Source organism: Streptomyces sp. CNX435, assembly GCF_059570575.1.
Genome location: NZ_JCANTA010000010.1, coordinates 171,218 through 227,063 on the forward strand (window position 1 = coordinate 171,218; position 55,846 = coordinate 227,063).

Genomic DNA, 55,846 nt, shown 5'->3' on the forward strand with positions numbered 1-55,846 from the left:
GGTATCCCTGATCGGACCTCGCGCATCGGGCAAAACCACCACGGCACGGCAGTACGCGGCCTCCGTGATCCACCTCGACCAGCCAGGGGTCGCCGAGGTCTTCCGCACCGATCCCGACGCCGCGCTCCGCGGGCTCGCTGAACCGGTGCTGTTCCGCTGCACCCATCTCAGTGCTCTGGGGATAGCACAGACATCCCAGACATGCGCCAGCGCAGCGGGCCCGCGGCTGGCCGTGCCCCGCAGACGCCCACCACCCGCCCAGCCGCGACAGTGGGTGGTCGGCAGGCGCAATCGTGCCCAGCCTTCTTGTCAGACACCGCTGTTACGTTGACGCGAGGATCTTGCTTCGACCTCTGGAGAGGGCGCATGTACGACGAACGGCTCGCCGAGTTCTCCCGCGAGCGGTTGGACGGCCGTCCCATACCCGACGATCTGCGCATGCTGCTGGTGGCGCAGTGGGAGGGCCGCACCGACTTCACCCACCTTCTCGACCTCGACTTCTTCGAGCCGGGAGAGGTCCACCCGCTCCTGGACACCAGCTATCAGAGCGAAAAGGAACTCGCGGACTCGGACATGCAGGCCATCAACGCCGGAGCCGCGGAGATGGCCAAGTACGTCAAGCTCGTGGCGAAGGGCGGAAAGGGGTGGATGGGCTACTGGCTGCATCCCGACGAACCCGCGGACCGCCCCTGGCATCTCATCGAGCTGGACACCGAGTTCAGCTTCTGGGGCCTGGTGGGCGTCACCCTGACCGAGGGGGCCGCGTCCGAGGCGGCTCGCTACCAGGACGAGCCCGACGAGCGAGTCGCGTTCACCCAACTGGCCGCCGAACTCGCCGAGCTTGGCCTGCCGTTGAGCACCCGGGACTACGACGCTCTCGATGACACCGAGTACACGGTGGACCCGGAGGAACTCATGGAGGAGCTGATCGAAGCCGAACGCGAGAAGCGCGGTCTCAGCTGAGCGGGGAGGCGCCAGCGCCCGGGTGCCGCAACGGGTGCGGTCACCGACTTGATCTTGCTCAGCAGCGAGACGGACACGGAAGCGCGCCGCGCGAGCGTCGCCTGCGACAGCCCGTGCGCTGTCCGTGATCACAGCGGCTGCAGGCCGGTGACGTCCCGGGTTCAGGACGGCCGCCCGGATCACGTCCCGGCCTCCGGCCCGGGCGGCGGGGCGGGGCCCGGGTCCGCCGGCCGCGGCGAGGGCCGGGCGGGATAACCCGGTGCGGCGGCGTACGTCGGCCACTACGGTCAGCCGTACGGGCCTGCACGAGGTGGGTGTGTGCCGCCGACGGGAGCCGCCGTCGCGCGCGGTGGCCGGGCGGCGGCCCGTGTCGCTGTGGGAAGGCGACGCCGAGCGGTTCGGGGAGTTCGTCGGGCAGTACCGGATCGAGAGCGGACTGCGCCGGGCCTGAGCCTGCGGCCGGACCATTCTCTCGGAGGAAGGGGCGCTCGCTATGTACGCCGTGGTCGTCTGGTGGGACCTGGCCGACTCCGGCCAGACCATCGAATCCTTGCGCCGCTACCTGCGCGACGAGTCCGTCTCCGCCTTCGCGGACGTACCGGGTCTGCGCTTCAAGATGTGGCTCTCCGACCCCGACACCGACAGGTGGGGGGCGGTTCTCCTGTGGGAGTCGAAGGAGGCGTCGGAGCAGCCGCTGCCGAGTCGCGCGGTCGAGCTGATCGGCTATCCGCCGGCGGTTGCGCACACGTTTGACGTGGAGGCCACGGTCGAGGGCCGCTTCGAGATGGAGCAACTCGCCCTTCGCGGCCTGGCCTTCCCCGGGAGCACCGAGGACACACGGCCTTGAAGGGTGCCTGCGTGCGCTACCCGAGGGCCTTGGCGTACCAGTGATCCGCCTTGCCGTGCCCCTCGTACGGCGTCGTCTCCTCGTATCCGTACCGCGTGTACAAGGCGCGCGCCTCGGTGAGCTGGGCGTTGGTCTCACACACGATCCGGGCGGCGCCCAACCTCCTGGCCGCCTCCTCGACGGCGAACAGCAGGCCCCGGCCCAGCCCCGCTCCCCGCCCGGCGGGATGCACGTACATCCGCTTCAGCTCCGCGGTCTCCGGACTTCCGCCCAGCAGCCTGACGCCCGCGCAGCCCAGAAAGTCGCCTCCGTCGCCGCGTGCGACGAGGAACTCACCATGGGGTGGACCGAGGTCTCCGTGCGGGTCCTTCTCCAGGACTGTTCGCAGCTCGGCCTCGGTCGCCGGGCGTCCCAGCACCCGTCGCCCGATCTCCGTGAAGTACTGCCGCATCACAGTGTCGACGGCCGGGCCCGTGACCGGCTCGGCTCGGATCGTCCACGTAGGCATGCGGGCCATGGTTCCGGACTCACCGCAAGACGTCGACCGCTCTGTCGCCCGGTGGGCTGGGCAGATGCCTAGAGCGACATGCCGGAGAGCTTCGAGAGCCGGAGCAACTGGGCGTTGCCGCGCCGGTGCAGCGACGACAGCACGCGGAACACCTCGCGGCCCATCGGGTGGATCCGCGCCATCTGCGGTGCCACGTCCCACGCCGTCGACAGGCTCTCCAGCGCGGCATCCCGGTCGCCGGTGTCGAGCTGTGCGCGGGCCGCGTTGATGTACGTGGGCGCGATCCTCGTGGGCGGCAGGCCGTCCAGCGCCGCGGCGAGGTTGTCGGCAAGCGCGAGCGCCGCCCGCGGCCTGCCGAGGTCCACCCGGGTCGCAAGCTCGTGGGTGAAGACGTTCTGCGGGCCGACCGTCAGCCCGTGTACGTCCATGTCCCGGCCGATGCCGGACGCCGCGAGCCTTGCCGCACGTACATGACGCTCGGCCTCGCGCCGCCCCTCGCGCTTGTCGTCGAGCCGACCGGCCAGCGTCATTCCGCGCAGCGACAGGACGCACATAGCGATGTCCCGGTCCGCCCCGCCGAGGTCCGACTGCGCGTCGGCGATCGCCCGGTCCACCACGGTCAGCCCGCGCTCGATGTCGCCGAAGTTGAGGTACGTCCCGGCCCGGTCCCGCGCCGCGATGGCCGCACCCAGCGGGTTGGGCTGCTGCTCGACGGCCCACCGCTCACGTGCGACCGCCAGCTCCGCCAGGTCCATCCACCGGTGCCGGGCGGCCAGCCAGTACACGCTGCTGTACGCCTCGGCCAGCGCCATCCACGCGGCGGCGGTGTTCTCCGCATGCGCGTACGTGGTCGTCTGCCGCACCAGCCCAGGCAGCAGCGTCAGCAGCGCCCGCACGTCAACCGCATCGCGGTACGCCCCGGCCGCCGCAAGCCCCGCGTCGATCCGGTCCCCGGCCACGGCCCGGGCGTCCGGCAGGTCGTAGTCCCGTACGGCGGCCCGCAACGCGGCAAGCTGCGCCCCCGCCTCCTGCCCGCCGACCCCCGCCCGGCCCAGCACGGCGTCCATGGTCACGCCCAGTGCCTTGCCCACCGCGGCGGCAACGGCGGGCGTGAGCGTGCGGTCCCCGACCTCGATCTTGCTGAGCAGCGAAACGGATACGGAGGCCCGCCGCGCGAGCGTCGCCTGCGACAGCCCGTGCGCGGTCCGCAACGCCTTGAGGTTCGCGCCCGGAGGCAAGTCCGTGGTGCTCATGAATCCAGTCTTCCGTGTTCGGCGGCACTCGGCTCGCGTGTGCAAGCGCTGTGCAAGTTCGCGACCGACGTGCGCATTTAACTGATTGTGACGATAGCGCTACGCACAGGAGGTCTCATCATGCACCCATCGGCGCCACTCGCCCAGGGGGCAGGCAGCGCTGCAGCACGCCTACCCCGCAGAACCCGCGGCGCAAGCCTGGATCATCGCGGCCGAATCGCCTATCCGGGTCAGGCCTCCGCGGAACCGCCCGGCGTAGGCAGTATCGACGGGCTCGCGGGCAAGCGGCAGTTCGCCCGCAGGGCGCGGGCGGTGGCCCGTGCGCGGGACTTCGTCGCGGGCCTGCTCGGCCCCGAGGCCGGGGCCGGGGTCGCCGACGACATCCGCGTCTGCGTCTCCGAACTCGCCACCAACGCCGTCCGGTACGGGCCTCGCGGGCGTGACTTCCTCGTACGGGTCACCACCCGCGACGGTGCCGTACGAGTCGAGGTGCACGACGCCGGCGACGGCGCTCCGCGCGTGTGTGCACCCACCCACGACGATGCCCACGGCCACGGCCTGCTTCGTGGTCGCGGCCCTCGCCGACGACTGGGGCGTCAGCGACCGTACCGGCCCGGGCAAGGCGGTCTGGGCGGAGTTCAGGACCGCCGGAGACTCGGCGGCTCCCCCCAGGACGGGGACGCGGTGAGGCTGCCCCGCCGGGTGCGGCCGTACTGCGCGAGGGTGTGGAAGGCGGCTTTGGGTTCCCACGGCAGGCCCGGGTACGTGGTGCCGGTGCGGCCGTCGGCGAGGACCTTGACCACGCCGTAGGACGCCTTGTCGAAGTCGCGGTCGTCGTCGTCGGCCGCATGCGGGAGGTCGTAGCGGGCGAAGGTGTTGACGAAGGCCGCGTCGGTGGCGGACGAGTCGAAGACGTCGATGAGGTGCCGCAGGTGGTCGGCTTGTTCCTGTTCGTCGCGTACGACGGGCTCGGTGAACCGCACCGGACGGGCGCGGTCGTCCCACGCGACGACGGCGTCTCCCCGGCCGCCGGCGTCGGCGGCCCCGCGGTAGGTGGTGCAGCCGAACTCCGTGACGGCGGCCGGTTTGCCGTGGGCGGTCAAGGCGCGCAGGCCCGCGGCGAGGCGGTCGGCGCGCTGGGCGTCGGGGTAGCAGGCGTCGGTGGCGACGATGCCGAACGGCGTCCAGTCGACGCCCTCGAACGGCAGTGAGGCGTACCCGATCCGGCCGCCGAACCGGGTGCGTACCGCGGCGACCGCCTCGTCGAGGAAGGCGTTGACCCGGGCGGGGAGCCCGGGCAGGGCGGCCCGTAGCCGCTGCGGGTCGGCGAGGAGGGCGGCGCGTTCCTCGTACGAGTCGCCGGGGAGCAGGCCGGTGGTGAAGAGGGAGATCTCCGAGCCGGTGAGGAAGACGACCTCGGCGCCTGCGCGGCGCAGCCGTTCGGCGCGTTCCGCGCCGTCGGTGAGGAAGTCGAGGAGTTCGCCGGTGGTGAGGCCGTTGGTGAACGGCGAGTACCACACCTCCAGTCGGGCGTCGGCCGCGTGTCGCGCGGCGGTTTCGAGCCGGTCCCGGTCGCCGCCGGTGACGCGTACGGCGTCGCAGCCCAGCTCGTCGCGGATGATCTGCATCTCGCGGCGGACGACCGCGGGATCGAAGGGTTCGCGCGTGGTGGTTCCGGCGGTGGTGAAGCCGGTGTCGTAGGTGATGCCGAAGGTGCGCACGGCAGGGTGCTCTCCTCACATTTTACGGTACGGCCCGGACCGTATTGGGTACGTACCGTACCTTACACGCCGCGTGGGCGGCCGGAAAGTACGATGCGTACCGTCGGAGACGAAGGGGACGGAGCCGGTGGCACCAGACGGGAAGAAGCCGCGGCAGACCGCGGCGACGCGGCGGCGCGGGGCCGTGCTGGAGGAGGCCATCCTGCGTGCGGCCACCGACGTGCTGACGGAGTCCGGCGTCCCGGCCCTGACGATGGACGAGGTGGCCCGGCGGGCCGGGACGAACAAGAACGCCCTGTACCGGCGCTGGCCGAACCGCGTCGCGCTCGGCGTGGCGGCGTACCGCCGGCTCGCCGCGGCGGAGACCGTACCGCCGGACACCGGCTCGCTGCGCGGCGACGCCCTGGAGATGCTGCGGCGCGCGAACAGCACCTGGTCCTCACCGTACGGGGAGATCCTGCGCGGCCTGATCGCGGCGGCCGGCGGCGCTCCGGAGCTGCTGGCCGAGTTGCGCGACCCGGCGGCGGAGGGCGCGCAGGAGGCGGCCTGGCTGACCCTGCTCGGCCGGGCGGTGGCCCGCGGCGAAGCCGCGCCCGAGGCGCTGCACCCCCGGGTCGCGTCGGCGCCCGTGGCGCTGCTGCGCAACGAGTACGCGCTGCTCGGGGTCCCGGCCGTGCCCGACACCGTGCTCACCGAGATCGTCGACGAGGTCTTCCTGCCGCTGGTCCACGGACGGGGCGTGCAGGGAGGGGGCCCGCACGGACGGGGCCCGCGTCAGCGCCGGTCGTGATCACCGCGTGAGGCGGGCGGTGATCTCCTCGGCGGTCAGCACGAGCGCGAAGCCCTTGCGCAGGACGGCGAGTTCGGGCTCCTGCCGGGACTCGTCGTCGGTGGCGGTGACGTCGGATCCGACGACGACCTTGTAGCCGCGTTCGTATGCCTGCCGGGCCGTGGTGCCGCAGCAGTAGTTGGTGAGCGTGCCCGTGACGATGACCGTGTCGCGGCCGAGGTTGCGCAGCATGGTGTCGAGCGGGGTGTCGTAGAACGCGCCGTAGGAGGGCTTACGTATCACGGCCTCGTCGGCGCGGCGGCCCATCGGGGCCCACACGTCGGCGGGGCCCGGCCGGCGCCACCCGGTGTCGGCGTGCGGGAGAAACGGCAGGGCGTGCGGCCGGTCCAGGCCGAGGTGGGTGTCGTCGAAGATGGTCCACAGCACAGGGACGGCGGCGGTGCGGCAGTCTTCGACCAGTTGCCGCAGCCGGGGCGCCATCCGGGTGGCCGCGGGCACCCAGTACGGGCTCCAGCCGGGCCGGACGAATTCGTCCTGCATGTCGATGACCAGCAGCGCCGCGCGCTCGGGCCGTACGTCGAACGAGGCCCGGCCGCGGTCGTAAGCCGCCCGTGCCCGCTCGGTCACCCATTCCTCCGTGTACGCCATCCCTGCGCCCTCCATCGATTCGAGATACCTCGTTTCGATGTGCGAGACTAGCACCATGCTCGAACTCGCGATCCTGGGATTCCTGGCCGAGGGCCCGCTGCACGGCTACGAACTGCGCCACCGGATAGCGCACCTCTCCGGCCACGCCCGGCCGGTCAGCGACGGCAGCCTCTACCCCGCGATCAACCGACTGGTCCGGGCCGGGCTGCTCGGCCGGCAGACCGAACCGGGCGCCTCGGCGGCCCAGCGGCACACCCTGAGCCTGACCGACGCCGGCCGCGCCGAGCTGCTACGCCGGCTGCGGGAGGCCGACGGGCTGGACGTCAGCGACAGCACCCGGTTCTTCACGGTGCTCGCCTTTCTCTCCCAGCTGCCCGACACCGCCGACCGGCACGCGGTGCTGCGCCGCCGGCTGGCGTTCCTGGACCAACCCGCGAGCTTCTTCCACGACCGTGACCGACCCCTGGGCGCGGAGGACGTCGACGACCCGTACCGGCGCGGCATGCTCACCATCGCCCGCGCCACCAGCCGCGCGGAGAAGTCCTGGCTGCGGGCGATGCTGAACTGACGCGGCACCCGTCGTCGTTCAGTCCGGCCGGCCGCCGAACTGCCAGTTGTGCACCTCGATGTCCGCGTACCCGTCCGCCGTCAGGACGGCCCGCGCCGCCTCCGGGTCCGCGGCCCGTACCAGCGCCGCCGTGCCCAGCCAACGAGCCCCGTCGTCCGACAGCAGGGGGCCGTACGCGATCAGCTCGTCCCGCTCCGGCGGCGGGGCCAGATCGACGGCCGGGCCGGCGCCGAGGCCCAGGACGAGGTAGCGGCTGCCGCCGGTGCGGCCGCCGGGGAAGTCCCACATCGTGCGGCCCAGCACGTTGCGCCAGCGGCGCAGCAGCACGTCGCGGTACGCGCCCGCCTGGTAGCCGGGCTCGTCGAAGGCGAACGCGCGGGCGGTGGCGGCGTCCGGGAGGTCGAGGATGTGCACGCTGCCGGTGGGCGCGACGCCGTCGTCGGCCATGGTCGGGCCGCGGGCGATCATCTCCGCCGCGTACCGGTCCATGTAGGACCAGTGCTCCTCCAGCAGCTCGTTGCGCAGCGCCAGAGATCCCGGCCGGTCACGGTGGTGACAGAAAAACTCCATGGCCGCCAGTCTTCAGCACCGGATGGACAGGAAGGGGGCGGGAACACCGGCCGGAACCGCGCCCGTGCCGTCGCGAGTGTCAGAGTCGCGAACTAAAGTCGGAAACCGGAGTGGGAGGGAGGGCCGGGGCGTGCGGGGTCGAGAGCGTGGGTTGGCCGCGGTCGTGGCCGGGCTGGTGCTGGGGCTCGGACTCGGACTCGGACTCGGGCCGGGGCTCGGTGTCGAGCAGGCCGCCGCGGAGGACGGGAGGACACAGGCCGGTTATCTCGCCGAGCGGCTGCGCGAGGACCCCGTCTACATCTCCGATCAGGTGCCCCTTGAGGTGCCGCGCTCGGCGGCGGGGGAGTTCGCGAAGGCGGCCGACCGTACCGGCGTGCCGACGTACGTGCTCGTGCTGCCGAACGCGCCCACGTTCACCGATCAGTTGCTCGCCGCCGTGCACGACAGGCTCGGCGAGGACGGGCTGTACGTGCTGGTGGACGCCGGTATGTCCTGGATCGACGCCACGTCGTACGGGGTAGACGTTCCTATACGAGACGCCAAGTCGGTGACGACGTACGAGTTGCCCTTCGACGCCTGGCCGATCGAGTCGTTCGAGCTCTTCGTCGAAGCGCTGACCTCTGACGACGTCGCCGAGCGGGCGCGGGCCGCACGGGAGAAGTACGGCAGTGGGCCCGACGGGCAGTCGCCGACCGCCACGCCCGAGCCGCTCCATCACACCCCCCGGGAGGAGCCGGAGCCGGAGAGCGACGACGAGGTGTCGATCACGGACCGGAAGAACCAGAGCTTCGTCACCGGGATCTCGCTGGCCGGGCTGCCGCTGCTCATCCTCCTCGTCGGCGGCTACGTCCGGCGGCTGCGGCGGCTCCCGTACGCGACCGGACGGGGGCGGCACTGATGTGGGCGTGGCTGCGCAGACGGCCGGAGATTCCCGCCGCCGTGCTGGTCGCCGCGGTGATCGCAGTCGTCGCCGGCCAGCTGTTCGGGGGTGGCTCTTCACCATCGGCCGACGCGAGGCCCGCGCCCGAGCCGTCCGCGGCGCACAAGGCGACCAAGGCGGATCTGCGGCTCCGGGTGGAGCGGGTCGGGGCGGCGCTCGCCGCCGAGCCGCTCTACGCCGATCCGGAGAGCGAGCAGGTGCTGGACGCCGCGGAGCGTCGCGAACTGCTCGACCGGATCGGTGACTTCGACCACAAGGTCTACATCGCGATCGTGCCGATACAGCGGGAGGACGAGTCCGGCGGCGATGCGCTGGAGCTGATGCGGCTGCTGCACGAGCAGGTCGACCAGGACGGCGTCTACGTCGTCGCCGATCCGTACGTCGGCGACATCGACATCGCCAACTACGCCACGCTGCTGGACAGCGACTACCTCGAATACGAGCTGCCCCGCCGGGTGATGAGCGCCGACACGAACTCCGACGTCGACGACGTGCGGCTCCCCGAGCGGCTCGGCACGTTGATGAACCTGCTGGAGGAGGCGCCACGGAACAGCACGCCCGGAGAGCCCCCGTACCAGCTGCCGGCGGAGGACGAGGCGGAGGAGGAGTACGAGCCGGAGCCGCTGCCGTCGGTGTTCGGCGCGGACTTCGGGCCCGGCCTGGGCGTGGGCGCCTTCCTGGCGCTGGTGCTGTTCGGCCTTGTGGTCGCGGCGTTCACGCCGATGCGGACGCGGCGGCGGCGCCGCGCCGCGATGTGGGTGCCGGTGCCCGCTCAGCTGCCGGCATGGCCGCCGGGCGCCATAGCGGTGGCCGCGCCGGGCGCGGCCGAATTCCGTGCGCCGGAACGGGCGGAGCTGCACCGGGCCGCGGACGACGCCCTGCGGTCGCTCGCCCAGCGGTACGCGGCCGCGGCGGACGGCCCCGGCCCCGGGAAGGCGCCGGAGGTCTCCGGCGGGCTCGGCGCGCCCCACGGCGATCCCGGCGTCATCCGGGCCGCCGACTGCCTCGACGCCGCGCTCCTCGCGGTGGACGGGCAGCAGGACGGGCGCGTCGACCGGGACGCCGCCCCGGAGGCCCTGGTCTGCGCCCTGGTGCTGGCCCGCGCCGGGCACGCGGCGCTCGGCGGCGCCACCGACGACTACCGGTGCTGCGCGACCAACCCGCTGCACGGGCCCGAGGACACCGAGCCGGCCGCCGGGCCGGGCTACGCGCCAGGCTCCGTACCGGGCCATGCGCCGGGCCCCGTGCCGGGTCCGGGCCCCGAACCGGGTCCGGGCCCCGAACCAGGTCACGCACCAGGCCCCGTACCGCTCTGCGCCGCCTGCCGGCACGCCGCCGCTCCGCCGCACGGCATGCGCCTGCAGTTGCCCACCCCGCACGGGCCCGTCCCCTACGACTCCGTCCCCGGACCGCTGGCCGCCGCCGCGACCGGGGTCACCGAACTCATCCACCAGGTCCGGGAGTACGCCGGTGTGCCGCACTGACTCCGCCAGACGCCTGCTCGCCACCATGCTGACCACCCTGCTCGCCGGGACCCTCGCCGTGCTGCTCGGCACCGGGTCCGCCGGGGCGCAGCCCAGCGCCGCCGAGGAGATCGCCGACGCACTGCGGCGGTCGCCGGTGTACGTGGACGACGCGTACGAGACCGCGCTCCCGCCCGACCGGCAGCAGGAGCTGGTCGCGCAGATCGAGGACACCGGGCTGCCGCTGTACGTGGTTGCGGTGCCGCTCACGACGGGCGACGCGTTCGGCGGCGACCCCCGGCAGCTCGCCGGCGCGGTGCACGACCGGCTGGGCCGGGATGCCGTCATCCTCACCACGAGTGACTTCGCCGACGCGCTGGAGGGCTGGGAATGGCCGCACGGCAAGCACCAGGCGGGACCCGCCGCGGCTGCCGTCCTCCACCTCGACGAGATGCGCGACGCCGGCCTCGGCGCCCGGCTGGCCAAGGCCGTCGAGATCGTCGCCGCGGGCAACGGGGACGAGGTCTACGAACAGGCCACCGAGGACGTGCGCACCCCGACGCCGACCCCCACCCCGGCCACCGAGACGCCGGCCGGTGCCGAGGACACCGAGGGCGCCGGCGGCGGAACCGGCGGCAGCGTCGGCACCGTCGCCCTCATCGCCGCCGCCGCGGTCGTGCTGACCGTGCTCGCCGGGCTGCTCCTGGTGCGCCGCCGCCGGGTGACCGGCGGCCCGGCTCCGTTCGCCTTCCCCCGGGCGGTGTTCGCCGCGGCCACGGCCGCCGACGAGGCGGACCTGCGCCGCCGCGCGGAGGCCGAGGTCGTCGCCCTCGGCGAAGCGGCGCAGGGCCACCCGCACGACGCCGACCCGGCCGGCCTCCGGCGCGCCCTGGACGCGTATGCCGCCGCGGGCACCGTGCTCGACGCCGCCCGGGGCCGCGCCGATCTGGCGGGCGTCCTGGCCCTGGTCCTCGAAGGCCGCGACGCACTGCAGGGCTCGCGGACCGCCCAGCCCCTGTGCTTCTTCAACCCTCTGCACGGCCGCGGCGCCCGCCGCCTCAAGTGGCGCCCGCTCGGCCGCCGCGACCACCTCCGCGTCTCGGCCTGCGCCGCGTGCACCACCGCCGTCCAGACCCGGCGGGCCCCGGAGGTGCTGACCGAGCGGGTGGACGGCCGCGACCTGCCGTACTTCGAGGTTCCCGCGGAGCGCAGCCTGTGGGCCGCCACCGGCTACGGCTCGCTGGTGAGCAACCCCCTGGCGGCACGAGTGGCCCGCGGCGACTTCACCCGGAGCCTGGATTCCTGACACCCGTCACCGGCCTGAGCGGCATCCTCGATGACGGTTCCAGGGGCAGGCGCGTGCGCGTCACCGGGCGAACACCCCGCGGACGCCCGCCCCCGGGCACCCCTCGCGCCGGGCGCCGCGTCAGGCCAGCACCGGGAGCACCTCGCGCAGGTCCGCCCGGTCGCCGCTCGCCGTGACCGTGCCCTCCTCCCGCGCCGCCTCCCAGGTCGTACGGCCCGTCGCCAGGCGGATCCACGTCAGCGGGTCCGCCTCCACCACGTTCGGCGGCGTGCCGCGGGTGTGGCGGGGGCCCGCTATGCACTGGATCGCCGCGTACGGCGGGATACGTACCTCCACCGCCGCGCCCGGGGCCTTCGCCGCCAGGGCGTCCGCAAGGACGCGGACGACGGCGGCCACCGCGGCCCGGTCCAGGGGGATGCCGACGCCGGTGGCGCGGGTCAGGTCGTCGGTGTGCACGACCAGTTCGACAAGGCGGGTGACGGTCACGTCCAGGGCCGTCATCGGGCCGAAGCGGTGCGGCAGCAGGCGGTCGGCTCGTACGGCCTCGGGTTCGGCCGCCGCCAGCCGCTCCGCCGCCGCGTCCAGCGCCGCGGCCAGCGCCGCCGCGGACGGTGCCGCCGGGGACGCCGCTGCCGCGGACGCCGCCGCCGGGCCGTCGCCGTGCTCCGCCGCGATGCGCGCCGCGTCCCGTACGACACCCGCGGCCTTGTCGTCGGCGGCGCCCGCCGTGGAAACCGCCCACGTCGGCAGGTCGACCGCAGCCCGCGCCGCCGCCGGGGGCCGCTCACCGAGCAGCCGCGGCACCGCCTCGATCTCGCCGACGACGTGCGCCAGCAGCAGCCGTACGTCCCAGCCCGGCAGCCCCGACGGCAGCGCGAGCCGGCGCTCGTCGAGCGCGTGCGCCGCGGCGCTCAGCGCGCGCACCTGCGCCGTGAGCGCCGCCCACGTCTTCTCCGGGTCGTACGTACGCGCCCTGCGGGCGCCACTGCGCTTGGCGGTCGGCATGACAGGAGCGTACGACCGATGTCTGACAACGCGGACCTGTGCCACCATGCGCCCATGCCTATCGCCGACCGCTACCTCGCCGAAGACGAGTCGCTGGTGTACGTGACCCGCCAGCACTGGACCACGCTGGTCAACGAGTTCCTCGCGCTCTGCGTCATCGCCGTCGCCGCGGGCGCGCTCGTCTGGTGGCTGCCGCGGGACGAGGACTGGGGGAAGTACACGACCTTCGGGGTGCTGGCGGTGGCGGCGATCTTCGCCTGCTACTTCTGGCTGATCCCGCTGCTGCAGTGGCGCAGCACGATGTACATCCTCACCACCAAGCGGCTGCACAAGCGCAGCGGCTTCCTGTCCAAGTCCGGCCGCAGCATCCCCCTCGCGCGCGTGAACGACGTGTCGTTCCGCGCCAGCCTGTGGGAACGGGTCATGCGCTACGGGACGCTCAACGTGCAGTCCGCGTCCGAGCAGGGCGTGATGACGCTCCGGCACGTACCCGACCCGGAGGGGCTGAAGGCCGAGATCTACCGGGCCGTGGACTCCCTCGGGCGCGGGTCGGGCGGGTCCGAGCCTGCGCGCTGACCCGCCCCCCGTAGCGAATCTCCTTAGGAGAACAGTTCCGGGATCGTCCGCTCGTACGTCTCCCGCAGCTCTGTCAGCGGAATGCTGAACTGGCCCTGGAGCTCGACGGCGTCCCCGTCGACCACGCCGATCCGCGTCGCCGGCAGCCCCCGCGCCCCGCACATGTCCGTGAACCGCATCTCCTCGCTCCGCGGCACCGCCACCACCGCCCGGCCCTGCGACTCCGAGAACAGGAACACCGCCGCCTCGCTGCACACATCAGCGGCTCCGCCGCGGGCCTCCGGCACCACCAGCCGGGCGCCGTGGCCGCCCTTCAGACAGGACTCCACCACCGCCTGGACCAGCCCGCCGTCCGACAGGTCGTGCGCCGCGTCGATCATGCCGTCGCGCGACGCGGCGATCAGGATCTCCGCGAGCAGCCGCTCCCGCTCCAGGTCGACCGCCGGCGGCAGCCCGCCCAGGTGGTCGTGGACCACCTGCGACCAGGCCGAGCCGCCCAGCTCCTCCTTCGTCTCGCCGAGGAGGTAGAGCAGCTGGCCCTCCGTCGCGAACGCCATCGGCGTGCGCCGCGCCACGTCGTCGATCACGCCGAGCACGCCGACCACCGGCGTCGGGTGGATCGGCTGGTCACCGGTCTGGTTGTAGAGGGAGACGTTGCCGCCGGTGACCGGGGTGCCCAGGGTGCGGCAGGCGTCGGCCAGGCCGCGGCACGCCTCGGCGAACTGCCACATGCCCGCCGGGTCCTCCGGCGAGGGGAAGTTCAGGCAGTCGGTGACCGCGAGCGGGCGGGCGCCGGTGGCGGCGACGTTGCGGTACGACTCCGCCAGCGCCAGCTGCGCGCCCGCGTACGGGTCGAGCTTGGCGTAGCGGCCGTTGCCGTCGGTGGCCAGCGCGACGCCGAGGCCGGTCTCCTCGTCGATGCGGATCATGCCGGAGTCCTCGGGCTGCGCGAGGACGGTGTTGCCGAGGACGAAGCGGTCGTACTGCGAGGTGATCCACGACTTGTCCGCCTGGTTCGGCGAGCCGACGAGCCGCAGCACCTGGGCGCGCAGCTCGTCACCCTCCGCGGGGCGCGGGAGCTTCGCGGCGTCGTCGGCCCGGAGGGCGTCGAGCCAGCCCGGGCGGGCCATCGGGCGCTCGTAGACCGGGCCGTCGTGGGCGACGGTGCGCGGCGGTACGTCGACGATCTGCTCGCCGTGCCAGAAGATCTCCAGCCGGTCGCCGTCGGTGACCTCGCCGATGACGGTGGCGGTGACGTCCCACTTCTCGCAGCTGGCCAGGAAGCGGTCGACCTTCGCGGGCTCGACCACCGCGCACATCCGCTCCTGCGACTCGCTCATGAGGATCTCCTCGGGCGAGAGCGTCGCGTCGCGCAGCGGTACGACATCGAGTTCGACGCGCATGCCGCCGGTGCCGTTGGAGGCCAGCTCGGACGTGGCGCAGGACAGCCCGGCGGCGCCGAGGTCCTGGATGCCGACGACCAGGTCGTCGGCGAACGCCTCCAGGGTGCACTCGATGAGCAGCTTCTCCTGGAACGGGTCGCCGACCTGGACGCTGGGGCGCTTGCTGGGCCCCTTTGTGCCGTCGGCGTCGTCGAAGGTCTCGGAGGCCAGGATGGAGGCGCCGCCGATGCCGTCGCCGCCGGTCCGCGCCCCGTACAGGATGACCTTGTTGCCGACGCCCGCGGCCTTGGCGAGGTGGATGTCCTCGTGCCGCATGACGCCGACGCAGAGGGCGTTGACGAGCGGGTTGCCCTGGTAGCAGGGGTCGAAGACGACCTCGCCGCCGATGTTGGGCAGGCCGAGGCAGTTGCCGTAGCCGCCGATGCCGGCGACGACGCCGGGCAGCACGCGCTTGGTGTCGGGGTGGTCGGCGGCGCCGAAGCGCAGCGGGTCCATCACGGCGACGGGGCGGGCGCCCATGGCGATGATGTCGCGGACGATGCCGCCGATGCCGGTGGCGGCGCCCTGGTAAGGCTCCACGTACGAGGGGTGGTTGTGCGACTCGACCTTGAACGTCACGGCGTAGCCCTGGCCGACGTCCACGACGCCCGCCTGCTCGCCGATGCCGACGAGGAGGGCGTCGGAGGGCGGGGCCTTGTCGCCGAACTGCTTCAGGTGCACCTTGCTCGACTTGTACGAGCAGTGCTCGGACCACATCACGGAGTACATGGCCAGCTCGGCGCCGGTCGGGCGGCGGCCGAGGATCTCGCGGATCTGCTCGTACTCGTTTCGCTTCAGGCCGAGTTCGGCCCAGGGCTGCTCGGCGCCGGGGGTGCCGGAGGCGTTCTTAACGGTGTCCAGGGTCACGCTCGCTCACTCCTTCGCGCGCGGGGGTCCAGACGGTGCGGGCTCAGGGCGCGAACTCGCTCGCTCGCCGTTCCGGTATCGAGGGGGGTGCGCGTCATGCTGCTCATGCGTGGACCAGCCTCTTGAGGATCGAGGTGAAGAAGCCCAGGCCGTCGGTGCGGCCGGTGCCGACGAGGGCTTCGACGGCGTGCTCGGGGTGGGGCATGAGGCCGACGACGTTGCCCGCCTCGTTGGCGATGCCGGCGATGTCGCGCAGCGAGCCGTTGGGGTTGCCGTCGAGATAGCGGAAGACGACGCGGCCGGTGGCCTCCAGCTCGTCGAGCGTGCGCTCGTCGGCGGTGTAGCGGCCGTCGATGTTCTTGAGCGGGATGTGGATGTCCTGGCCCGCGGCGTAGTCGCCGGTCCAGGCCGTACCGGCGTTCTCCACCCGTAGCTTCTGGTCCCGGCAGATGAAGTGCAGGTGGTTGTTGCGCAACATCGCGCCGGGCAGAAGATGAGTTTCCGTGAGCACCTGGAAGCCGTTGCAGATGCCGAGGACCGGCATACCGGACCGGGCTTGCTCGATGACCGTATCCATCACGGGTGCAAAGCGCGAAATGGCACCCGCCCGCAGATAGTCGCCGTAACTGAAACCGCCGGGGAGCACGACGGCGTCGACCTGCTGCAGGTTCTTGTCACGGTGCCAGAGCGAGACCGGCTCCGCGCCCGCCAGCCGAACGGCGCGCAGTGCGTCGCGGTCGTCAAGAGATCCCGGAAAGGTGACGACGCCGATACGAGCGGTCACTTCGTCGCTCCCCGGTGCGCGACTTCCTCGACACGTACCGTGAAGTCCTCGATCACGGTGTTCGCAAGGAAGGTCTCGGCCATCGTGTTGATCTGCGCGAGGGCGGCTTCGTCGACCGGGCCCTCCACTTCCAGCTCGAAGCGCTTGCCCTGGCGGACGTCGGCGATCCCGGCGAAGCCGAGGCGCGGCAGCGCACGCTGCACCGCCTGTCCCTGCGGGTCGAGGATCTCCGGCTTGAGCATGACGTCGACTACGACGCGGGCCACTGGCTACTCCCGGTAAGGGTTGTGAAGAAGCGGTGATGACAGCGTACCGTGCGGGCAAATCTACCCGGGTAGATATGCGTCGGCCCGGTTACGTTTCCGCATCGCCCGTGATATCCACTTGGGTAAAGGCCCCGATAAACGTAGGGTCCGCATTGCGACGTGAGACGCGGGCTCAAACACCCGGCTTCCGCATCAAAAGCCGTCGCGATACAAAGGTTAAAGCACTGATCAAATGAGCCGGCGCTCCCGCGGCCCCAGGTCTTCTGCGCAGGTGACGCGGCGGACGGGATAGCGGCAGGCGCGACCGACGGAAGGACCGGTTTCGTGGCGCAGCGCGTAGTGGTCAGCCTCTTCGACGACATCGACGGCGGAGAAGCGACCGAGACGGTCAACTTCGGACTCGACGGGAAGTCGTACGAGATCGATCTCAATGCCTCGAACGCCAAGAAACTGCGCAGCACGCTGGCCCCCTTCCTGCGGGCCGGGCGGAAGCGGGCCGCGACCGGACGGGCGTTCACCCGCACCGACATCGCGCCCAACCCCGCCACCGTGCGCGCGTGGGCCGGGTCGCATGGCATGGAGGTGCCGGCCAGGGGGCGTATCCCGAAGAAGGTCTACGAGGCGTTCGAAGCCGCGCACTGACGTCGGTTTCCGGCCGTCCACCGACCGCCAACCGGCCGTCCACCGGCCGCAGGTCCGGCCGTTCAGCGGACCGGCTTGCCATCTGCCCCCCGGGATCCGATAGAGTCGGGACACGCGCCAAGGGGTGACGCCCCAAGGCCACGCGGGTGTAGCTCAGTAGTAGAGCGCCCTCTTTCCAAGAGGGAGGCGCAGTGTGCGATTCCTGTCACCCGCTCCGCCACAGATGCCCTGTTAGTGATGGGGTAGAGTGGAGCACGCGCCGGACGGTGAGAGCCGTGCGGATGCATGCGGACGTGGCTCAGTTGGTAGAGCATCACCTTGCCAAGGTGAGGGTCGCGAGTTCGAATCTCGTCGTCCGCTCGGTGAGAGCCCCGGCTTCGGCCGGGGCTCTTTTGCGTCTCCGCAAACGTGTTCCCGCCAGTCCGCCGCCATGACATCGCGATGACATCTGTCATCGCGTCCGATGACAGCGTGCACTGCACCGGCGCCCGCGACGGCGGAAGTCTGAAGGCATGGTCAGTACAGACGAGAACGTGATCAGCGCCGCGGGACTGCGGCGCGCGTACGGAGACTTCGAGGCGGTGCGCGGCGTCGACTTCGCCGTCCGCAGGGGCGAGTTGTTCGCCCTGCTGGGCACCAACGGCGCGGGCAAGACCTCCACCGTCGAGCTGCTGGAGGGCCTGGCGCCGCCCAGCGGGGGCGAGGTGCGGGTGCTCGGGCGGGATCCGTACCGCGAGCGCGGGCGGGTCCGCCCGTACACCGGCGTGATGCTGCAGGAGGGCGGCATGCCCGCGCAGCTGACGGTCGCCGAGACGGTACGGATGTGGGCGGGCTGCACGGCGCGGCCACGGCCCGCGGCGGAGGCGCTGGAGCTGGTCGGGCTCGCCGACCGCCGGGACGTACGGGTGGCGCACCTGTCCGGCGGCGAGCGGCGGCGGCTCGACCTGGCGCTCGCGCTGCTCGGCCGGCCCGAGGTGCTGTTCCTCGACGAGCCGACGACCGGGCTGGACGCCGAGGGGCGGCGCGCCACGTGGGAGCTGGTGCGCGAACTGCGCGCCGACGGCACGACGGTGCTGCTCACCACGCACTATCTGGAGGAGGCGGAGGAGCTGGCGGACCGGCTGGCGATCATGGCCGGCGGGCGGATCGCCGCGGCCGGCACCGTCGAGGAGATCGTCAGCGCCCACCCCGCGACCGTCTCGTTCCGGCTGCCCCTCGGCTGGCTGCCGGGCGACCTCCCGCCGCTGCCGGCACTGGGCGTGACCGGGCACGAGCTGGCGGGGACGGCCGTGCGGCTGCATACGGACGCGCTGCAACGGACGCTGACGGGGCTGCTGCTCTGGGCCCAGGACAGCGGCGTGGAGCTGACCGGTCTCGACGCCCGGTCAGCGTCGCTGGAGGAGGCGTTCCTGAAGATCGCGGGCGCCGTGAAGGACGACCGCCGGGCGGAGGCCCGGCACGAGGACCGCAGTGCCGGGTCCGCGGCGTACACCGCCGGCGTGGTCCGTACCGACGAGAGGAACACACGATGACCGCCAGCACCGCCGGCACCGCCACCAGCGCCACCCGGCCGCCGCACGTGGACGACCGCGCCGCCGACGTCCCCGGGCCGCTCGCCCGGCTGGCCGCGATCGGCCGCGCCGAGCTGACGCTGATGTGGCGCAGCAAGCTCGTGCTCTTCGGCGCGCTCGTCACGCCGGCGGGCTTCGCGTTCGCGAGCCGGTCGGCCGTCGAGGAGATGGACCTGTCCGACACCGGCCTCACCGCGGCCACCGTCGTGCTGCCGAGCGCCGTCGTCTTCGCGCTGATCTTCGTCGTCTACGCGAACCTCGTCATCGTGTACGTCGCCCGCCGCGAGGAACTCGTCCTCAAGCGGCTGCGCACCGGCCTGCTCGCCGACCGCGAGCTGCTCGCCGGCGCCGCGCTGCCCGCGCTGTGCGTGGCGGCGGCGCAGTGCCTGGTGCTGGCCGTCACCGTGAGCCTGGCGATGGACTCGCCGGCGCCGGAGGCGCCGCATCTGGCGGTGCTGGGGGTGCTGTTGGGCATGGCGATGCTGACGGTGCTGGCGGCGGCGACCGCGGCGGTGACGAAGTCGGCGGAGAGCGCGCAGCTGACGAGCATGCCGCTGCTGCTGGTGTCGATGTTCGGCTCGGGGCTGTTCGTGCCGTTCGAGGTGCTGCCGGACTCGCTCGCGGAGGTGGCGCAGCGGCTGCCGCTGTCGCCGGTGGTGGAGCTGGTGCGCGGCGGGTGGACCGGGGAGCTGGGCGGCGGCGGGGCCGTCGAGGCGCTTGCGGTGGCGGTGGCGTGGACGGCCGCGGGGGCGTGGGCGGTGCGGCGGTGGTTCCGGTGGGAGCCGCGCGGGTGAGCGGGGTGCGGGCGGCCGTGCGGGCACCCTGGGGTGGTGGGCGTACGGTACGGCCGTACGGGGCGTACGAGGCCGGGGCGTACGAGACGCCCGGGGCGTACGAGACGAGCGAGCCGGGCCCGGGCCCGGGGGGAGGGGGCGGCGTGATCCGCTGGCTGCAGCACGCCCGGCGCATGAGCGGGCCCGAGCGGTGGCGGCGCTACACCGTCTCCACCATCTACTTCCTCGCCTTCGTCGAGGCCGTGCTGATGAGCGTGTGGCTGAGCAACACGCGCGAGGACGTGGGCGCGGCGCCCTTCGCCGTCGTGGCCGTGCTGCTCGCCGCGCACCTCACGCTGCAGATCAAACTCTCCCTCACCGCCCCCTACCTCGGCGCCGCCGGCCCCACCCGCCGGCTGCTCGTCATGCACCTCGTCGTCGTCTCCGCGCTGCTGGCCGCCGGCCTCGCGCTGCGCGCGGCGGACCGGCTGGACCCGGAGCAGCTCGGGCCCTTCCTGGTCTGGGTGCTGATGTACGCCGCCGGGCCGGTTGCGCTGGCGCTGCCGCTGCGCCGCGGCGGGACGGTGGTCGGCGCGCTGTGCGCCGCCACGCTGCTCGCCGCGACGATCGTCGGGCCGCGCGGGGAGTGGCTGGCGATCACCGCTGTGACCGCCGCGGTGGGCGCGCCCTTCATAGGGCTCACCTACCGCGCCTCCGCGTGGGGCGTGAAGCTCGTCGACGAGTTGGACGCCGCCCGCGCCGTGCAGGCGCGGCTGGCCGTCGCCGAGGAGCGGCTGCGCTTCGGCCGCGACCTGCACGACGTACTCGGCCGCAACCTCGCCGTCATGGCGCTCAAGAGCGAGCTGGCGGTGCAGCTGGCGCAGCGCGGGCGGCCCGAGGCGGCAGACCAGATGGCCGAGGTGCAGCGCGTCGCGCAGGAGTCGCAGCGCGAGATCCGCGCGGTCGTACGGGGCTACCGCGCCGCCGACCTGCACGCCGAGTTGGCCGGCGCCCGTGCGGTGCTGCGCGCGGCCGGTGTCGACTGCGAGGTGGACGAGGCGGACGAGGCGGACGGGGCGGACGGGGCGGACGTGACGGCTCCGCGGGCCCGGGCGGAGGTGCCCGAGCAGGTGCAGTCGGCACTCGCGTGGGTGGTCCGCGAGGGGACGACGAACGTACTGCGGCACGCGGACGCCCGTACGTGCACGGTGTCGCTCCGGGCCGCGGACGGCCGGGCCGAACTGGTCATGGACAACGACGGCGCCGCCGAGGCCGGGCCCGGCACCCCCACCGACGGCGCCGGACTCACCGGGCTGCGGGAGCGGCTGGCGGCCGTCGGGGGCACGCTGAGCGCACAGCACCGGAGCGGCGGGCGGTTCCGGCTGGCGGCGCGGATCGACCTGGGGACAGGGACCGGCCTGGGGACAGGGACCGGCCTGGGGACGGGGATCGACGTGGAGACGCGGACCGACCTGGAGGCGTCGTGATCCGAGTACTGCTCGCCGACGACGAGCACCTGATCCGGGGCGCGCTGGCGGCGCTGCTGGCCCTGGAGGACGACCTGACGGTCGTCGCCGAGGCGGCGGGCGGCGACGAGGCGCTGGCCATGGCGCGCGCCCACCGGCCGGACGTCGCCGTGCTCGACCTGCAGATGCCGGGGCTCGACGGCGTCGCCGTGGCGGCCTCGCTGCGTACGGCGGCGCCCGGCTGCGCGGCGATGATCGTCACCAGCCACGGCCGCCCGGGCGCGCTGAAGCAGGCGCTGTCCGCGGGGGTGCGGGGCTTCGTACCCAAGACGGTCTCGGCGCAGCGGCTGGCGGAGGTGATCCGCACGGTGCACGGGGGCGGCCGGTACGTGGACCCGGAGCTGGCGGCGGACGCCATCGCCGCCGGGGACTCCCCGCTGACGCCGCGGGAGGCGGAGGTGCTGGAGCTGGCGGCGGACGGGGCGCCGGTGTCGGACATCGCCCGCCGCGCGTCGCTGACGCCGGGGACGGTGCGGAACTACCTGTCGTCGGCGATGACGAAGCTGAACGCGGAGAACCGCCACGCGGCGGCCCGTATGGCCCGCGAACGCGGCTGGCTCTGACCGGGGCGCTGAGTACCCGGGTGACGTCCCGAGGCGCCAGGATGCCTGGCCCACCCGGGCGACCTGGCGCACCGGGGTACCTGGGGCGCCAGGCAGCCGGGGGCGCCGAGCGGCCAAGGCACCGGGCGGCCGGGGCGCCGAGCGGCTGGGCTCGCCGGTCGGCCCCCGGCCCCGTTCCGGTCCCCGTCCGGCCCACGTCCGGCCCGCGGCCATTCGCGGCCATTCGCGGCCCCGGTACCGCGGTCTCGTCGTCCGCTTCCACGCACCGGCGTATCACCCTCTCAGCGTCTCCCGGCGTCAGCGACGCGCAACGCCCCTGGCGCTGCCCGGGCCACCGCCCCTTTCTGTGCCAGGATCGGGGTGCCATGACTGCGACCACAGCAAGTACCGCATCCGCGCCGCCCCCCGCCGGCGCCGCGCCCGCCCACGCGCCCGCGTCCGCGCCCGAGCCCGCGGCGCTGCACGGGCCAGTCCTCCAGTGGTTCCACGAGCACGCCCGCGACCTGCCGTGGCGCCGGCCGGAAGCGGGGCCCTGGGGCGTCATGGTCAGCGAGTTCATGCTGCAGCAGACGCCGGTGAGCCGCGTGCTCCCCGTCTACACGCAGTGGCTGAAGCGCTGGCCCCGCCCCGCCGACCTGGCCGCCGAGGCGCCCGGCGAGGCCGTACGCGCCTGGGGCCGGCTCGGCTACCCGCGCCGCGCCCTCCGGCTGCACGCCGCCGCCACCGCGATAAAGGAGCGGCACAACGGCGACGTGCCCAAGCGGCACGCCCAGCTGCTCGCGCTGCCCGGCATCGGCGAGTACACCGCGGCGGCCGTGGCCTCCTTCGCGTACGGACAGCGGCACGCCGTGCTCGACACCAACGTCCGCCGGGTCTACGCCCGGCTGGTCGGCGGCACCGAGTTCCCGCCCGGCGCGACGACCGCCGTCGAGCGGCGCGTCGCGCGCGAGTTGCTCCCGGACGAGGACGCGGACGCGGCCCGCTGGGGCGCGGCGACGATGGAGCTGGGCGCGCTCGTCTGTACGGCCCGCAAGCCCGACTGCGGCAGCTGCCCGGTGGCGACGCTCTGCGCCTGGCGGCTCGCCGGCCACCCCGCGCACGCCGGCCCGCCGCGCCGCACGCAGACGTACGCCGGCACGGACCGGCAGGTGCGCGGTCGGCTGCTGGCGGTGCTGCGGGACGCGGACGGGCCGGTGCCGCAGCGGCGGCTGGACGCCGTGTGGCACGAGCCGGTGCAGCGCGCGCGGGCGCTGGACAGCCTGGTGTCGGACGGGCTGGTGGAGCCGCTGGCCGACGGGCTGTACCGGCTGCCGCAGGGCTGACGGCGCCGGCCCGGGGCGTGGCCCCCGGACACCCGGACGCCGGGCGGGTGCGCGCCGGCCCGGGCCCTCTCACCCCGGGCCCACCTCGCGAACCGGGCCCACCTCGCGAACGGGTCCGCCTCCGGCCCGTACGCAACGCAGGCGGGCCGCGTGCCCCCCGCCCGCTCCGCGGGAGGCTCGCGGCCCGCCAACTGGACCCCGGTCCGGTCAGACCTTCGCCGGGGCCTCCGCCTCCGCTTTCGCGGAGTCCGGACCGGCGTCCCCGGCCGGTCCGGCGTCCTTCGGGCCGGCCCCGCGCAGCGGGACCTCCTTGACGAACCAGGAGGCGATGAACGCGAGGGCCGCGACCGCCGCTCCCCAGAGGAAGACCTGGTGGGTGCCGTGGGAGACGGCGTTGAGGTACGCCTCCTTGATCTGCGCGGGCAGCTGCTCGATCCGCTCCGGGGTGAGCTGCCCGCCGCTGCCCGCCGCCTTCTCGCCCGCGGGCCCGGCCTCCTCGGCCATGGTGTCGGCGACCCGGCTGCTGAAGATGGCGCCCATCAGCGCGACGCCGAAGGAGCCGCCGATGGTACGGGTCAGGGTGATCGTTGAGCTGCCGGCGCCCATGTCGCGCATCTCCAGGCTGTTCTGCCCGACGAGCATCGACATCTGGATCACGAAGCCGAGGCCGGCGCCCATCACCGCCATGTAGAGCGCGGAGGTCAGGCGGGTGGTGTCGGTGTCCATCGTGGACAGCAGGTACATCCCGGCGGTCAGGGCGGCGCCGCCGATGATGGGGTAGATCTTGTACCGTCCGGTCTTCGTGGTGGCCCGGCCGACGAACAGCGAGACGACCATGACGGGCAGCATCATCGGCAGGAGCAGCAGACCGGAGTTGGTGGCCGAGGCGCCCTGGACGCTCTGCTGGAACAGCGGCAGGAAGGTCACGCTGCCGAACATCACGAAGCCGACGATGAAGCCGATCACGTTCATCAGTGTGAAGTTGCCGTTGCGGAAGATGCGCAGCGGGATGATCGGCTCGGACGCGCGGGTCTCGGCCCAGCCGAAGGCCGCCAGCGCGGCGGCGCCGAGCACCGACAGGCCGATGATCTGCGCGGACGCCCAGTCGTACTCCGTACCGCCCCAGGAGGTCACCAGCACCAGCGCGGTCAGCCCGACGGAGAGCAGGGCCGCGCCCGGGTAGTCCACGCGCGCCTTGGTCCGCTTCTTCGGCAGGTGCAGCACGGTGGAGATGACGAAGAGCGAGACGGCGCCCAGCGGGAGGTTGATGTAGAAGGCCCAGCGCCAGCCGAGGTGGTCGGTGATCGTGCCGCCGACCAGCGGGCCGCCGATGGTGGCGATGCCCATGACGGCGGCCATCATGCCCTGGTACCGGCCGCGCTCGCGGGGCGGCACGAGGTCGCCGATGATCGCCATCACGCCCACGATGAGACCGCCGCCGCCCAGGCCCTGCACCGCGCGGAAGGCGATGAGCTGGCCCATGTCCTGGGCCATGCCGGAGAGCGCGGAGCCGATCAGGAAGAGGACTATGGAGGACAGGAAGATGCCCTTGCGGCCGTAGAGATCGCCGAACTTGCCCCACAGCGGCGTGGAGACGGCGATGGCCAGGGTGTACGCGGTGACCACCCAGGCGAGGTGGTTGAGGCCGCCCAGCTCGCCGACGATTGTGGGCATCGCGGTGCCGACGATCAGGTTGTCGAGCATCGCCAGCATCATCGTGATCATCAGGCCGAGCATGATCACCCTGATGTTGCGCGGCGGCGCTGGAACCGCCTCCTGATCCTTGTCCGCCATCGGCACTCTCCCTACTTACTTGCCGCCCGGCTAGTGAGTACGATGTGAACGTACGCCCGCTACTAGCCGGGCGTCAAGCAAGTAACTGACGGAAGCAGGGATCATGGGTACGACCAGGAGCGACACCCGCCAGCGCATTCAGGACGTGGCGCTGGAACTGTTCGCCGACAAGGGCTACGACAAGACCTCCCTGCGCGAGATCGCCGAACGGCTCGACGTCACGAAGGCCGCGCTGTACTACCACTTCAAGACGAAGGAAGACATCCTCGTCAGCCTGGTCCAGGACCACTTCGGGCGGGTCGACGAGCTGATCGCCTGGGGCCGGAGCCAGCCGGCCACCCTGGAGGCCCGGCTGGAGCTGCTCGCGCGCTACAGCGCGCTGCTCGCCGGCGGCAGCACGCTTTTCCGCTTCATGCAGGAGAACCAGGCCAGCATCCGCGAGCTGAGCCTCGGCGAGAAATTCAAGGCGCGCATGGGCGACATCATCGGGATGCTGCGCGACAAGGACGCCGACCTCAAGGAACAGGCGCGCTGCATCTCAGCGATCTTCACCATGCACGCCGGGATGTTCGCCCTGGACGACGCCAAGGGCGACCCCGAGGAGAAGCGGCTCGCCTGCCTGGAGGTCGCCCAGGAACTGGTGACGGCGGCGTACAAGGGGTGACGGGCAGCCGCCCCCGCACACGCGCGGAGAGCCGCCCCGGACCGTACGTCCGGGGCGGCTCTCCGTCGTGCTTCGGGGCGAAGGGCTGAGCCCTCACGCCTCCTTGTTCAGGTTCGGGCCCGCGCCGCCGGCGGCGGCGTCGACCGGCGGGGCGTCGGGCAGCGCCGACTTCTCCTCGCCGCGGAAGGTGAACGTCGCGTCGTCACCCTCGCCCTCGGTGTCGACCACCACGATGTGGCCCGGACGCAGCTCGCCGAAGAGGATCTTCTCCGAGAGCACGTCCTCGATCTCCCGCTGGATCGCGCGGCGCAGTGGCCGGGCGCCCAGCACCGGGTCGAAGCCCCGCTTGGACAGCAGGTCCTTGGCCTCGGTGGACAGCTCGATGGCCATGTCGCGGTCCTTGAGCCGGTTGTCCAGCTCGGCCAGCCGCAGGTCGACGATCTCGATGATGTCGTCCCGGGTCAGCTGGTGGAAGACCACGACGTCGTCCACACGGTTGAGGAACTCGGGCCGGAAGTGCTGCTTCAGCTCCTCGCTGACCTTGGACTTCATCCGCTCGTAGCCGGACTTGACGTCGCCCCCGGCGGCGAACCCCAGGCCGAAGCCCTTGGAGATGTCCTTCGTGCCGAGGTTGGTCGTCATGATGATGATCGTGTTCTTGAAGTCCACGACCCGGCCCTGGGAGTCGGTCAGCCGGCCGTCCTCCAGGATCTGCAGCAGCGAGTTGAAGATGTCCGGGTGGGCCTTCTCGACCTCGTCGAAGAGGACCACCGAGAACGGCTTCCGGCGCACCTTCTCCGTCAGCTGGCCGCCTTCCTCGTACCCGACGTAGCCGGGCGGGGAGCCGAACAGCCGCGAGACGGTGTGCTTCTCGCTGAACTCCGACATGTCGAGCTGGATGAGCGCGTCCTCGTCGCCGAAGAGGAACTCCGCCAGCGTCTTCGACAGTTCCGTCTTACCGACGCCGGACGGGCCGGCGAAGATGAACGAACCGCCGGGGCGCTTCGGGTCCTTCAGGCCGGCGCGCGTACGGCGGATGGCCTGGGAGAGCGCCTTGATGGCGTCCTCCTGCCCGATGACGCGCTTGTGCAGCTCGTCCTCCATGCGCAGCAGGCGCGAGGACTCCTCCTCGGTCAGCTTGAAGACCGGGATGCCGGTGGCGGTGGCCAGGACCTCGGCGATGAGCTCCTCGTCCACCTCGGCGACGACGTCCATGTCGCCGGCCTTCCACTCCTTCTCCCGCTGCGCCTTCTGCGCCAGGAGCTGCTTCTCCTTGTCGCGCAGCCCGGCGGCCAGCTCGAAGTCCTGCGAGTCGATCGCGGACTCCTTCTCGCGTCGCACGTCGGCGATCTTCTCGTCGAACTCCCGCAGGTCCGGCGGCGCGGTCATCCGGCGGATGCGCATCCGCGAGCCCGCCTCGTCGATCAGGTCGATCGCCTTGTCCGGCAGGAAGCGGTCGGAGATGTACCGGTCGGCGAGCTGGGCCGCGGCGACCAGCGCGGCGTCCGTGATGGACACCCGGTGGTGCGCCTCGTACCGGTCGCGCAGACCCTTGAGGATCTCGATCGTGTGCTGCAGCGACGGCTCCGCGACCTGGATCGGCTGGAAGCGGCGCTCCAGGGCCGCGTCCTTCTCCAGGTGCTTGCGGTACTCGTCGAGCGTCGTGGCGCCGATGGTCTGCAGCTCGCCGCGGGCCAGCATCGGCTTGAGGATGCTCGCCGCGTCGATCGCGCCCTCGGCGGCCCCCGCGCCCACCAGAGTGTGCAGCTCGTCGATGAACAGGATGATGTCGCCGCGGGTGCGGATCTCCTTGAGCACCTTCTTCAGGCGCTCCTCGAAGTCACCGCGGTAGCGGGAGCCCGCGACCAGGGCGCCGAGGTCCAGGGTGTAGAGGTGCTTGTCCTTCAGCGTCTCGGGCACCTCGCCCTTGACGATGGCCTGCGCCAGCCCCTCGACGACGGCGGTCTTGCCGACACCGGGCTCGCCGATGAGCACTGGGTTGTTCTTCGTCCGGCGGGACAGCACCTGCATGACCCGCTCGATCTCCTTCTCGCGCCCGATGACCGGGTCGAGCTTGGACTCGCGGGCCGCCTGTGTGAGGTTCCGGCCGAACTGGTCGAGCACCAGGGACGTCGACGGCGTGCCCTCCGCGGGGCCACCGGCGGTGGCGGTCTCCTTGCCGCCCTGGTAGCCGGAGAGCAGCTGGATCACCTGCTGCCGCACCCGGTTCAGGTCGGCGCCCAGCTTCACGAGGACCTGGGCGGCGACGCCCTCGCCCTCGCGGATGAGGCCGAGCAGAATGTGCTCCGTACCGATGTAGTTGTGCCCGAGCTGAAGGGCCTCGCGGAGCGACAGCTCCAGGACCTTCTTCGCCCGGGGCGTGAAGGGGATGTGGCCGGACGGGGCCTGCTGGCCCTGGCCGATGATCTCCTCCACCTGCTGACGGACCGCCTCGAGCGAGATCCCGAGGCTCTCCAGTGCCTTTGCGGCGACACCCTCACCCTCGTGGATCAGGCCCAGGAGGATGTGCTCGGTGCCGATGTAGTTGTGGTTGAGCATCCGGGCTTCTTCCTGAGCCAGGACGACAACCCGCCGCGCGCGGTCGGTGAACCTCTCGAACATCGTTAATCGCTCCTCAGAGCGGTCAGGCAGATCGGGGACGTTCCCCTCCCTGTCCTTCCGCAGCTTAGTCCCGCAAGCGGGGACCGCTCATTCCAACTGCCGACACCCGGACGCTGACTCCCTCAGTCTCCTGCACCGAACAGCCGACTACTGCTCCAACCCGATGGTGCGAGACGATGTTCCCGCAGGCCAGGCGAATACTCTCAATGCCGCTACGCCCATGGCGAACGCCGCCGCCGAAGACCACCGAAGCCCACTGAAGCCACCGCTCTCACCAGCGCCACTAGCCAAGTCTTACCCGCGCCATGGGCGGTGCCATCAGATTTTCCGGCCTCTTCACTGCGCTGATGGCGAACACGGTGGAACGGATGCGAGAGCTGATGCGGGGAAGAAGTAGCGCGCTATGCGACGGGAACGACACATGTCGTAACCAACGCCGGCCCGACCCCGTTGCTCAGGGTGTGAGCGGCACCGTGATCCCGCGCCAGACCGGCCCGCAGGGGCGGCCCGCCCCTGCGGGCGGCTACGGCTGGAACGGGCCTGCCGCGGAGCGGGCCCCGGAGTCGGCCTCGGAGCCGGACGTGGAGTCGGCCGTGGAGCCGGACGGGGAGTCCGACGGGGAGATGGCCGTGGAGACGGTCGCCGGGGCGTCCCCGCGGGGTGTGCCGCCGCCCGGGGCGCTGCGCTGCGACGTACTGGAGATGCCCGCGGAGGCCGGCTGGGATGTGCTGCGCGGGCGGCCCGCCACCGGGCCCGTGGCGCTGACCGGCGGCCGGATGCGCTTCCTGATCGCCGAGGGCGGCGCGGCGGAGCTGCCGGGGCTGCTGGACTGGCTGGAGTGGGGCGGCATCCCGCTGGACCTGAGTGCGGCGCCGGCGGCGGTACGGAGCTGGCCGCCGACGCTGTGGCTGCGGCCGCCGGGCAGGGCGGCACTGGCGCGGCTCCCCGCGGTGCGGCTGCCCGTGGGGACGGGGGCCGGCCGCGGGGGCGGAGTCGTGGACGGGGATGTCGGAGAAGACGACATGGGTGTGCATGTCGCCGGAGGCGTCGTCCGGAATGCTGTCGAAACGGATGGGGACAGGGGTGGTACGGACGGCGCCGTTGTTCCGGCCCGGAACCGGGTTACGGACCGGCCGGATCTGGTACGGCTGGTGAGCGCGGCGGCGACAGCCTGCCACCGCCTCACCCTGAACGTCAGCCGTTCGCCTTTTCGTATGCCTCGCGGATGTTCGCCGGAACACGGCCACGCTCGCTGACCTCGTAACCCTGCTCCTTCGCCCACGCGCGGATCTTCGCCGTGTCCTGGCTGCCGGACGCACCGCCGCGAGAACGCTTCGTGGCGCGGCCACCGGTCCTGCGGCCACTCTTCACGTACTGCTCCAGAGCGGTGCGGAGCTTTTCCGCGTTGGACGTGGTGAGGTCGATCTCGTAGGACTTGCCGTCGAGAGCGAACGTCACGGTCTCGTCTGCCTCACCGCCATCGAGATCATCGACGAGAAGGACCTGAACCTTCTGAGCCACCGGGCTTCCCTTTCATCAGAACAATGTGTGCTGGCGAAAGCAAACCGCTTTTCAGCGGAAAACTCAAACCCTGCCGGAGAACTTGCCCAACAATATCTTCGCGATTCGGACAAAGCGATCAGAGATGCAGCAGCATCCTGCTGTTGCCGAGGGTGTTGGGCTTCACCCGCTCCAGGCCCAGGAACTCGGCAACGCCCTCGTCATACGAGCGCAGCAGCTCGCTGTAGACGTCCTGGTCCACCGGAGTCTCACCGATCTCGACGAAGCCGTGCTTCGCGAAGAAGTCCACTTCGAACGTGAGGCAGAAAATTCGGCTGACACCGAGCCAGCGGGCGGTGTGCAGCAACTTGCCAAGGAGTTGGTGGCCGACGCCGGTGCCCTTGCGGGCCGGATCCACCGCGAGCGTGCGTACCTCCGCGAGGTCCTCCCACATCACGTGCAGCGCCCCGCAGCCGACCACGGCGGCGTCCGCGTCCCGCTCCGCCACCCAGAACTCCTGGATGTCCTCGTAAAGCGTCACGGTGGCTTTGTCGAGAAGGATGTCGCGGTGCACGTAGGGGTCGAGCAGCCGCCGGATGGCCGGGACATCCGTGGTGCGGGCGCGCCGGATGGTGACCCCGTAAGAATCGCTGGACATGCCGGGACGCTATCGTCACGCGCTTGCTTCGCCGTCACCGGCTTCGGTGTCACCGGGTGAGTCCAGCGACACGACGCGTAGCGCATCGCGCAGGGCGTCGAGCTGGGCCGGTGACATCATGCCGAAGAAGGCGACAAGCGCGGCCGCGGGATTGTCGCTGGCGGCCCACGCCTCGTTCATGAGTGCGGCCGAGTAGGCGGCCCGGGTGGACACCGCTTCATATCGATAGGCGCGGCCTTCGGGAGCGCGCCGCAGCCAGCCCTTCTGGTGGAGGTTGTCCATTACGGTCATGACGGTGGTGTACGCGAGAGAGCGTTCCTGCTGGAGGTCTTCCAGCACTTCCCGGACGGTGACCGGGCGGTTCCACTCCCACACCCGGGTCATGACGGTGTCTTCGAGCTCTCCCAATGGCCGGACCACGCCAGCACAATACCCGTAGGGGGGTGAACAATGGGACGTTTGGGACGGAGAAGGGATCGGTGGGCGTGGCGATTCGGGCGGCGGGACCCGCCCGTTACCGGGTGCGCGGGCTTACTCGGCCGACTTCTGCTTCGACCCCTCGGCCTGCGCGAATGCGGCGTCGACGGCGGCGTCTTCCTTGGCCTTGTTGGGACCGCCCTGGTTCTTGACGATCGTCACGATCATCACGGTGAAGGCGACGGCCATGACGGTCGACGGCAGCAGCGCGGAGACGTAATCCATGAGAGTCATCCATCGTTTGCGGGCTACTGGGCGCGGGCGCCGCGGAGGTGCCGCGGCCTCCAGCGTAGCCCGCCACCTCCCGAGCCGCGGCGGTGGGGCGGCGGGAGGTGCGGATGTGCGACGGGGGCGGTATGGCGCCCGGGGTCAGGCCGTGCGGGCTGTGGGGGGACGTAGCAGCTGCTCGGCGGGCGGGGCCGGGCGGCGGCGGCGCGGCGGGAAGACCTCCGCTGGCGTGGGCACCGGCCGGTTCGGGGACGCGGGCCGGCGGTCCGGGGGCTCCTCGCGGGGCGGTCGCTGCTGCGGCTGCCCGCCGGGCTTGCGGGGCTGCCGGCCCGGGGCGGGCTGGGTCTCCTCGGATCCCCGTACCACCCGCGTACCGCGCGCCTCCCTGCCGCCGGGCAGCGCCCGCAGCGCGGGCCGCGGCAGCAGCGCCGACGGCACCGAGGGCACGGACGGCACCGAGGGCGCCGACGGGGCCGGGCGGCGGCGCGGCGGCACCTGGCCCGCCGTCAGCGCCTCGCAGCGCCGCAGCAGCCGCCGGCGGCGCTCCGCCACCGTCGAGTCCGCCGAGTCGGCGCACAGGGCGCGCAGTGCGGCGATGTCCGCCTGCCGCGGCACGTAGCCGGCGGCCAACGCCTCGTGCAGCAGCGCCGCGTACCCGGACGCGCTCCCGGGCAGCGCGGCGCGGTAGTGCGCGAGGTCGGCGTTACGGAACAGGCGCATCCGGTCCGCCTCGGCCGCCGTCTCGTCCAACGCCGCGGCCAGCTCCGTGCAGTCCCGTACGACGGCACCGCGCCGGACCGCCGGCGCGACGGCCGGGTCCGTTCCGTCACCCCTGGCGGATCCGTCACCCCTGGCGGGCCTGGGCAGGCCCCAACTCGACTCGATGGCAATGGCCAGCGCGTCGCGCACGACGCGCAGCTCGTCGGCGCTGAGCGCCACACCGCCTCGGGAACCGTATGGCGTAGGCATAATCCGACTTTAGGCCCTGAACGGGGCTCAGGCCGCGAAGGCGCGCGGAACGGGCTGTCGGCGCGGGGGGCGGGTCGCCGCCGCGTACCCGTCAGGTGGTCGAGACGTTCCGCTCGTAGACCAGGCGGAGGCCGATCAGCGTCAGCCACGGCTCGTGCTCGTCGATCACCGAGGAGTCGGCCAGCATCATCGGCGCCAGCCCGCCCGTCGCGATGACGGTGACCTCGTCCGGGTCGTCAGCCAGCTCCCCCGCCATGCGGTTCACCACGCCGTCGACCTGCCCCGCGAACCCGTAGAGGATGCCGGACTGCATGGCCTCGACCGTGTTCTTGCCGATCACCGCGCGCGGCCGGGCCAGTTCGATCTTGCGCAGCTGCGCGCCGCGCACCCCCAGCGCCTCCGTGGAGATCTCGATGCCCGGCGCGATGACCCCGCCGACGTACTCGCCGCGCTCGCTGACCGCGTCGAACGTCGTCGCCGTGCCGAAGTCGACGACGATGGCCGGGCCGCCGTACAGCTCGGCCGCCGCCAGGGCGTTGATGATCCGGTCGGCGCCGACCTCTTTAGGATTGTCCATCAGCACCGGCACGCCGGTCTTCACGCCGGGCTCGACGAGCACGGAGGGGACGTCGCCGTAGTAGCGGCGGGTGACCTCGCGCAGCTCCTGCAGCACGGAGGGGACGGTGGAGCAGATGGCGATGCCGTGGATGCCGTCGCCCAGCTCCTCGCCGAGCAGCGGGTGCATGCCCATCAGGCCCTGCAGCAGCACCGCTAGCTCGTCCGCGGTGCGGCGCGCGTCGGTGGAGATGCGCCAGTGTTCGACGATCTCCTCGCCGTCGAAGAGGCCGAGGACGGTGTGGGTGTTCCCGACGTCGATGGTGAGGAGCATCTAGCCGTCGCCCTCCTCACGGAGGTCGAGGCCGATGTCGAGGATGGGGGTGGAGTGGGTGAGCGCTCCTACCGCCAGGTAGTCGACGCCCGTTTCGGCATACACGCGCGCGTTGTCGAGCGTCAGCCGCCCGGACGATTCCAGCCGGGCGCGGCCGGCGACGAGCGCCACGGCCTCCTCGGTCTCGACGGGCGTGAAGTTGTCCAGCAGGATCAGGTCGGCGCCCGCGTCGACGGCCTCGCGCACCTGGTGCAGGGTGTCCGCCTCCACCTCCACGTCCAGGTCCGGGAACTCGGCCCGTACGAGCCGGAACGCCGCGGCCAGACCGCCCGCCGCGACCACGTGGTTGTCCTTGACCAGCGCCGCGTCCGAGAGCGACATGCGGTGGTTGACGCCGCCGCCGCAGCGCACCGCGTACTTCTCCAGCGCGCGCAGGCCGGGCGTCGTCTTGCGGGTGTCGCGGACCTGCGCGGCGGTGCCGTCGAGGGCGTCGGCCCAGGCGCGGGTGGCGGTGGCGATGCCGGAGAGGCGGCAGAGGAGGTTGAGCGCGCTGCGCTCGGCGGTGAGCAGGTCGCGGGTGCGGGTACGGACCGTCAGCAGCGGCTGTCCGGCCGCGATCCGGTCGCCGTCCTCGGCGTGCCGCTCGACCTCCATGTCGTCGGTGCAGACGACGGACAGCACGGCCTCGGCGACGCGCAGACCGGCGACGACGCCGGCTTCGCGGGCGGTGAAGTCGCCGGTGGCGACGGCTTCTTCGGGGACGGTGGCGACGGTCGTCACGTCGACGCCGTGGTCGAGGTCCTCCTCGACGGCGAGGTGGGCGACGTCCTCGACGTAGACGGGGTCGAGGCCCGCGTCGGCGAGGAGCTGCGCGAGGCCGGGGTCGAGGCCGCACTCCAGGGGGTCGTACGCCCCTTCGGCACCGTCCGCTGCCCCGCAGCCGCAGGCGTCGCCGCAGCCGCCGTCCGCGTCGGCGTCGGCGCCTGCGTCCGGGCCGCCGAGGGGCAGGAGGGTCAGCTCCACGGGCTGGGGTCGGTGGGGCTCTGGGGTGCTGCTCACGGGGTCTCCCGGTGGAAGGCGGTGCCGGCCGTGGTCCGGACGGCGAGTGCGGGGTCTGCGGGTTCGGGGTGTGCGGGGCCGGGGTGTGCGGGGCCGGGGTCTGCGGGGCCGGGGGGTACGGGGCCGGGGTCTGCGGGGCCGGGGGTGAGGGTGACGAGGAAGTGGCGGGCCCAGCGGGCGTCGTCCCGGTCGGCGTGGTCCTCGCGCCAGTGCGAACCGCGGGTCTCGGCGCGGCGCCGGGCGCACTCGACGAGGACCTGCGCGACGAGCAGGAGGTTGGTCGCCTCCCAGGTCTCCACGCACGGCGCCGCCGCGGCGGGCCGCGCGGTGTCACGTACCGCGCGCAGCTCCGCGGCGGCCTCCGCGAGGCTGGCGGCGGAGCGCAGGACGCCGGCGCCGGCGGTCATCACGCGCTGGATCTCCGAGCGGGCGTCCGGCGGGAGGAGGGGGATCTCCCGGGGCGGGCCGCCCTCTCCCGGTGCCGGAGCCGGGCCCTGCGGTACGGGCGCGCGCGCGACGTCCGCCGCGATGCGCTCGGCGAAGACCAGGCCCTCCAGCAGGGAGTTGGACGCCAGCCGGTTCGCTCCGTGCACCCCCGTGCAGGCCACCTCCCCGCAGGCGTACAGCCCCGGGACGCTCGTCCGCCCGCGCAGGTCCGTGACGACACCGCCGGAGGCGTAGTGGGCCGCCGGGGCGACCGGGACGAGGTCGTGGACCGGGTCGAAGCCGTGCGCGCGGCAGGCCGCGAAGATCGTGGGGAAGCGCTGCTTCCACATCTCCGCGCCGAAGTGCCGCCCGTCGAGGTACATGTGGTCGGCGCCGTTCTCGTGCATGCGCCGCATGATGCCCTTCGCCACGATGTCGCGCGGCGCCAGCTCCGCCAGCTCGTGCCGGCCCACCATGAACCGCACGCCGTCCGCGTCGACGAGGTGGGCGCCCTCGCCCCGTACCGCCTCGGAGACCAGCGGCTGCTGGCCCTGCGCGTCCGCGCCCAGGAACATCACCGTCGGGTGGAACTGCACGAACTCCAGGTCGGACACCTCCGCCCCGGCGCGCAGCGCGAGCGCGACGCCGTCGCCGGTGGAGACCGCCGGGTTGGTGGTCGCGGAGAAGACCTGGCCCATGCCGCCGGTGGCGAGCACCACCGCGGGGGCGTGCACGGCGCCCACGCCGTCGCGCGCGCCCTCGCCCATGACGTGCAACGTAACGCCGGCGGCGCGCCCTTCCGCGTCCTTGATCAGGTCGAGTACGAGCGCGTGCTCGACGGTCTCGATGCCCGCCTCGCGCACCGCCTCGACCAGCGCGCGGGAGACCTCCGCGCCGGTCGCGTCACCGCCCGCGTGCGCGATGCGGCGGCGGTGGTGGCCGCCCTCGCGGGTCAGCTCGATGGCGCCGGTGGCGGGGTCGGTGTCGAAGGCGGCGCCGGTGGCGATGAGGCGGCGTACGGCGGCGGGGCCCTCGGTGACGAGGGTGCGCACGGCGTCCTCGTCGCACAGCCCGGCGCCGGCGACGAGGGTGTCGGCGAGGTGCTGCTCGGGGGTGTCGCCGTCGCCGAGGGCGGCGGCGATGCCGCCCTGGGCCCAGCGGGTGGAGCCGTCGTCGAGGTTGGCCTTGGTGACGACGGCGACCCGGCGGCCCGCCTCGGCGCAGCGCAGCGCGGCGGTGAGGCCGGCGACGCCGGAGCCGACCACGACGACGTCGGTGTCCAGCACCCAGCCGGGCGCGGGGGCGCCGAGCCGTATCGCGGTCACGGGGTTCTCCCGAAGGTGAGGCGGATGTTGTCGATGAGGCGGGTGGCGCCGACCCTGGCGGCGACGGCGAGGACGGCTTCGCCGCGGTACGGGGCGGGGGGCGCGGTGCCGTCGTCCTTCGCGGTCGCGTCGGCGGCCGTGCCGGATTCTTCTCCTACTACTACTGCTGCTGCCGACGCTGCTCCGTCCGCCGTCACCGGCGTGAAGTCCGCCGGGTCCACCAGCGCCACGTAGTCCAGCTCCAGCGGCGGCGTCAGCCCGCCCGCGTCGTGCAGCACCGTCTCCGCCGCCGCCAGTGCCGCCCGCGGGCCGCCGGACGCGGCGCCCGCCCGGTCGCGCGCCGCGTACAGCGCGCGGGACAGCGCGAGCGCCGTGCCGCGCTCGGGCGCGGAGAGGTACACGTTGCGGCTGGACAGCGCGAGCCCGTCCGGTTCGCGTACGGTCGGCACGCCGACGATCCGTACCGGGAAGTCGAGATCCCGCACCATCCGTGTGATCAGCGCGAGTTGCTGCGCGTCCTTCTGCCCGTACAGCGCCACGTCCGGCCGGGTCAGGTGCAGCAGCTTCGCGACGACGGTCAGCACGCCGTCGAAGTGCCCGGGCCGGAACGTGCCCTCCAGCCGCTCCCCCATCGGCCCGGCGCTGATGCGTATCTGCGGCTCGCCGTCCGGGTAGACCTCGTCGGCGGCCGGCGCGAAGACGACGTCCGCGCCCGCCTTGCCCGCGAGCAGGACGTCGGCCTCCAGGGTGCGGGGGTAGCGGTCCAGGTCCTCGCCGGGGCCGAACTGCAGCGGGTTGACGAAGACGGTGACCACGACCTGCCCGCGCGGGCCCACTTCGGCGCGGGCGGCGCGGACGAGCGCGGCGTGGCCCTCGTGGAGCGCGCCCAACGTCATCACCACGGCGCGCGCCGGGCGTTCAGGTGCTCCGCCGGGCTCCCCCGGTGGCTCCTGCGCCCCCGGCGGCTCCGGCAGACGCGCGGCTTCGTGTACGAGCAGTGCGGTCATCGTCGCCGTCCCTCAGCGTCCTCCGTCGGCGAGGACCCCGAGCAGGTCCTCGGCAAGCTCCGGCTTGAGCAGCCCGCCCGCGAGCGCGCGATCCGCCGTCGCCCGGGCCATCGCGACGTACGCGGGCACGGCCTGCGGCGCGTGCACGCGCAGCTCCTCGATGTGCGCCGCCACGGTGCCCGCGTCGCCGCGCGCGACCGGGCCGGTGAGGGCCGCGTCGCCGCTGCGCAGCGCGTTGTCGAGGGCGGCGCCGAGCAGCGGGCCCAGCATCCGGTCGGGGGCGCCGACGCCGGCCTTGGCCAGCAGCTCCATCGACTGCGCGACGAGCGTGACCAGGTGGTTGGCGCCGATGGCCAGCGCCGCGTGGTAGAGCGGCCGGGCCGACTCCTCCACCCACTCCGGTTCGCCGCCCATCTCCACGACCAGCGCCTCCGCCGCCGTACGCAGCTCGCCCGGCGCGGTGACGCCGAAGGAGCAGCCGGCGAGCCGCTGGACGTCGACGGCGGTTCCGGTGAAGGTCATCGCGGGGTGCAGCGCGAGCGGCAGCCCGCCGACGCGGGTGGCGGCCTCCAGCACCCCGGCCCCGTACCGGCCGGAGGTGTGCACGAGCAGCTGCCCGGGGCGTACGGCGCCGGTGCCGGCGAGGCCCTCGACGAGGCCGGGCAGCACGTCGTCGGGCACGGTGAGCAGCACGAGGTCGGCGCGGGCCAGCACCTCGGCGGGCTCGGTGACGGGCACGTCGGGCAGCAGCTCGTCGGCCCGCCGGCGAGCGCCGTCGGAGACGGCGTGCACGGCGACGGGGCGGTGGCCCGCGAGCGCGAGCGCGGCGGCGAGCGGCGGGCCGACCCTGCCTGCGCCGACCACGCCGACGGCGAGCCGGGCGGGCTTTTCCCGCGGCTCGGGGGTGGGGCTGGGGTTCACGTCGCCTTCCGTTCCAGTCCGCTTCGGGTACCGGACGTACGGGTTCATGGTACTTGCGGCGGCGCCGTGCGCCGGTGTGTGTCTGAGCACGCTGTACGGCCCGAGGGGGGCGCCAAGAGCGCGATACGCGCGTGCGCGCGCGTGCTGCCCGTCGGGCCGCTTGCGGGCGTGCGTGCCGGCGTGCGTGCCGGAGGGCGGTCGGCCGCCGGGAGCCGGTCGCCGGTCGCCGGGAGTGGGCGTAAATCCGCTGTGCCGTGAGGGGCGGGGCGGGCATGATCGGGCCCATGACGGACGCGGACGACCTCATGACCCGTAGACGCGCGACGTGGGCGGCGGCCGAGCGCACCCTCTCGGCCTCCCTCCCCACCATCTCCGCGCGGCTGTCCCGCCTCGCCACCGCCCGCCCCGGCGGCGTAGACCTCGACCAGCAGGTCGACGTCTACGGAGGCGGGATCATCGGCGTGCTGGAGCAGCGCACCGCCGAGCTACTCGGCTGCGAGGACGCGGCGTTCTTCCCCACCGGCACCATGGCGCAGCAGGTCGCGCTGCGCTGCTGGGCGGAGCGCACCGGCAGCCGCGTCGTCGCCTCGCACCCGCTTGCCCATCTGGAGGTGCACGAGCGCGCGGCGTACGCGGTCGTCACCGGGCTGCGCGCCGTCCATCCCACGCGCGAGCCGCGAATAGCCACGGCGGCGGAGGTGCGGGCTCTGGGCGAGCCCTTCGGCACGCTGATGCTGGAGCTGCCGATGCGCGAGCCGGGGTTCGTGCTGCCGGAGTGGGAGGAGCTGGCGGAGGTCGTCGCGGCGGCGCGGGAGCGGGAGGCGGTCGTCCACGTCGACGGCGCCCGGCTCTGGGAGTGCACGACGCACTTCGGGCGCGGGCTGGCGGAGATCGCGGGGCTGGCGGACAGCGTGTACGTCTCGTTTTACAAGTCGCTGGGCGGGCTGTCCGGCGCGGCGCTGGCGGGGCCGGCGGGGTTCGTGGCGGAGGCGCGGGCGTGGCGGCACCGGTACGGCGGCCAGCTGTTCCAGCAGTGGCCGGCGGCGCTGGCCGCGCTGGAGGGGCTGCAGCGGGAGCTGCCGCGGCTGCCGTCGTACGTGGCGCAGGCGCGGGTGGTCGCGGCGGCGCTGCGGGAGGGGCTCGCGGGGGCGGGGGTCCCGTTCTTCCGGGTGCATCCGGAGGTGCCGCACACGCACCAGTTCCAGGTGTGGCTGCCGTACGGGGCGGAGGCGCTGATGGACGCAGGGACGGCGCTGGCGGAGGAGACGGGGACGTGTCTGTTCCGGGTGTGGGCGGAGCCGGGTGACCCGCCGGGGCTGTCGGTGACCGAGGTCACGGTGACGGAGCCGGGGCTGGCGTGGACGGCTGCGGACGTGGCGGCGGAGGCGGCGGCGCTGGTGGAGCGCGTGGAGCGGGCAGGGGCGGCGGCTGGGCCCGGTGCTGGGGCCGGGGCTGAGCCGGCGGGAGCGGGAGCCGCTGACCCGGGTGCTGCCGACTCGGAAGCCGCGGGCCCGGAAGATGCCGGCCCGGGAGCCGTCGGCCCGGCGCTGTCCAACTGACCGCAGATGGATGTGAGCCCGCCGATTCGGGCTTTGTCCAACTGCACAGCCGCGGATGCGGGGTCGCAGACCCCCGCGGCGTCAGTGCCGTACCCGAACATGGATCCATGAGCGTCACCCTCGACATCACCGGCCTGGCCGCCGAGCGCATCCGGTTCGTGCCCTCCCCGCTCGCCGAGCTGGGCGCCGCGCTGCACGCGCTCGCCGCACCCGCGCACCACCCGGGCGCGACGGGCTGGACGACCGCGACCGCCGCCGCGCTCGACCCCGGGCTCGCGGACCGGCTGAGCGAGGCCGGGTTCCTGTGGAGCGCCGGGCGGGCCGACATCCTGCTGCCCGCCGCGCCCGGCGCGACCCTCGCCGAGGAGCTGGACGCGCTCGACGGGATACCGGACGACGCCTTCGTCACCGCCGCGTTCGAGATCGTGTGCAACCCGGCGTACCAGCACGTCGACCCCTCCCCGCTCACCGACCCGGGCGCCCGCCGCATGGCCGTCGAGCGCGCCGCCGCCCGCGGCCCGCGGCAGGCGGCGTTCGTGGAGCGGATGCTCGCGGACCCCGACGGGCTGCGGGTCTGGCTGCGCCGGCTGTTCGAGGACTGCGCGCGGGCCTTCTTCGACGAGACGTGGGAGCGGGTCCGCCACCCCCTGGCCGCCGACGCCCGGCACAAGACGGACCTCCTGCGCCGCAAGGGCCTGGAGGCGGCGCTGGCGGACGTGTCGGGGGCACTGCGGCTGGACGAGGGCGAGGACGGCTCGGTGCGGATCATCGCCGACAAGCTCACCAACGGCGGCGCCGCCGCGCGGGAGGGCGTGACGTTCCTGCCGACGGCGTTCGGCTGGCCGCACATGCTCGTGGTGTACGCGCCGGGCTGGCGGCCGGTCATCCAGTACCCCATACCGTCGCCGGACCTGCCCCGGACCCCGGCGCTGGAGACGCTGCAGCTCCGGCTGGAGGCGCTGGCCCATCCGGTGCGGCTGCGGCTGTGCCGCACGATCTCGCGGACGCCGACGACGACGGGCGAGCTGGCCGCCGTGCACCAGCTGACGGCGCCGGAGGTGTCGCGGCACCTGGCGGTGCTGAAGAAGGCGGGGCTGGTCGTCACCCGGCGCCGCGGGCGGTACGTGCAGTACGAGCTGTCGCTGCCCGAGGTCGCCCGGCTGGGCGGGTCGCTGCTGGAGGGCCTGCTGCGCTGAGAGGGCCGTACTGAGAGAGCCGCGCTGAGACGGCCGCGCTGAGGGGGACGGGCGCCGTCAGCTCCCGGCCCGTACCAGACCCGTCTCGTATGCCAGGACCACCGCCTGCACCCTGTCCCGCAGCTCCAACTTCGTGAGGATCCGCCCCACATGCGTCTTGACCGTCGCCTCCGACAGCACCAGCCGCGCCGCGATCTCCCCGTTCGACAACCCCTGCGCGATCAGCAGGAGCACCTCGCGCTCCCGGTCCGTCAGCCGCTTCAGCTCCGGGTGCGCCCGCTCGCCCGCGGGCGCGGGCATCACGGCGGTGAACCGGTCGATCAGCCGCCGCGTCGTGCTCGGTGCGACGACCGCGTCGCCGCTGTGCACGGCCCGGATGGCGCTCAGCAGGTCGCCCGGCGGTACGTCCTTGAGCATGAAGCCCGACGCCCCGGCCTGCAGCGCGGAAAAGGCGTACTCGTCGAGGTCGAAGGTGGTCAGGATCAGCACCTTCGGCGGCGCCTCCGCCGGCTTGTCCGCGCAGATGCGCCGCGTGGCCTCGACGCCGTCGAGGCGCGGCATGCGCACGTCCATCAGGACGACGTCCACCTTCGTGACGCCGAGGAGCTGCAGCGCCTCGTCGCCGTCCCCGGCCTCCGCGACGACGTCCATGTCGGGCTGGGCCGCCAGCACCATCCGGAAGCCGGTGCGCAGCAGCGCCTGGTCGTCCACGAGCATGACCCGGATCGTCACGTGAGTCCCTTCTCTTTCAGCAGGGCCGCCTGTGCCGCCCTGGTTTCCCGCCTCGTCCCGCGTCCGACCGTAAGCCGTCCGTCAGGACGCCGGCCAAGCCGTCCGCCAAGCCGTCCGCCGAGCCGCCCCTCAGGCGGCCGTCTTCAGCGGCAGCACCGCCCGTACCCGGAAGCCGCCGCCGGGCCGCGGCCCCGCGTCCAGCTCGCCGCCGGTCATCCCCACGCGCTCGCGCATGCCGATCAGCCCGTGGCCCTGGCCGTCGGCGCCGCCCTCCTCGTACAGCTCGGGCAGCGACCCGCGGCCGTCGTCCTCGACGAGCACCTGCAGCTCACCGTCCCCGTACGTCAGCCGCACCGCGGCGCCCGCCTCCGGCCCGCCGTGCTTGCGGGTGTTGGTCAGCGCCTCCTGCACGATGCGGTACGCCGCAAGCTCGATGCTGCTCGGCAGCTCCCGCGGCGATCCGGCCACCTCGAACGAGACGGTGAGCCCCGCCCCGCGCACCTGCTCGACCAGCTCCGCCAGCTGCTCCACGCCGGGCTGCGGCACGTACTCGCCGCCCGCGCCGTGGTCGCCGGTGCGCAGCACGCCCAGCAGCCGGCGCATCTCCGCCAGCGCCTGCCGGCCGGTGCCGGAGATGGTGGTGAGCGCCTCCTTGGCCTGCTGCGGCGCGCTGTCGAGCACGTATGCGGCGCCGTCGGCCTGCACGACCATGACGGACACGTTGTGCGCCACGACGTCGTGCAGCTCGCGGGCTATCCGCGCGCGCTCCGCCGCGACCGCGATCCGCGACTGCGTCTCACGCTCCCGCTCCAGGCGGGCGGCACGTTCCTCCAGCTGCGCGTAGTAGGCGCGGCGGGTGCGCAGCGAGTCGCCGAGCACCCAGGCGAGCAGGAACGGGACGGTCAGAAAGGCGAGGCCGACGGCCTGCTCCAGGACGGTCCCGCTGGAGTCCGGCCAGCGCAGCTGGTTGATCGCGGGCGCGATGGCGGCGCCGGTGAGCGCCAGCCGCGACGCCCAGGGCACGTCGCCGGCGGCGACGGTGAAGATGACGACGAGCATGGCGAAGTTCGCCGGGCCCGGCGACGAGTCCAGCACGACCTGCGCGACGCCGAGCGCGCCGGCGACGAGCAGCATGCGCTCGGGGTAGCGGCGGCGCAGCCCGACGACGACGGCATAGCCGATGCCGATGACCAGCGCGACCGTCTTCGCGACGTCGGTGACGGGGGCGTGCGGGTTGTCGTCGATGGTCGTGTCCACGGTGACCAGCCAGGCGCCGGTCAGCAAGACGAGGCAGACAGCCCAGAAGCTGTCGACCAGCGTCGGATGCCGGCGGAGGAAGTCGTAGACACGTTGCACGTCACCCAGCGTAGGCAAACGCGCGTAAGCGGGAGTCAGTCCGCGGGGCGATCCCTGGCCGATGCATCTACTCCGCAGGGTGGAGGATGCGCCTGTGGAGAACAGTGGGACGAGGGGACGGGGCGCGGGGGCGGAACCGGGCGCGGAACCGGGCGCGGAACCGGGCGCGGCGGGCCTCCCGCGCGCGAGCGGCCCGGTGCGCTGGCGGGAGGCCATGGGGCGGGCGCTGTACGGGCCGGGGGGCTTCTACCGCCGGCCCGGGCCCGGAGCCGGGGCGGCGGCGCACTTCCGTACCTCGGTGCACGCGTCGCCGCTGTTCGCGGCGGCGGTGGCGGAGCTGGCGGGGCGGGTGGCGGTCGCGCTCGGGCGGCCGGCGGAGCTGGACGTGGTGGACGTCGGGGCGGGGCGGGGAGAGCTGCTGACGGGGGTGCTGGCGGCGTACGAGGGGCCCGGGCGGCTGCGGGCGTACGCGGTGGAGGTCGGCCCGCGGCCGGAGGGGCTGGACGAGCGGATCACGTGGCTGGCGGGGCCGCGGGAGGGGGTGCGGGGGCTGCTGTTCGCCAACGAGTGGCTGGACAACGTGCCGGTGGAGGTCGCGGAGACGGACGAGCGGGGCGTCGCGCGGTACGTGGAGGTCGCGGCGGACGGCACGGAGCGGCTGGGCGCGGAGGTCGGCGGTGCCGACGCGGAGTGGCTGCGCCGCTGGTGGCCGCTGGCCGGCGCCCCGCCGGGCAGCCGGGCGGAGATCGGCGCCCCGCGCGACGTGGCGTGGTCGGCGGCGGTCAGCGCGGTGGCCTCCGGCCTCGCCCTCACCGCGGACTACGCCCACACCCGGGCCACCCGCCCTCCGTACGGCACGCTGACCGGCTTCCGCGACGGGCACGAGGTGCCCCCGGTGCCGGACGGTAGCTGCGACGTGACGGCGCACGTGGCGCTGGACGCGGTGGCCGCAGCGCTCGGCGGGGGCATCGGTCCGGTGCCGGCGGAGGACGGTGGCGGCGGCCGGGCCGGTGAGCGGGCCGGTGGCCGGGCTGGTGAGCGGGCCGGTGAGCGGGCCGGTGAGCGGGCCGGTGGGCGGGCCGGTGGCCGGGCCGGTGAGCAGGCCGGTGGGCGGGGTGCCGACCGCCCGGGCCGGCCGGAGGGTGCAGGCGACGGCTCGCCACCGCACCCGCTGGACCTGCCGTCCGGTGCCGCGGCGCCGACGCGGGACGGGCAGCCGCTGCTGCTGTCGCAGCGGGAGGCGCTGCGGGGGCTCGGGCTTGACGGCAGCCGGCCGCCGCTGGCGCTGGCGTCGACCGACCCCGCCGGCTACCTGCGGCGGCTCGCCGCCGCCGGGCAGGCGGCCGAACTCCTCGACCCCGCCGGGCTCGGCGGCTTCACCTGGCTGGCCCACCACGTCGGCATCGCCCCGGTGCTGCCCTGACGCGCCCGCCGCGGCGCCTCACACCTGCGGCAGCGAGTCCAGCTCCACCTCCGCCCGGGCCACCGCCCGCGCGTCCGCGTCTATCGACCGCCGCAGCGCCTCGTGCAGGCTGGCCGGCGTCAGGACGCCGACGAACCGCCCCGTCTCCTCGTCGTCCACCACCGCGATCCACCCCGCGTCGTACTGCAGCATCGTCGCGAACGCCCTCTTCAGGCTCGCCCCCAGCGGCAGCCAGGCGTCCATCCGCCGCGCGTAGTCCGACACGGCGCCGCCCTTGGCGATCTCGTCCGCCCCGACCCACCCGTGCAGTTCGCCTTCGCCGTCCAGCACGACCGCCCACCGCGCGCCCCGGTCCCGTAGCGCCGCGCCCGCCGCCCGGGCGTCGTCGTCGAGCCGGACCACCGGCGGCTCCTCCAGGTCGCCGCGCTCGATCTCCGTCACCGACAGCCGCTTCAGCCCTCGGTCGGCGCCGACGAAGTCGGCGACGTACGGGGTCGCGGGCGCGCCCAGGACCGCCGCCGGCGAGTCGAACTGCTCGATCTTCCCGTTCCCGAAGACCGCGATGCGGTCCCCGAGCCGTACCGCCTCCTCGATGTCGTGTGTGACGAAGAGCACGGTCTTGCGCATCCGCGCCTGCAGCTTCAGGAACTCGTTCTGCAGGTGCTCCCGCACCACCGGGTCCACCGCCCCGAACGGCTCGTCCATCAGCAGCACCGGCGGATCCGCCGCCAGCGCACGCGCCACGCCGACGCGCTGACGCTGGCCGCCGGAGAGCTGGTCGGGGTAGCGGCGGCCGTGTTCGGCCGGGTCGAGGCCGACCATGTCCAGCAGCTCCGCCGCCCGCTTGAGCCGCTTCTCGCGCGGCCAGCCCAGCAGGTGGGGCACGGTGGCGGTGTTGTCGAGGACGGTCCTGTGCGGGAAAAGGCCGACGTTCTGGATGCAGTAGCCGATGTGGCGGCGCAGTTCGACGGGGTCGGCGGCCATGACGTCCACACCGTCGACCTCGATGCTGCCGGAGGTCGGCTCGATGAGCCGGTTGACCATCTTCAGGGTGGTCGTCTTGCCACAGCCGGACGAACCGACCAGCGTCACCAGCTCGCCCTCGGCGGCCTCGAACGACAGGTCGCTCACCGCGTTGGTCCCATCGGGGTACCGCTTGGACACGTGCTCGAATCGGATCATGTTTCCACATTGTGCCCTGCCCGCGGCCTCCGATGTCAGAGGCGGAAGGTCTAATGGAGCTGCCTACGGGAAGGAGCGGTGGCGTGAAAGCCTCCAGCTGCCTGGCAGCGAACGAGTGGATCTGCGGTGAATACGTCCGCAGCCGCAGCGACGAGCTCGTCGACGCCACGGTCCAGCACGTCTGGATCACGCTCGCGTCCGTGGCGATCGGCCTGCTGGTCTCCCTTCCGCTGGCGCTGATCGCCCGCCGCTGGCGGGTGCTGACTGGCCCGGTGCTCGGCCTGACGACGGTGCTGTACACGATTCCGTCGCTCGCCATGTTCTCCCTGCTGGTCCCGCTGATGGGCATTTCGGCGTCCGTCGTCGTCACCGGCCTCGTGCTCTATTCGCTGACGATCCTCATCCGCAACCTGCTGGCGGGGCTCGACTCCGTGCCGGCGGAGACCCTGGAGGCGGCACGCGGGATGGGGTACGGGCAGACGCGGCTGCTGTTCGCCGTCGAGCTGCCGCTCGCGCTGCCCGCCGTCATGGCCGGGCTGCGAATAGCGACGGTGTCGACGATCGCGATGACGACAGTCGGCGGAATCATGGGCTACGGCGGCCTGGGCAACCTCATCGTCGAGGGCATGCGCAGCCTGTTCAAGGCCCAGGTGCTGACCGCGTCGGTACTCTGCGTGCTGCTCGCCGTGCTGGCCGACCTGCTGCTCCTGGGGCTGCAGCGGCTGCTGACACCGTGGGCGCGGACGCAGCGCGGAGCCGGTGGCGGCAGGTTCCGCGCGAGGGCGGCCGGGCGGCAGCGGCAGAAGGAGGCGGCCTGATGGGCACCATCGCGGATGCGTGGACGTGGCTGACCACGGGGTCGAACTGGTCGGGGCAGAGCGGCATCGGCGTGCGCCTGGGCGAACACCTGTATCTGACGGGCATGTCGCTCGCCATCGCCTGTGCCATCGCGCTGCCGATCGCGTTCTGGCTGGGCCACATCGGCAAGGGCGGCACGCTCGCGATCAACATCTCGAACGTCGGCCGGGCCGTGCCCACGCTCGCGGTGCTCGGGCTGCTCCTGCTCACCCCGCTGCGGATGCACGGGGACTGGCCGACGGTCATCGCGCTGGTGCTGTTCGCGGTGCCGCCGCTGCTGACGAACGCGTACGTGGGCATCCGCGAGGCCGACCGGGACGTGGTGGAGGCGGCGCGGGGCATGGGCATGTCCGGGCCGCAGCTGCTGGGCCGGGTGGAGCTGCCGCTGGGTTACCCGCTGGTGATGACCGGCCTGCGGTCGGCGACGGTGCAGGTCGTCGCGACGGCCACGCTGGCGGCCATCGCGGGCGGCGGCGGGCTGGGCCGGATCATCACCGCCGGCTTCCGGACGTACAACACCCCGATGGTGGTGGCCGGCGCCTTCCTGGTGGCGGTGCTGGCCCTGGTGCTGGAGGGCGTGCTCGTCGTCGCCGAGCGGCTCCTGGACCCGATGCGGGGCCGCCGCGGCGGCCGTCGCGGGCGCGGGCGCCGTACGCCGGCGGGCGACGACCCGGGGGCGCCGAAGGCGCCGGGAGCGGAGGAGACGGACGTACCGGCGGAGGAACAGAAGCCGGCGCCGGCGCCGCTGTAGGGTTCGGCGTCACGCCACGTCACGTCGCCCGCAGCGCCGCGCCGCACGTCACGTGGCGCCGGCGTGCGCGTAGGAGGTCGGCATTCTCCTCCGGAAAACCAATCGAATCGCACGCAACCCACACCCCCCTCGCGCAGCCTTGCCACGAATATCAACTCCCTAAGGATGGAGAATCCCTTGATCACCAACCGCGTTCGAGCCCGCGCCGCCGCCTCGGTGCTGGCCGCCGCCGCCCTGACCGCGGGGCTCGCGGCCTGCGGCGGCGACAGCCTGGAGGAGAAGGGCGGCTCGGACACCTCGGACGGCGACAAGTCGTCCCTGGTGGTGGGCCAGGCCGGGTTCACGGTCTCGACGGTGACCGCCGAGCTGTACTCGGCCCTGCTGAAGGACGCCGGCTACGACGTCACGATAAAGAAACTGGAGAACCGCGAGCTGTACGAGCCGGAGCTGGAGAAGGGCAGCATCGACGTCTTTCCGGAGTACGCCGCGACCCTCGCCGAGTTCCTCAACGCGAAGGAGAACGGCGCGGAGGCGCCCGACAAGAACCCCGTCGCGTCGAACGACGTGGACGAGACGGTGACGGCGCTGCGGAAACTCGCCGAGCCCCGCGGCCTGAAGGTGCTCTCCGCCGGTGACGCCGTCGACCAGAACGCTTTCGCCGTCTCCAAGGACTTCGCCGCCGAGAACGACCTCAAGACGCTGAGCGACCTCGGCAAGACCGGCGATGCCATCCGCCTCGCGGCGGGCGACGAGTGCCCGGAGCGCCCGTTCTGCGAGCCGGGCCTGGAGAAGACGTACGACATCGACATCACGAAGATCGACCCCCTGGGCGTCGGCACCCCGGCGGCCAAGCAGTCGGTCCAGGACGGCACCAACGAGCTGGTCCTGACGACCACCACGGACGCCACCCTGGACGACTTCGACCTGGTGCTGCTGGAGGACGACAAGGGTCTGCAGAACGCGGACAACATCCTCCCGGTCGTGAACGCCGACGCGGCCGGCGACAAGGAGATCGCGGCCACGCTGGACAAGCTGACCCAGGTGCTGACGACGGAGGACCTGATCGAGCTGAACCGCAGGGTCGACGCGGAGCGGATGAAGCCGGAGGACGCGGCGAAGGAGTATCTGGAGGAGAAGAACCTGCTCGGCTCGTAAGGCGAACGGGCCCGCCGGGCCGGGGAGTGCCCGGGCCCGGCGGGTCCTCGGGCATGTCCGCGGAACGGGCAACCGATCCGGCCCGGGCGGCAACCAACTCACGCGCGCAGCGCGCACCCCCCAGTACCCGGGAGTTGGTCCCCCATGGCACCGGACAAGCCCAGCAGCCACAGTCCCGCGCGCGGCCGTGCAGGTCGCGCCGGTCGTCTCAGCCGCCGCACCGGTCGTGTCGGCCGCGCCGGTCGTGCCGGTCGTGCCGGCCATCGACGCCGTCGCACCGCCGCGCTCACCGCCGCCTGCCTGACGGCACTCGGCGCCGCAGCCGCCACGCTGACGGTCCAGGGCAGCGCCCAGGGCGAGGAGTCCGCAAAGCCCGCGCAGCAGGCGCAGCAGGCGTGCGGCGACGGTTCGTACGACGCGGAAGCGGTGAAGAGCGGCAGCACGTGGACCGCGCGCCGCGGCGATTCGGTCGTCTACACCGGCGACGACATGCTGTCGGCCATGAGCGCCGCCGTCGGCAGCCTCACTGAGGGCCGTACGTCGAAGGAGCGCGTCGTCGTCCGCGGCTCCGGCACGATGAGCGCCGACTCCCGCCTCTCCCTCCCCAGCCACACCGCCCTCGACGTCTGCGGCACCATCGACGTCACCGGCTCCGGCTCCGGCGACCGCGCGCCCATCTACGCCCGCGGCGTCACGGACATCGAGGTCCAGCACCTCAACCTCACCGGCAGCCCGCTCTACGGCATCTTCATGCGCAACGTCACGGACGTGACCCTCGGCCAGATCGACATGCGCCTGTCCGCCGGCCTCGGCATCCGCATCGACAACCACGGCGACACCAGCGTCCCCACCCGCAACGTCGACATCGGCGACGTCTACGTCTCCGGCGCCAGCGCCCACGCGGTCGAGACGTACGGCGTCGACGACCTCACCATCGGCACGGTCACCGCCCGCGACGTCGGCGAGTCCGGCCTGCTGCTCAACGACACGACCAACGCCACCATCGGCACCGTCGACGCCGTCGACGCGGGCACCGGCACCGGCTACGCCGCCTTCCGCATGGCCAACCGCAACGGCCGCATCGGCGACAGCTACGCCACCAACATCCGCGTCGGCCAGGTCATCGCCCGCGGCGGCGGTCGCGGCGTCTTCTGCGTCTCCGAGAGCGGCGGCGCGGTCATCGACCGCGTGGACATCGCCGACACCGGCAACAACGCGGTCCTGCTGGAGAACTGCTACAACGTCACCATCGCCGGCCAGAGCGGATCCGTATCCGGCCCGGGAGACATCCGTATCGCCGCCCGCTCGGAGTTCGCGAACTCCCGGGACATCACGCTCCAGAACCTGACGGTGACGAACTCCGCTATCAACGAGAATCCCTGCGCCGACAACCTGACCGTACGGAACGTACAGCTCGTCAACTCCAGCCAGAACACCTGCTGACGCCTATTCCTGGGGCGGGGAGAAGCTGACGGTCTGCAGGACGGCGGCGGTCATGTCGCAGAACTCGCCCCAGTAGTCGGTGGCCGCGGTGTCGAGCGTGAACACGCCGACGTACGGCCCGGTGGGAAACGGGACGTGCACCTGGATCTGCCCCGTGCGGAGCCTCGTCTCCTGCCCGTCGGCCGCAAGCTCGGCGGGCACGGTGAACTCCCGCAGCGTGATACAGGAAACCGCCGGGCCGCACGGCAGATCCACCCACCGCACGTCGTTCGTCTCATCCCGTACAAGAACTTCCCGGATCCCGTTGGCAGCGGCCTCGACGGAGGGGTGCCCGCTCTCCACCGCCCCCACGTTGAACGTGCAGTGCGCAACCCCGCCCTCGTCCCGGGCGAACAACCCCAAAGCCGAATAATCCAGCCCGCAACTCCCCATCAGCTGGCCCATGTCGGCGTAGTACGGCGCGGTGGCGGCCCACAGGCCGTCGTCCCCGTTGGGCAAGAGTTCCCGCACGAACCCGTCGGCCAGAGCGGTGCGTTCTTCGGCGGTGGCGGCGATGGGCAGGGGGTGGAAGCCGTCGGGAACGGTGAACCAGACGGGAGGTATGGCGTCGGTGTCGGGTAAGGTCATCGGGAATCGTCACCGAACCAATCGAAGTCAGCGGGATCGTATTTGACAGGTTCGCCTTGCGGACCGAACACGTGGCTGCGCCGCCGGCGGGTTCCGTAGACGGGGTGGGCGATCTCGGAACACGCTTCGAAGTTCAGGTTTCCACTCGGCAGTCTGGTGACGACGTGATAAGGGCACGCGGCACCCGCGGGAGAGTCACCCTTGGCGGGTTCACACTTCTCCAGGAAACCGTCGATGGCCTGACGTTGACGAGGAGTGAGTTGATCGGGCGGAATGAATTCACTCGGGATACCGGTATGCAGGATCAGGCGGAACACGCAGTTCTGTTCGTACGAGTGGAGCCGGCACCACGAGCCGTCGGTGAACGTGATCGTGAAATCGAGTCGCCCCTCACTGAACCGCTTCTGCTGCACCTGAGCGAGGGCCAAGCGGTCCACCTCCCAAAGAAGTTCGTCGCGGGAGGTGTCGTCGTCAGGAAAGCCGACCACCACCAAGCGCACGTCGGTGAGAATCAGGTGGGTCCGGATGTTCGCGGGGCGGCGCGCGGGGTCGAGTTGCCAGGGAAGGGTTCTGGCGAGCCCATCCGCTTGCGCCCACATGACCGGGAAGTCGTCGACCTCGTTCTCCGGGTCCTCACTCTTGCCGCGAAGCTTCGGCGAACCGAACGGGGTCCCCACGGCCCCCAGGACGCCGGCGGCGAAGGCGACCAACCCATGACTCACCACGCCCACGCCCCTGGCCGTGCGCCGGGCGTTCTGGTCCGCCCGGCTGCGCACCACGTACGTCGGCCCGTCAGGCCATCCGGTTAACTCGTGCTGGATGTCGCGGCGTTCGGTGTCACGAAACCAGCGCTTACCGGAGACCGGCGTCGCCATACCCGAGGCGAACTCCACCGGCCCACGGCTAAGTAAGTTCTCTCCCTGACGTGGCTCCCAGGCAGCCATGATCCGCCCTCTCCTCAACGGCCGAAAGCCGCCTCGAAACGATCACCAATATTCACATCAACGCCGAGGTGCTGCGGAAGGGTCACCAGCTTCGGCGCCATCTTGATCCCGGAGTCCAGCATCCGACCACCCGCAGAGAACTGATCAATGGCCACGTTCCCGCCGCTGATTAAGCTGAGCCCTCTGGTACCGAGCCACTGACCTTCCCCGTACCCCGCCTGCGCCACGCCGGCCATGCGGCTACGCAGACCACTCTCCGCGAATTCCACAATCCCGATATCCTTACGCCCCCACAGAGCCACGTTCTTACCGAACACGGTTTTCGGGACACCACCCGTGACACGGCCGGCATTTTCACCGAACGAGACGTAGTTGCGCACGTTCTTCACTGCGTCGATGTAGTTCGTCCCGAGATCCAAAGCGCGTGCCTGCGCCGCCGCAGGGGTGGCCAGCTTCGCGCCCTTCGTGAACGCCCCCAAACCGGGCAGCACGCCGAGGGCGTCCAGGCCGATGGTCGCCCAGCTGATGTCAGCACCTGCCGCCTTCGCGATCCCGTGCGCGGCCAGCGTCAGACCTCCCGTAACCAGCGCGGCCGTCGCGAAAGCCGCACCGATCCCGAAGGGAGCGGTGATGATGGCCAGCACCGCCAGCGCCGCGGTGACGTAGCTGAGCACGTCGCCGATCGCCTTGATCAGGTCCGCGTGGTCCTTGACCCAGTCGACCGCGCCGTCCAGTACGTCCGAAACACCGCTCGCGATACGGTCGAACAGCCCCGGCTCGTCCGGGGCTATGTCTCCCGCGCTGTCCAGTTCCCGGACGATCGACCACGCCTTGGTGAAGTAGCGCTCCTTCAACTCCTCGGCCCGGCGCCGTACATCCTCCAACGCGTCACCGGCCTTCTCCGCCGCCTTCTCGCGCTTGTCCTGCTCCTTCTTCTGCGCGTCCGACGCCTTGTCGTTATCCGACGCCCCGGGGAACGGCGCCGCCTTTCCGACGTCTAGGAGGCGCTGCGCGTCACCGAGGGCCTCCTGCTTCCGCCGGGCCTCGCGCTCCAGCGCACGTGCCTCGTCCTGGAAACCGTCCAATTCCTTGGCCCAGCGTTGCAGGGCGTTGGCCGCCTTCTCGAAGGAGGTGTGCGCCCGCTTGATGTCGGGGGTGACGTTGTCGGCAACGTGGTCGGCGAAGGCGTTCGCGGCCTTGCCCTTCCAGACCCCCTGGTCGAGGCGCTCCAGCTCCCTGGCGGTGGTGCCCAGCTCACCGGCGAGCCGGCCGATGGAGCGGGACAGGTATTTGGTGCTGTGCGCGTCACCGGGTGTCGGGTCGAAGCCGAGGGTGGGGTAGTCCTTGTCGGCCACCGTCAACTCCCCTTGGGCTGCAGGGCTGCTTCCAGTTCCTTTTCCAGCCCGTCGAAGTCATCAGCGATTTTCCGCAGCATCTTGGCGGCCCCGTCGGCGTGCTCGCCCAGCTGGTCGATCCCGTATTCCCACGACTCGGCGAAATCCTGCAGCTCACGCATGAGCATCCAGGCTCCGACCACGTCGGTGTCGGCGCCCCTCATCGACCGGGCAGCGTGGTCCAGCCGTTTGGCCATTGTCGTGAACGTATGGAACAGCTCGTCGAGAACGTCACCCTTGATCTTTAAGTCTGCCATCTCGGTCCTTCCGTCGGGGTCGACGTACTGTCGCTACGGGGCACGGGCCGGCCCCGGCATTGCGAGGCTCCGTACGACGTGACGCTAGCGAAGAGGGGTGTCGTCGCACCACCCCGATTTTCCGTCAGACATTGCCTCTTGAGGCAATGATGGAATTTCACCAATGGACCGGCTCCGGGCCAGGAGACGCCCCTCGCCTGCCAGATCGGCTCCTTTGCAGGGTGGCGTACGACACGTCCCGACCGACCGGCCTCCCCGGTCACCGCGAAAGGCGTAGGCGACCGGGCCTATGCCTAGCGGCGTTCAGGGTCTGACTGTCGGCCAGGCGTTCTTCTCGCTCTGCTCAAGATGCATGGTGTATCGCGCGTAGGACTTGGCACCAATACACAACTCGTCGTGCTGAGTGCCCGTCTTGGCGCTGGTTCTGGCCTTCTTCGGGCCACCGGCCTACGCGCCCTCGAAGACGTTCCCCGCTGGGCCGGGCAACCAGGTCTGCGGTCTCCCCGCGGCCGAATCGGTCGGCGAGGGGGCAGGGGTAGCCGCACCGAGGTCGTTGACCTGCTGAATGCGTTCGTGTCGTCGTCGCTGTCGCCGCAGGCGGCGAGAAGGAGACTCAGCACGGCGACGACTGCTACGGCGGCAGGGAGGGGTCGAAGGTTCACGGTCAACTCCCTGTGACGAAAGTGGGTTCTCCACGCCAGGTGGCGGTCGGTCAGGTCGGTCAGCGGACGACGGACTGGACCTCCCTGACGGTGACGTCCTGCTCGCTGGCGAATGTCCCGGAGGGGAGTTCGGCGGGGTCGGGGTTGTTGGTCCCGGTCCAGCTGACGTTCCAGGTGACGCTGCCTTCGAACTCGTACGGCCCTGTCGCCTCGGTGGACCGGAGGTACTGCACGCCACACGGCGGCGACTCCTCGGCTCCGGCCGGCCGCTTCCGGCCGACGCTGCCGTCGTCGTTGAGGGGGCATTCGCCGGATTCGGGGAAGGTGAAGGCGTCCTCGGTGCCGGGGTCGATGTGCAGACTGCCAGGGGTGGCGGTGGTGGTGGCGGAGATGCGGAGCACGTCGACGGACGCGGTGACGGAGACGGGCTGGAAAGCGGCATCGTCCAGGGACACCCAGGTGGGGAGGTTCACGACCTGCCGGTCGCTGTCGGGTTGCAGGGTCGGGGTGACCTCCGGGATACGGATCTCCTGGTAGGCGAGCTGGGCGAGGATCTCAGGGCTGATGGTGTTCTCGATCTCGGGAGGCGGCTCGTCTCGGATATCGACCCAGAAGGGCATCCCGCCGCAGTCAAGCGTATCTGGACTATCCGACTGACTGGGATCCTTGTACACCCCCCACCAATAACCCTCGTCATTCTTATCGACGTTGAAGGGGCCGTGCTTTCCGTCGATGTACTTATCCTTCATCGCTTTCGCATTGTCGACGTCGTGTTGCGGACTCAGGTCAACGATCCCGTCGAACCGGGTTTGTGCGGCCTCTTCCGCGGTCCACTTCGGCGCATACCAGCATGCCGGGGGAGACCAATTCCCGATGGGCGTCAGCGCCCCGCCGCCTTCACCCCCGTTTCCTCCACTGCGTGAGTAGGAAATCTTGGCGCCGGCCTGCGCAGAAATCGCGCCGTTCTGGGAATCTCCCTTCTCCTTGGGAGGTTCGAGGAAGTTTCCTGCATCTCCTCTACCACCGCCCTGGGCGTGGGCCGGGCTCACACCCAGGGCCGTGGCGATGGCGATCGCTCCAAGGAATGCTGGTAACCGGCTCATTTCTCGCACTGCCCTGCACCCCGTTCAGAGATTCCGTCAGTCATCTGCCAGACACCGAGCTTGTTCTTCTCATAGCGCGTGTTATAGAGCACGTTGGCACTAGCCCCACCAGAGGAGTTCTTGATGGGCTTGCCCGTCTTGGCGTCGGTGATGTACGAGTCGCTCTCGTCCGAGCAATAGATCACAACGGTTGCTCCGTCGTCGCGGCGACTTACTTCTCTCACGGTGAAACGAGTCGTCCCAGCCCACGCATGACTCTCATCCAGATAGCCCTTGATGTAATCGGTCGCATTCTGTCGAGCAGCCCCGACCAGGTAGAAGTCCAGCGCTTCCGTCTCCGTCGTGCCTCGGAAGATGGCATCGTCGATAGCGTCGATCATCTGTGCGCTGTCTCGGAGGACAGCGTCCTCCACGGGGTCACTTCTCGTCCAGTCCTCGAACACGTTCTCCGCGTCGTCCGGCAGTTCGATCTCCGGTCTCCCCGCCGCCGAGTCGCTCGGCGAGGGGGACGGGGTGGCCGACTCTGTGCCTTTGATCTTGTCGTCGGCGTCTGCGTTGTCGTCGTCGCTGCCGCCGCAGGCGGCGAGGAGCAGGCTCAGGGCGGCAACGGCCGCCGCGGCGGCGGGGAGAGGACGGCGCTTCACTTCGGCTCCGGGGGATAGGGAGGATCTCTGTGTGACGTGACGCTATCGAAGGTTGATCCAGTTGCACACCGTCGAATTTTCGTCAGCTATTGCCTCTTCCGGCAATAATGGAATTCCATTGAGCACTGGCTCCGAACCAGTCGACTCCCCTCCGGCTAAACCGATTCCCCTCATTCGGACCCCGCCCCGTCCGCGGCTCCCGGACCGGTCCCGGCCGCCGGGGCGAGGACCCGCCTCCGGGGTCACCGGGGCGGGATGCCGGGTGGGTGGGACGTAACTGGCGGGAAACGATCGGTTCGGGGCTGCTCCATTTGGGACATCTGCGCGGTAAGTTGCGGCCATGTCTCGTGGACGCCACCGCTTCTCCTCGCCGATGCGCGGGCTCCTGCCGCCCGTGTCGTTCGCCGTGGTCGCGCTGGGTTGCGCGGCTGGGGCTTGGCTGGCTTCCGGTGACGGGTCGGCCGTGCGCTGGCTCGCCGTGGGGGCTGCCGGGGCTGCTGTGGGGGCTTCGGCGCTGTTGCGGATGCGGGATCGTATGACCGCGTTGCAGGTCACCGAGGCCACCGGGGCGCAGGCGCGGGCCGAGCGGCGGTACGAGGAGCAGGTGGCCGAGCTGAAGGGCGACCTCGAAGAGGCCCGTCGCGTTCGCGGGGAGCTGGAGAAACGGCTCGGGGCGCGGCACGTCGACCTCGCCCGGCTGCGTACGGATCACGCCGCGCTGCTCGCGCGCTACGCCACCGCCGAGTCCGAGCGCGCCGCCGCGCTCGAAGGGCGGCGGCAGTTGGCCATCGAGGCCGCGACGCCCGCCAAGCAGCTGCCGCCCGCCGGTTCTCAGCCGCAGACGCGGCCGCCCTCCCCCGTTGCGTACCTCCGCGCCTCCCGCGCCCTCGACGACCTCGCCGGGAACGCCGCCCGCCAGGGCCACGGGCAGAGCCACGCACAGGCGCCCTCCGGCGACGCCGCTGGCTTCAGCTACTTCGCGCGGACGGCCAAGCGGCCGGCTCCCCCCGGGCAGCGCCGTGACGACGGCCCCGGGCGCGAGGTTCAGCGGCGGACTCCACCGGCTGCCGGCCGTCCGGCCGGCAGCGGCCATCGCCGTACGCCCGA

56 protein-coding genes, 2 tRNA genes and 1 pseudogene (2 of these 59 cut by a window edge) are annotated in these 55,846 nt (G+C 72.4%); 29 read left to right on the forward strand and 30 right to left on the reverse strand.

All coding sequences use genetic code 11. From position 1 onward, the window contains the following. The 4 genes from T328_RS18715 to T328_RS18730 form a co-directional block, all read left to right on the forward strand. Positions 1–331: the 3' portion of a hypothetical protein gene (locus T328_RS18715; RefSeq protein ID WP_496497218.1), read on the forward strand. The gene continues 68 nt to the left of window position 1, outside the view; only the last 331 of its 399 coding nucleotides appear in the window; its start codon lies off the left edge, out of view; its stop codon occupies positions 329–331. Positions 332–366: 35 nt separating this feature from the next. Beyond that, on the forward strand, positions 367–963 hold the full coding sequence (locus T328_RS18720; protein ID WP_496497219.1) for a hypothetical protein: 597 nt from the start codon (positions 367–369) through the stop codon (positions 961–963). Between the two features lie 259 nt (positions 964–1,222). Further along, positions 1,223–1,414 carry a hypothetical protein gene (locus tag T328_RS18725; RefSeq protein ID WP_496497220.1) on the forward strand — a complete coding sequence of 64 codons (192 nt, stop codon included), beginning with the start codon at positions 1,223–1,225 and terminating at the stop codon, positions 1,412–1,414. A gap of 42 nt (positions 1,415–1,456) precedes the next feature. Continuing rightward, positions 1,457–1,810, forward strand: a complete 354-nt coding sequence (locus T328_RS18730; RefSeq protein ID WP_496497221.1) for a hypothetical protein — start codon at positions 1,457–1,459, stop codon at positions 1,808–1,810. A gap of 16 nt (positions 1,811–1,826) precedes the next feature. On the opposite strand, the gene T328_RS18735 is transcribed toward T328_RS18730, so the two are convergent. After that, positions 1,827–2,318 carry a GNAT family N-acetyltransferase gene (locus tag T328_RS18735; protein WP_496497222.1) on the reverse strand — a complete coding sequence of 164 codons (492 nt, stop codon included), beginning with the start codon at positions 2,316–2,318 and terminating at the stop codon, positions 1,827–1,829. A 68-nt stretch (positions 2,319–2,386) separates the two neighbouring features. Further along, positions 2,387–3,571, reverse strand: a complete 1,185-nt coding sequence (locus tag T328_RS18740; protein WP_496497223.1) for a helix-turn-helix domain-containing protein — start codon at positions 3,569–3,571, stop codon at positions 2,387–2,389. A gap of 312 nt (positions 3,572–3,883) precedes the next feature. On the opposite strand from T328_RS18740, the pseudogene T328_RS18745 reads away from it, so the two are divergent. Beyond that, positions 3,884–4,259 (forward strand): annotated as a pseudogene (locus tag T328_RS18745) (ATP-binding protein). Here the strand turns inward: T328_RS18745 and T328_RS18750 are convergent. Then, positions 4,210–5,292: a hypothetical protein gene (locus T328_RS18750; protein ID WP_496497224.1), complete on the reverse strand. Its 1,083-nt coding sequence runs from the start codon at positions 5,290–5,292 to the stop codon at positions 4,210–4,212. The pseudogene T328_RS18745 and the gene T328_RS18750 sit on opposite strands and share 50 nt — an antisense overlap. Before the next feature lie 127 nt (positions 5,293–5,419). On the opposite strand from T328_RS18750, the gene T328_RS18755 reads away from it, so the two are divergent. Next, the gene (locus tag T328_RS18755) at positions 5,420–6,082 is read left to right on the forward strand and encodes a TetR/AcrR family transcriptional regulator (protein ID WP_496497225.1); all 663 of its coding nucleotides are present in this window, start codon (positions 5,420–5,422) and stop codon (positions 6,080–6,082) included. Here T328_RS18755 and T328_RS18760 read toward each other — a convergent pair whose 3' ends face one another. Continuing rightward, positions 6,083–6,730 carry a cysteine hydrolase family protein gene (locus T328_RS18760; RefSeq protein ID WP_496497226.1) on the reverse strand — a complete coding sequence of 216 codons (648 nt, stop codon included), beginning with the start codon at positions 6,728–6,730 and terminating at the stop codon, positions 6,083–6,085. A gap of 37 nt (positions 6,731–6,767) precedes the next feature. Between T328_RS18760 and T328_RS18765 the strand changes: the two genes are divergently transcribed. After that, positions 6,768–7,298 carry a PadR family transcriptional regulator gene (locus T328_RS18765; protein ID WP_496497227.1) on the forward strand — a complete coding sequence of 177 codons (531 nt, stop codon included), beginning with the start codon at positions 6,768–6,770 and terminating at the stop codon, positions 7,296–7,298. An 18-nt stretch (positions 7,299–7,316) separates the two neighbouring features. Here the strand turns inward: T328_RS18765 and T328_RS18770 are convergent, their stop codons facing one another. After that, positions 7,317–7,868, reverse strand: a complete 552-nt coding sequence (locus T328_RS18770) for a YciI family protein (protein WP_496497228.1) — start codon at positions 7,866–7,868, stop codon at positions 7,317–7,319. A gap of 151 nt (positions 7,869–8,019) precedes the next feature. On the opposite strand from T328_RS18770, the gene T328_RS18775 reads away from it, so the two are divergent. The 3 genes from T328_RS18775 to T328_RS18785 are packed head-to-tail and all read left to right on the forward strand — an operon-like array spanning position 8,020 to position 11,577. Next, positions 8,020–8,766, forward strand: a complete 747-nt coding sequence (locus T328_RS18775; RefSeq protein WP_496497229.1) for a hypothetical protein — start codon at positions 8,020–8,022, stop codon at positions 8,764–8,766. Beyond that, the gene (locus T328_RS18780; protein WP_496497230.1) at positions 8,766–10,292 is read left to right on the forward strand and encodes a hypothetical protein; all 1,527 of its coding nucleotides are present in this window, start codon (positions 8,766–8,768) and stop codon (positions 10,290–10,292) included. The genes T328_RS18775 and T328_RS18780 overlap by 1 nt, the downstream gene beginning before the upstream one ends. Beyond that, complete coding sequence (locus tag T328_RS18785; RefSeq protein WP_496497231.1) at positions 10,279–11,577, forward strand: hypothetical protein; 1,299 nt, start codon at positions 10,279–10,281, stop codon at positions 11,575–11,577. Before T328_RS18780 ends, T328_RS18785 begins: the two co-directional genes overlap by 14 nt. Before the next feature lie 120 nt (positions 11,578–11,697). On the opposite strand, the gene T328_RS18790 is transcribed toward T328_RS18785, so the two are convergent. Next, entirely contained in the window at positions 11,698–12,582 is an 885-nt protein-coding gene (locus tag T328_RS18790; protein ID WP_496497232.1) for a sterol carrier family protein, read from the reverse strand. Between the two features lie 54 nt (positions 12,583–12,636). Between T328_RS18790 and T328_RS18795 the strand changes: the two genes are divergently transcribed. Beyond that, the gene (locus T328_RS18795; protein ID WP_496497233.1) at positions 12,637–13,158 is read left to right on the forward strand and encodes a PH domain-containing protein; all 522 of its coding nucleotides are present in this window, start codon (positions 12,637–12,639) and stop codon (positions 13,156–13,158) included. Between the two features lie 23 nt (positions 13,159–13,181). Here T328_RS18795 and purL read toward each other — a convergent pair whose 3' ends face one another. From purL to purS, 3 genes are all read right to left on the reverse strand, one after another. After that, positions 13,182–15,467: a phosphoribosylformylglycinamidine synthase subunit PurL gene (gene purL, locus T328_RS18800; protein WP_496497234.1), complete on the reverse strand. Its 2,286-nt coding sequence runs from the start codon at positions 15,465–15,467 to the stop codon at positions 13,182–13,184. Positions 15,468–15,570: 103 nt separating this feature from the next. Continuing rightward, positions 15,571–16,251, reverse strand: coding sequence for a phosphoribosylformylglycinamidine synthase subunit PurQ (gene purQ, locus T328_RS18805; protein WP_496497235.1), 681 nt, complete (start codon positions 16,249–16,251; stop codon positions 15,571–15,573). Continuing rightward, positions 16,248–16,517 carry a phosphoribosylformylglycinamidine synthase subunit PurS gene (purS, locus tag T328_RS18810; protein ID WP_496497236.1) on the reverse strand — a complete coding sequence of 90 codons (270 nt, stop codon included), beginning with the start codon at positions 16,515–16,517 and terminating at the stop codon, positions 16,248–16,250. Before purS ends, purQ begins: the two co-directional genes overlap by 4 nt. A gap of 324 nt (positions 16,518–16,841) precedes the next feature. Here purS and T328_RS18815 point away from each other — a divergent pair, with 324 nt between their 5' ends. From T328_RS18815 to T328_RS18850, 8 genes are all read left to right on the forward strand, one after another. Next, positions 16,842–17,159, forward strand: a complete 318-nt coding sequence (locus T328_RS18815; RefSeq protein ID WP_496497237.1) for a histone-like nucleoid-structuring protein Lsr2 — start codon at positions 16,842–16,844, stop codon at positions 17,157–17,159. 142 nt (positions 17,160–17,301) lie between these two features. After that, positions 17,302–17,373 (forward strand) — tRNA-Gly (locus tag T328_RS18820). A 73-nt stretch (positions 17,374–17,446) separates the two neighbouring features. Continuing rightward, positions 17,447–17,519: transfer RNA gene (locus T328_RS18825), tRNA-Gly, on the forward strand. Positions 17,520–17,671: 152 nt separating this feature from the next. Next, the gene (locus T328_RS18830; protein ID WP_496497238.1) at positions 17,672–18,691 is read left to right on the forward strand and encodes an ABC transporter ATP-binding protein; all 1,020 of its coding nucleotides are present in this window, start codon (positions 17,672–17,674) and stop codon (positions 18,689–18,691) included. Then, positions 18,688–19,524 carry an ABC transporter permease gene (locus tag T328_RS18835; RefSeq protein WP_496497239.1) on the forward strand — a complete coding sequence of 279 codons (837 nt, stop codon included), beginning with the start codon at positions 18,688–18,690 and terminating at the stop codon, positions 19,522–19,524. Before T328_RS18830 ends, T328_RS18835 begins: the two co-directional genes overlap by 4 nt. Beyond that, positions 19,464–20,990: a sensor histidine kinase gene (locus T328_RS18840; RefSeq protein ID WP_496497240.1), complete on the forward strand. Its 1,527-nt coding sequence runs from the start codon at positions 19,464–19,466 to the stop codon at positions 20,988–20,990. The genes T328_RS18835 and T328_RS18840 overlap by 61 nt, the downstream gene beginning before the upstream one ends. Next, a complete protein-coding gene (locus T328_RS18845; protein WP_496497241.1) occupies positions 20,987–21,592 on the forward strand; it encodes a response regulator in 606 nt (201 codons plus the stop codon). The genes T328_RS18840 and T328_RS18845 overlap by 4 nt, the downstream gene beginning before the upstream one ends. A 365-nt stretch (positions 21,593–21,957) precedes the next feature. Beyond that, a complete protein-coding gene (locus tag T328_RS18850; protein ID WP_496497242.1) occupies positions 21,958–22,914 on the forward strand; it encodes an HhH-GPD family protein in 957 nt (318 codons plus the stop codon). A gap of 207 nt (positions 22,915–23,121) precedes the next feature. On the opposite strand, the gene T328_RS18855 is transcribed toward T328_RS18850, so the two are convergent. Next, complete coding sequence (locus T328_RS18855; protein WP_496497243.1) at positions 23,122–24,708, reverse strand: MDR family MFS transporter; 1,587 nt, start codon at positions 24,706–24,708, stop codon at positions 23,122–23,124. Positions 24,709–24,811: 103 nt separating this feature from the next. Here T328_RS18855 and T328_RS18860 point away from each other — a divergent pair, with 103 nt between their 5' ends. Further along, positions 24,812–25,372, forward strand: a complete 561-nt coding sequence (locus T328_RS18860; RefSeq protein ID WP_496497244.1) for a TetR/AcrR family transcriptional regulator — start codon at positions 24,812–24,814, stop codon at positions 25,370–25,372. Between the two features lie 93 nt (positions 25,373–25,465). Here the strand turns inward: T328_RS18860 and T328_RS18865 are convergent, their stop codons facing one another. After that, complete coding sequence (locus tag T328_RS18865) at positions 25,466–27,994, reverse strand: ATP-dependent Clp protease ATP-binding subunit (RefSeq protein ID WP_496497245.1); 2,529 nt, start codon at positions 27,992–27,994, stop codon at positions 25,466–25,468. Positions 27,995–28,455: 461 nt separating this feature from the next. Here T328_RS18865 and T328_RS18870 point away from each other — a divergent pair, with 461 nt between their 5' ends. Next, positions 28,456–29,250, forward strand: a complete 795-nt coding sequence (locus T328_RS18870) for a hypothetical protein (protein WP_496497246.1) — start codon at positions 28,456–28,458, stop codon at positions 29,248–29,250. Here the strand turns inward: T328_RS18870 and T328_RS18875 are convergent. The 10 genes from T328_RS18875 to T328_RS18920 all read right to left on the reverse strand — a co-directional run bounded on the left by T328_RS18875 (position 29,189) and on the right by T328_RS18920 (position 37,453). Next, positions 29,189–29,515 carry a histone-like nucleoid-structuring protein Lsr2 gene (locus tag T328_RS18875; protein WP_496497247.1) on the reverse strand — a complete coding sequence of 109 codons (327 nt, stop codon included), beginning with the start codon at positions 29,513–29,515 and terminating at the stop codon, positions 29,189–29,191. The genes T328_RS18870 and T328_RS18875 overlap by 62 nt on opposite strands. Positions 29,516–29,633: 118 nt before the next feature. Beyond that, positions 29,634–30,152: an amino-acid N-acetyltransferase gene (locus tag T328_RS18880; protein WP_496497248.1), complete on the reverse strand. Its 519-nt coding sequence runs from the start codon at positions 30,150–30,152 to the stop codon at positions 29,634–29,636. Positions 30,153–30,167: 15 nt separating this feature from the next. After that, on the reverse strand, positions 30,168–30,572 hold the full coding sequence (locus T328_RS18885) for a BlaI/MecI/CopY family transcriptional regulator (RefSeq protein WP_145900450.1): 405 nt from the start codon (positions 30,570–30,572) through the stop codon (positions 30,168–30,170). 111 nt (positions 30,573–30,683) lie between these two features. Further along, on the reverse strand, positions 30,684–30,854 hold the full coding sequence (locus T328_RS18890) for a hypothetical protein (RefSeq protein ID WP_496497249.1): 171 nt from the start codon (positions 30,852–30,854) through the stop codon (positions 30,684–30,686). 144 nt (positions 30,855–30,998) lie between these two features. Continuing rightward, positions 30,999–31,826, reverse strand: a complete 828-nt coding sequence (locus T328_RS18895) for a hypothetical protein (protein ID WP_496497250.1) — start codon at positions 31,824–31,826, stop codon at positions 30,999–31,001. A gap of 91 nt (positions 31,827–31,917) precedes the next feature. Then, complete coding sequence (locus tag T328_RS18900) at positions 31,918–32,715, reverse strand: type III pantothenate kinase (RefSeq protein ID WP_496497251.1); 798 nt, start codon at positions 32,713–32,715, stop codon at positions 31,918–31,920. Then, positions 32,716–33,738 (reverse strand): carboxylating nicotinate-nucleotide diphosphorylase, encoded by a 1,023-nt coding sequence (gene nadC / locus T328_RS18905; protein ID WP_496497292.1) that lies wholly within the window; start codon positions 33,736–33,738, stop codon positions 32,716–32,718. A gap of 32 nt (positions 33,739–33,770) precedes the next feature. Further along, positions 33,771–35,525, reverse strand: a complete 1,755-nt coding sequence (locus tag T328_RS18910; protein WP_496497252.1) for an L-aspartate oxidase — start codon at positions 35,523–35,525, stop codon at positions 33,771–33,773. Further along, complete coding sequence (panC, locus tag T328_RS18915) at positions 35,522–36,532, reverse strand: pantoate--beta-alanine ligase (protein WP_496497253.1); 1,011 nt, start codon at positions 36,530–36,532, stop codon at positions 35,522–35,524. The genes T328_RS18910 and panC overlap by 4 nt, the downstream gene beginning before the upstream one ends. A 12-nt stretch (positions 36,533–36,544) precedes the next feature. Continuing rightward, complete coding sequence (locus tag T328_RS18920) at positions 36,545–37,453, reverse strand: Rossmann-like and DUF2520 domain-containing protein (RefSeq protein WP_496497254.1); 909 nt, start codon at positions 37,451–37,453, stop codon at positions 36,545–36,547. Between the two features lie 284 nt (positions 37,454–37,737). Between T328_RS18920 and T328_RS18925 the strand changes: the two genes are divergently transcribed. Together T328_RS18925 and T328_RS18930 are read left to right on the forward strand one after the other, a co-directional pair. After that, on the forward strand, positions 37,738–39,012 hold the full coding sequence (locus T328_RS18925) for a threonine aldolase family protein (protein WP_496497255.1): 1,275 nt from the start codon (positions 37,738–37,740) through the stop codon (positions 39,010–39,012). 107 nt (positions 39,013–39,119) lie between these two features. Beyond that, positions 39,120–40,208 (forward strand): DUF5937 family protein, encoded by a 1,089-nt coding sequence (locus T328_RS18930; RefSeq protein WP_496497256.1) that lies wholly within the window; start codon positions 39,120–39,122, stop codon positions 40,206–40,208. 57 nt (positions 40,209–40,265) lie between these two features. Here T328_RS18930 and T328_RS18935 read toward each other — a convergent pair whose 3' ends face one another. Both T328_RS18935 and T328_RS18940 read right to left on the reverse strand, forming a co-directional pair. Next, on the reverse strand, positions 40,266–40,940 hold the full coding sequence (locus T328_RS18935; protein ID WP_496497257.1) for a response regulator: 675 nt from the start codon (positions 40,938–40,940) through the stop codon (positions 40,266–40,268). Between the two features lie 129 nt (positions 40,941–41,069). Further along, positions 41,070–42,296: a sensor histidine kinase gene (locus T328_RS18940; protein ID WP_496497258.1), complete on the reverse strand. Its 1,227-nt coding sequence runs from the start codon at positions 42,294–42,296 to the stop codon at positions 41,070–41,072. Between the two features lie 94 nt (positions 42,297–42,390). Between T328_RS18940 and T328_RS18945 the strand changes: the two genes are divergently transcribed. Beyond that, a complete protein-coding gene (locus T328_RS18945) occupies positions 42,391–43,719 on the forward strand; it encodes an SAM-dependent methyltransferase (RefSeq protein ID WP_496497259.1) in 1,329 nt (442 codons plus the stop codon). An 18-nt stretch (positions 43,720–43,737) separates the two neighbouring features. Here T328_RS18945 and T328_RS18950 read toward each other — a convergent pair whose 3' ends face one another. Beyond that, on the reverse strand, positions 43,738–44,901 hold the full coding sequence (locus T328_RS18950; protein ID WP_496497260.1) for an ABC transporter ATP-binding protein: 1,164 nt from the start codon (positions 44,899–44,901) through the stop codon (positions 43,738–43,740). An 83-nt stretch (positions 44,902–44,984) separates the two neighbouring features. Between T328_RS18950 and T328_RS18955 the strand changes: the two genes are divergently transcribed. The 4 genes from T328_RS18955 (at position 44,985) to T328_RS18970 (ending at position 49,108) form a co-directional block, all read left to right on the forward strand. Next, the gene (locus tag T328_RS18955; RefSeq protein WP_496497261.1) at positions 44,985–45,719 is read left to right on the forward strand and encodes an ABC transporter permease; all 735 of its coding nucleotides are present in this window, start codon (positions 44,985–44,987) and stop codon (positions 45,717–45,719) included. Further along, the gene (locus T328_RS18960; RefSeq protein ID WP_496497262.1) at positions 45,719–46,510 is read left to right on the forward strand and encodes an ABC transporter permease; all 792 of its coding nucleotides are present in this window, start codon (positions 45,719–45,721) and stop codon (positions 46,508–46,510) included. Before T328_RS18955 ends, T328_RS18960 begins: the two co-directional genes overlap by 1 nt. Positions 46,511–46,675: 165 nt before the next feature. Then, on the forward strand, positions 46,676–47,665 hold the full coding sequence (locus T328_RS18965; protein ID WP_496497263.1) for an ABC transporter substrate-binding protein: 990 nt from the start codon (positions 46,676–46,678) through the stop codon (positions 47,663–47,665). A gap of 144 nt (positions 47,666–47,809) precedes the next feature. Beyond that, entirely contained in the window at positions 47,810–49,108 is a 1,299-nt protein-coding gene (locus T328_RS18970; protein ID WP_496497264.1) for a right-handed parallel beta-helix repeat-containing protein, read from the forward strand. Between the two features lie 3 nt (positions 49,109–49,111). Here the strand turns inward: T328_RS18970 and T328_RS18975 are convergent, their stop codons facing one another. From T328_RS18975 to T328_RS19000, 6 genes are all read right to left on the reverse strand, one after another. Next, positions 49,112–49,735, reverse strand: coding sequence for a hypothetical protein (locus tag T328_RS18975; protein ID WP_496497265.1), 624 nt, complete (start codon positions 49,733–49,735; stop codon positions 49,112–49,114). Next, positions 49,732–50,679: a hypothetical protein gene (locus T328_RS18980; RefSeq protein WP_496497266.1), complete on the reverse strand. Its 948-nt coding sequence runs from the start codon at positions 50,677–50,679 to the stop codon at positions 49,732–49,734. The genes T328_RS18975 and T328_RS18980 overlap by 4 nt, the downstream gene beginning before the upstream one ends. A gap of 14 nt (positions 50,680–50,693) precedes the next feature. Beyond that, positions 50,694–52,034, reverse strand: a complete 1,341-nt coding sequence (locus tag T328_RS18985; RefSeq protein ID WP_496497267.1) for a putative T7SS-secreted protein — start codon at positions 52,032–52,034, stop codon at positions 50,694–50,696. A gap of 2 nt (positions 52,035–52,036) precedes the next feature. Then, positions 52,037–52,330 carry a hypothetical protein gene (locus T328_RS18990; RefSeq protein ID WP_496497268.1) on the reverse strand — a complete coding sequence of 98 codons (294 nt, stop codon included), beginning with the start codon at positions 52,328–52,330 and terminating at the stop codon, positions 52,037–52,039. A gap of 721 nt (positions 52,331–53,051) precedes the next feature. Continuing rightward, positions 53,052–53,612: a hypothetical protein gene (locus T328_RS18995; RefSeq protein ID WP_496497269.1), complete on the reverse strand. Its 561-nt coding sequence runs from the start codon at positions 53,610–53,612 to the stop codon at positions 53,052–53,054. A 479-nt stretch (positions 53,613–54,091) separates the two neighbouring features. Then, positions 54,092–54,739 (reverse strand): hypothetical protein, encoded by a 648-nt coding sequence (locus T328_RS19000; protein ID WP_496497270.1) that lies wholly within the window; start codon positions 54,737–54,739, stop codon positions 54,092–54,094. Positions 54,740–55,274: 535 nt separating this feature from the next. Here T328_RS19000 and T328_RS19005 point away from each other — a divergent pair. Next, positions 55,275–55,846, forward strand: partial view of a serine/threonine-protein kinase gene (locus tag T328_RS19005; protein WP_496497271.1) — the 5' portion only. The gene runs 193 nt beyond the window's last position; only the first 572 of its 765 coding nucleotides appear in the window; the start codon lies at positions 55,275–55,277; the stop codon falls past the right edge of the window.

Excerpts from the sequence above, each read along its gene's own strand:
- T328_RS18720 (WP_496497219.1), top strand. The coding sequence starts at position 367 with ATGTACGACGAACGGCTCGCCGAGTTCTCCCGCGAGCGGTTGGACGGC.
- T328_RS18730 (WP_496497221.1), top strand. The coding sequence starts at position 1,457 with ATGTACGCCGTGGTCGTCTGGTGGGACCTGGCCGACTCCGGCCAGACC.
- T328_RS18735 (WP_496497222.1), bottom strand. The coding sequence starts at position 2,318 with ATGCCTACGTGGACGATCCGAGCCGAGCCGGTCACGGGCCCGGCCGTC.
- T328_RS18740 (WP_496497223.1), bottom strand. The coding sequence starts at position 3,571 with ATGAGCACCACGGACTTGCCTCCGGGCGCGAACCTCAAGGCGTTGCGG.
- T328_RS18760 (WP_496497226.1), bottom strand. The coding sequence starts at position 6,730 with ATGGCGTACACGGAGGAATGGGTGACCGAGCGGGCACGGGCGGCTTAC.
- T328_RS18765 (WP_496497227.1), top strand. The coding sequence starts at position 6,768 with ATGTGCGAGACTAGCACCATGCTCGAACTCGCGATCCTGGGATTCCTG.
- T328_RS18770 (WP_496497228.1), bottom strand. The coding sequence starts at position 7,868 with ATGGAGTTTTTCTGTCACCACCGTGACCGGCCGGGATCTCTGGCGCTG.
- T328_RS18780 (WP_496497230.1), top strand. The coding sequence starts at position 8,766 with ATGTGGGCGTGGCTGCGCAGACGGCCGGAGATTCCCGCCGCCGTGCTG.
- T328_RS18790 (WP_496497232.1), bottom strand. The coding sequence starts at position 12,582 with ATGCCGACCGCCAAGCGCAGTGGCGCCCGCAGGGCGCGTACGTACGAC.
- T328_RS18795 (WP_496497233.1), top strand. The coding sequence starts at position 12,637 with ATGCCTATCGCCGACCGCTACCTCGCCGAAGACGAGTCGCTGGTGTAC.
- T328_RS18830 (WP_496497238.1), top strand. The coding sequence starts at position 17,672 with ATGGTCAGTACAGACGAGAACGTGATCAGCGCCGCGGGACTGCGGCGC.
- T328_RS18835 (WP_496497239.1), top strand. The coding sequence starts at position 18,688 with ATGACCGCCAGCACCGCCGGCACCGCCACCAGCGCCACCCGGCCGCCG.
- T328_RS18850 (WP_496497242.1), top strand. The coding sequence starts at position 21,958 with ATGACTGCGACCACAGCAAGTACCGCATCCGCGCCGCCCCCCGCCGGC.
- T328_RS18855 (WP_496497243.1), bottom strand. The coding sequence starts at position 24,708 with ATGGCGGACAAGGATCAGGAGGCGGTTCCAGCGCCGCCGCGCAACATC.
- T328_RS18860 (WP_496497244.1), top strand. The coding sequence starts at position 24,812 with ATGGGTACGACCAGGAGCGACACCCGCCAGCGCATTCAGGACGTGGCG.
- T328_RS18865 (WP_496497245.1), bottom strand. The coding sequence starts at position 27,994 with ATGTTCGAGAGGTTCACCGACCGCGCGCGGCGGGTTGTCGTCCTGGCT.
- T328_RS18880 (WP_496497248.1), bottom strand. The coding sequence starts at position 30,152 with ATGTCCAGCGATTCTTACGGGGTCACCATCCGGCGCGCCCGCACCACG.
- T328_RS18890 (WP_496497249.1), bottom strand. The coding sequence starts at position 30,854 with ATGGATTACGTCTCCGCGCTGCTGCCGTCGACCGTCATGGCCGTCGCC.
- T328_RS18895 (WP_496497250.1), bottom strand. The coding sequence starts at position 31,826 with ATGCCTACGCCATACGGTTCCCGAGGCGGTGTGGCGCTCAGCGCCGAC.
- T328_RS18900 (WP_496497251.1), bottom strand. The coding sequence starts at position 32,715 with ATGCTCCTCACCATCGACGTCGGGAACACCCACACCGTCCTCGGCCTC.
- panC (WP_496497253.1), bottom strand. The coding sequence starts at position 36,532 with ATGACCGCACTGCTCGTACACGAAGCCGCGCGTCTGCCGGAGCCGCCG.
- T328_RS18925 (WP_496497255.1), top strand. The coding sequence starts at position 37,738 with ATGACGGACGCGGACGACCTCATGACCCGTAGACGCGCGACGTGGGCG.
- T328_RS18930 (WP_496497256.1), top strand. The coding sequence starts at position 39,120 with ATGAGCGTCACCCTCGACATCACCGGCCTGGCCGCCGAGCGCATCCGG.
- T328_RS18950 (WP_496497260.1), bottom strand. The coding sequence starts at position 44,901 with ATGATCCGATTCGAGCACGTGTCCAAGCGGTACCCCGATGGGACCAAC.
- T328_RS18960 (WP_496497262.1), top strand. The coding sequence starts at position 45,719 with ATGGGCACCATCGCGGATGCGTGGACGTGGCTGACCACGGGGTCGAAC.
- T328_RS18965 (WP_496497263.1), top strand. The coding sequence starts at position 46,676 with ATGGAGAATCCCTTGATCACCAACCGCGTTCGAGCCCGCGCCGCCGCC.
- T328_RS18970 (WP_496497264.1), top strand. The coding sequence starts at position 47,810 with ATGGCACCGGACAAGCCCAGCAGCCACAGTCCCGCGCGCGGCCGTGCA.
- T328_RS18975 (WP_496497265.1), bottom strand. The coding sequence starts at position 49,735 with ATGACCTTACCCGACACCGACGCCATACCTCCCGTCTGGTTCACCGTT.
- T328_RS18980 (WP_496497266.1), bottom strand. The coding sequence starts at position 50,679 with ATGGCTGCCTGGGAGCCACGTCAGGGAGAGAACTTACTTAGCCGTGGG.
- T328_RS18990 (WP_496497268.1), bottom strand. The coding sequence starts at position 52,330 with ATGGCAGACTTAAAGATCAAGGGTGACGTTCTCGACGAGCTGTTCCAT.
- T328_RS18995 (WP_496497269.1), bottom strand. The coding sequence starts at position 53,612 with ATGCCCTTCTGGGTCGATATCCGAGACGAGCCGCCTCCCGAGATCGAG.